This window comes from Paenibacillus sp. R-74696, from assembly GCF_055814915.1.
Map to the genome: position 1 here is coordinate 1 of NZ_JBPULM010000017.1, position 57,671 is coordinate 57,671.

General features: G+C 49.4%; 51 protein-coding genes, 2 pseudogenes and 2 riboswitches (1 of these 55 running past the window's edge). Of the genes and pseudogenes, 45 read left to right on the top strand and 8 right to left on the bottom strand.

The genetic code is table 11. The annotated features are described in order from the left end of the window. Positions 1-52: 52 nt before the first annotated feature. The 8 genes and pseudogenes from ACSR9A_RS02730 to ACSR9A_RS02765 all read left to right on the top strand — a co-directional run. Positions 53-8,704: pseudogene (locus tag ACSR9A_RS02730) on the top strand (non-ribosomal peptide synthetase); the annotation flags it as partial. 432 nt (positions 8,705-9,136) lie between these two features. Next, on the top strand, positions 9,137-10,036 hold the full coding sequence (locus tag ACSR9A_RS02735; RefSeq protein ID WP_473755474.1) for a DUF72 domain-containing protein: 900 nt from the start codon (positions 9,137-9,139) through the stop codon (positions 10,034-10,036). Between the two features lie 16 nt (positions 10,037-10,052). Then, positions 10,053-10,499, top strand: a complete 447-nt coding sequence (locus ACSR9A_RS02740) for a MarR family winged helix-turn-helix transcriptional regulator (protein WP_473755475.1) — start codon at positions 10,053-10,055, stop codon at positions 10,497-10,499. A 157-nt stretch (positions 10,500-10,656) separates the two neighbouring features. Then, the gene (locus ACSR9A_RS02745) at positions 10,657-11,379 is read left to right on the top strand and encodes a hypothetical protein (protein ID WP_473755476.1); all 723 of its coding nucleotides are present in this window, start codon (positions 10,657-10,659) and stop codon (positions 11,377-11,379) included. Positions 11,380-11,412: 33 nt separating this feature from the next. Beyond that, positions 11,413-12,198, top strand: coding sequence for a GNAT family N-acetyltransferase (locus ACSR9A_RS02750; RefSeq protein ID WP_473755477.1), 786 nt, complete (start codon positions 11,413-11,415; stop codon positions 12,196-12,198). A 74-nt stretch (positions 12,199-12,272) separates the two neighbouring features. Further along, positions 12,273-12,641: a DUF423 domain-containing protein gene (locus tag ACSR9A_RS02755; RefSeq protein ID WP_473755478.1), complete on the top strand. Its 369-nt coding sequence runs from the start codon at positions 12,273-12,275 to the stop codon at positions 12,639-12,641. A 92-nt stretch (positions 12,642-12,733) separates the two neighbouring features. Next, positions 12,734-12,916, top strand: coding sequence for a hypothetical protein (locus ACSR9A_RS02760; protein WP_341282635.1), 183 nt, complete (start codon positions 12,734-12,736; stop codon positions 12,914-12,916). A gap of 70 nt (positions 12,917-12,986) precedes the next feature. Further along, entirely contained in the window at positions 12,987-13,436 is a 450-nt protein-coding gene (locus ACSR9A_RS02765) for a DUF441 domain-containing protein (protein ID WP_473755479.1), read from the top strand. On the opposite strand, the gene ACSR9A_RS02770 is transcribed toward ACSR9A_RS02765, so the two are convergent. After that, entirely contained in the window at positions 13,426-13,953 is a 528-nt protein-coding gene (locus ACSR9A_RS02770; protein ID WP_473755480.1) for a GNAT family N-acetyltransferase, read from the bottom strand. The genes ACSR9A_RS02765 and ACSR9A_RS02770 overlap by 11 nt on opposite strands. Positions 13,954-14,269: 316 nt before the next feature. Next, positions 14,270-14,929 (bottom strand): cupin domain-containing protein, encoded by a 660-nt coding sequence (locus ACSR9A_RS02775; RefSeq protein ID WP_473755481.1) that lies wholly within the window; start codon positions 14,927-14,929, stop codon positions 14,270-14,272. Between the two features lie 201 nt (positions 14,930-15,130). Here ACSR9A_RS02775 and ACSR9A_RS02780 point away from each other — a divergent pair, with 201 nt between their 5' ends. The 22 genes from ACSR9A_RS02780 (at position 15,131) to ACSR9A_RS02885 (ending at position 36,723) form a co-directional block, all read left to right on the top strand. Continuing rightward, positions 15,131-18,469 carry a DUF5107 domain-containing protein gene (locus tag ACSR9A_RS02780; RefSeq protein ID WP_473755482.1) on the top strand — a complete coding sequence of 1,113 codons (3,339 nt, stop codon included), beginning with the start codon at positions 15,131-15,133 and terminating at the stop codon, positions 18,467-18,469. Between the two features lie 99 nt (positions 18,470-18,568). Next, positions 18,569-19,804: an MFS transporter gene (locus ACSR9A_RS02785; RefSeq protein WP_473755483.1), complete on the top strand. Its 1,236-nt coding sequence runs from the start codon at positions 18,569-18,571 to the stop codon at positions 19,802-19,804. Between the two features lie 270 nt (positions 19,805-20,074). Then, positions 20,075-20,839: a 5-oxoprolinase subunit PxpB gene (gene pxpB, locus ACSR9A_RS02790; RefSeq protein ID WP_473755484.1), complete on the top strand. Its 765-nt coding sequence runs from the start codon at positions 20,075-20,077 to the stop codon at positions 20,837-20,839. Then, a complete protein-coding gene (locus ACSR9A_RS02795; protein WP_473755485.1) occupies positions 20,839-21,855 on the top strand; it encodes a 5-oxoprolinase subunit C family protein in 1,017 nt (338 codons plus the stop codon). The genes pxpB and ACSR9A_RS02795 overlap by 1 nt, the downstream gene beginning before the upstream one ends. Before the next feature lie 4 nt (positions 21,856-21,859). After that, positions 21,860-22,645, top strand: a complete 786-nt coding sequence (locus tag ACSR9A_RS02800) for a LamB/YcsF family protein (RefSeq protein ID WP_473755486.1) — start codon at positions 21,860-21,862, stop codon at positions 22,643-22,645. A 260-nt stretch (positions 22,646-22,905) separates the two neighbouring features. After that, a complete protein-coding gene (paiA, locus tag ACSR9A_RS02805) occupies positions 22,906-23,424 on the top strand; it encodes a spermidine/spermine N(1)-acetyltransferase (protein ID WP_473755487.1) in 519 nt (172 codons plus the stop codon). A 118-nt stretch (positions 23,425-23,542) separates the two neighbouring features. Continuing rightward, complete coding sequence (locus tag ACSR9A_RS02810; protein ID WP_473755488.1) at positions 23,543-24,079, top strand: YfiT family bacillithiol transferase; 537 nt, start codon at positions 23,543-23,545, stop codon at positions 24,077-24,079. 50 nt (positions 24,080-24,129) lie between these two features. Next, complete coding sequence (locus ACSR9A_RS02815) at positions 24,130-24,735, top strand: DUF1572 family protein (protein ID WP_473755489.1); 606 nt, start codon at positions 24,130-24,132, stop codon at positions 24,733-24,735. Further along, the gene (locus ACSR9A_RS02820; RefSeq protein WP_473755490.1) at positions 24,732-25,025 is read left to right on the top strand and encodes a hypothetical protein; all 294 of its coding nucleotides are present in this window, start codon (positions 24,732-24,734) and stop codon (positions 25,023-25,025) included. Before ACSR9A_RS02815 ends, ACSR9A_RS02820 begins: the two co-directional genes overlap by 4 nt. Then, a complete protein-coding gene (locus ACSR9A_RS02825) occupies positions 25,025-25,165 on the top strand; it encodes a hypothetical protein (RefSeq protein ID WP_473755492.1) in 141 nt (46 codons plus the stop codon). Before ACSR9A_RS02820 ends, ACSR9A_RS02825 begins: the two co-directional genes overlap by 1 nt. Positions 25,166-25,323: 158 nt before the next feature. Then, complete coding sequence (locus ACSR9A_RS02830) at positions 25,324-25,470, top strand: hypothetical protein (RefSeq protein WP_341282649.1); 147 nt, start codon at positions 25,324-25,326, stop codon at positions 25,468-25,470. Positions 25,471-25,541: 71 nt separating this feature from the next. Next, the gene (locus ACSR9A_RS02835; RefSeq protein WP_473755493.1) at positions 25,542-25,712 is read left to right on the top strand and encodes a hypothetical protein; all 171 of its coding nucleotides are present in this window, start codon (positions 25,542-25,544) and stop codon (positions 25,710-25,712) included. A 284-nt stretch (positions 25,713-25,996) separates the two neighbouring features. Further along, on the top strand, positions 25,997-26,533 hold the full coding sequence (locus tag ACSR9A_RS02840) for a phosphatase PAP2 family protein (RefSeq protein ID WP_473755494.1): 537 nt from the start codon (positions 25,997-25,999) through the stop codon (positions 26,531-26,533). A gap of 223 nt (positions 26,534-26,756) precedes the next feature. Continuing rightward, the gene (locus ACSR9A_RS02845; RefSeq protein ID WP_341282652.1) at positions 26,757-27,470 is read left to right on the top strand and encodes a FadR/GntR family transcriptional regulator; all 714 of its coding nucleotides are present in this window, start codon (positions 26,757-26,759) and stop codon (positions 27,468-27,470) included. Between the two features lie 33 nt (positions 27,471-27,503). Further along, positions 27,504-28,694: a M20 metallopeptidase family protein gene (locus ACSR9A_RS02850; RefSeq protein ID WP_473755495.1), complete on the top strand. Its 1,191-nt coding sequence runs from the start codon at positions 27,504-27,506 to the stop codon at positions 28,692-28,694. A 79-nt stretch (positions 28,695-28,773) separates the two neighbouring features. Continuing rightward, the gene (locus ACSR9A_RS02855) at positions 28,774-30,291 is read left to right on the top strand and encodes an ABC transporter substrate-binding protein (protein WP_473755863.1); all 1,518 of its coding nucleotides are present in this window, start codon (positions 28,774-28,776) and stop codon (positions 30,289-30,291) included. A gap of 78 nt (positions 30,292-30,369) precedes the next feature. Further along, positions 30,370-31,287 (top strand): ABC transporter permease, encoded by a 918-nt coding sequence (locus tag ACSR9A_RS02860; RefSeq protein WP_341282654.1) that lies wholly within the window; start codon positions 30,370-30,372, stop codon positions 31,285-31,287. 17 nt (positions 31,288-31,304) lie between these two features. Continuing rightward, entirely contained in the window at positions 31,305-32,228 is a 924-nt protein-coding gene (locus tag ACSR9A_RS02865) for an ABC transporter permease (RefSeq protein WP_341282655.1), read from the top strand. Between the two features lie 21 nt (positions 32,229-32,249). Further along, on the top strand, positions 32,250-33,224 hold the full coding sequence (locus ACSR9A_RS02870; RefSeq protein WP_473755496.1) for an ABC transporter ATP-binding protein: 975 nt from the start codon (positions 32,250-32,252) through the stop codon (positions 33,222-33,224). Next, positions 33,224-34,213: an ABC transporter ATP-binding protein gene (locus ACSR9A_RS02875; RefSeq protein ID WP_473755864.1), complete on the top strand. Its 990-nt coding sequence runs from the start codon at positions 33,224-33,226 to the stop codon at positions 34,211-34,213. The genes ACSR9A_RS02870 and ACSR9A_RS02875 overlap by 1 nt, the downstream gene beginning before the upstream one ends. A gap of 31 nt (positions 34,214-34,244) precedes the next feature. Then, complete coding sequence (locus ACSR9A_RS02880) at positions 34,245-36,281, top strand: S9 family peptidase (protein WP_473755497.1); 2,037 nt, start codon at positions 34,245-34,247, stop codon at positions 36,279-36,281. Beyond that, positions 36,271-36,723, top strand: coding sequence for a hypothetical protein (locus tag ACSR9A_RS02885; protein ID WP_473755498.1), 453 nt, complete (start codon positions 36,271-36,273; stop codon positions 36,721-36,723). The genes ACSR9A_RS02880 and ACSR9A_RS02885 overlap by 11 nt, the downstream gene beginning before the upstream one ends. Positions 36,724-36,782: 59 nt before the next feature. On the opposite strand, the gene ACSR9A_RS02890 is transcribed toward ACSR9A_RS02885, so the two are convergent. Both ACSR9A_RS02890 and ACSR9A_RS02895 read right to left on the bottom strand, forming a co-directional pair. Further along, a complete protein-coding gene (locus ACSR9A_RS02890) occupies positions 36,783-37,640 on the bottom strand; it encodes an alpha/beta fold hydrolase (protein WP_473755499.1) in 858 nt (285 codons plus the stop codon). A gap of 106 nt (positions 37,641-37,746) precedes the next feature. Further along, positions 37,747-39,588 carry an extracellular solute-binding protein gene (locus ACSR9A_RS02895; protein ID WP_473755500.1) on the bottom strand — a complete coding sequence of 614 codons (1,842 nt, stop codon included), beginning with the start codon at positions 39,586-39,588 and terminating at the stop codon, positions 37,747-37,749. Between the two features lie 223 nt (positions 39,589-39,811). On the opposite strand from ACSR9A_RS02895, the gene ACSR9A_RS02900 reads away from it, so the two are divergent. The 10 genes from ACSR9A_RS02900 to ACSR9A_RS02945 all read left to right on the top strand — a co-directional run bounded on the left by ACSR9A_RS02900 (position 39,812) and on the right by ACSR9A_RS02945 (position 48,688). After that, the gene (locus tag ACSR9A_RS02900; protein ID WP_341282661.1) at positions 39,812-40,342 is read left to right on the top strand and encodes a hypothetical protein; all 531 of its coding nucleotides are present in this window, start codon (positions 39,812-39,814) and stop codon (positions 40,340-40,342) included. A gap of 68 nt (positions 40,343-40,410) precedes the next feature. Then, entirely contained in the window at positions 40,411-41,166 is a 756-nt protein-coding gene (hisA, locus tag ACSR9A_RS02905) for a phosphoribosylformimino-5-aminoimidazole carboxamide ribotide isomerase (RefSeq protein ID WP_473755501.1), read from the top strand. 30 nt (positions 41,167-41,196) lie between these two features. Beyond that, complete coding sequence (locus ACSR9A_RS02910) at positions 41,197-41,475, top strand: DUF2277 domain-containing protein (protein WP_341282663.1); 279 nt, start codon at positions 41,197-41,199, stop codon at positions 41,473-41,475. A gap of 80 nt (positions 41,476-41,555) precedes the next feature. Further along, positions 41,556-41,756: a hypothetical protein gene (locus ACSR9A_RS02915; protein WP_473755503.1), complete on the top strand. Its 201-nt coding sequence runs from the start codon at positions 41,556-41,558 to the stop codon at positions 41,754-41,756. A 110-nt stretch (positions 41,757-41,866) separates the two neighbouring features. Next, complete coding sequence (locus tag ACSR9A_RS02920) at positions 41,867-43,099, top strand: aminopeptidase (protein WP_473755505.1); 1,233 nt, start codon at positions 41,867-41,869, stop codon at positions 43,097-43,099. A 157-nt stretch (positions 43,100-43,256) separates the two neighbouring features. Beyond that, on the top strand, positions 43,257-44,315 hold the full coding sequence (locus ACSR9A_RS02925; protein ID WP_473755506.1) for an alkene reductase: 1,059 nt from the start codon (positions 43,257-43,259) through the stop codon (positions 44,313-44,315). A gap of 190 nt (positions 44,316-44,505) precedes the next feature. After that, complete coding sequence (locus ACSR9A_RS02930; RefSeq protein WP_341282667.1) at positions 44,506-44,988, top strand: MarR family winged helix-turn-helix transcriptional regulator; 483 nt, start codon at positions 44,506-44,508, stop codon at positions 44,986-44,988. A gap of 425 nt (positions 44,989-45,413) precedes the next feature. Continuing rightward, a riboswitch (purine riboswitch) is annotated at positions 45,414-45,516 on the top strand. A 107-nt stretch (positions 45,517-45,623) separates the two neighbouring features. Beyond that, positions 45,624-46,184, top strand: coding sequence for a phosphoribosyltransferase (locus tag ACSR9A_RS02935; protein ID WP_473755508.1), 561 nt, complete (start codon positions 45,624-45,626; stop codon positions 46,182-46,184). Between the two features lie 84 nt (positions 46,185-46,268). Next, a complete protein-coding gene (locus tag ACSR9A_RS02940) occupies positions 46,269-47,324 on the top strand; it encodes a Rieske 2Fe-2S domain-containing protein (RefSeq protein ID WP_473755865.1) in 1,056 nt (351 codons plus the stop codon). Between the two features lie 188 nt (positions 47,325-47,512). Continuing rightward, positions 47,513-48,688: an MFS transporter gene (locus ACSR9A_RS02945; protein WP_473755509.1), complete on the top strand. Its 1,176-nt coding sequence runs from the start codon at positions 47,513-47,515 to the stop codon at positions 48,686-48,688. A gap of 81 nt (positions 48,689-48,769) precedes the next feature. Here ACSR9A_RS02945 and ACSR9A_RS02950 read toward each other — a convergent pair whose 3' ends face one another. Further along, positions 48,770-50,956, bottom strand: coding sequence for a M56 family metallopeptidase (locus ACSR9A_RS02950; protein ID WP_473755510.1), 2,187 nt, complete (start codon positions 50,954-50,956; stop codon positions 48,770-48,772). Next, complete coding sequence (locus ACSR9A_RS02955) at positions 50,953-51,330, bottom strand: BlaI/MecI/CopY family transcriptional regulator (protein WP_341282671.1); 378 nt, start codon at positions 51,328-51,330, stop codon at positions 50,953-50,955. The genes ACSR9A_RS02950 and ACSR9A_RS02955 overlap by 4 nt, the downstream gene beginning before the upstream one ends. A 388-nt stretch (positions 51,331-51,718) precedes the next feature. Between ACSR9A_RS02955 and ACSR9A_RS02960 the strand changes: the two genes are divergently transcribed. The 3 genes and pseudogenes from ACSR9A_RS02960 to ACSR9A_RS02970 all read left to right on the top strand — a co-directional run. Beyond that, on the top strand, positions 51,719-52,417 hold the full coding sequence (locus ACSR9A_RS02960) for an SDR family oxidoreductase (protein ID WP_473755511.1): 699 nt from the start codon (positions 51,719-51,721) through the stop codon (positions 52,415-52,417). A gap of 56 nt (positions 52,418-52,473) precedes the next feature. Further along, positions 52,474-52,555: riboswitch (ZMP/ZTP riboswitch) on the top strand. Positions 52,556-52,600: 45 nt separating this feature from the next. Continuing rightward, entirely contained in the window at positions 52,601-53,722 is a 1,122-nt protein-coding gene (locus tag ACSR9A_RS02965; RefSeq protein ID WP_473755513.1) for a GNAT family N-acetyltransferase, read from the top strand. Continuing rightward, a pseudogene (locus tag ACSR9A_RS02970) lies at positions 53,722-53,835 on the top strand (DNA mismatch repair protein MutT); the annotation flags it as partial. The gene ACSR9A_RS02965 and the pseudogene ACSR9A_RS02970, both read left to right, overlap by 1 nt. 72 nt (positions 53,836-53,907) lie before the next feature. Here ACSR9A_RS02970 and ACSR9A_RS02975 read toward each other — a convergent pair. Continuing rightward, a complete protein-coding gene (locus ACSR9A_RS02975) occupies positions 53,908-55,110 on the bottom strand; it encodes an MFS transporter (RefSeq protein ID WP_473755514.1) in 1,203 nt (400 codons plus the stop codon). A gap of 156 nt (positions 55,111-55,266) precedes the next feature. On the opposite strand from ACSR9A_RS02975, the gene ACSR9A_RS02980 reads away from it, so the two are divergent. Then, positions 55,267-55,854: a TetR/AcrR family transcriptional regulator gene (locus ACSR9A_RS02980; protein WP_473755515.1), complete on the top strand. Its 588-nt coding sequence runs from the start codon at positions 55,267-55,269 to the stop codon at positions 55,852-55,854. Between the two features lie 45 nt (positions 55,855-55,899). On the opposite strand, the gene ACSR9A_RS02985 is transcribed toward ACSR9A_RS02980, so the two are convergent. Then, a complete protein-coding gene (locus ACSR9A_RS02985; protein ID WP_473755516.1) occupies positions 55,900-56,766 on the bottom strand; it encodes a helix-turn-helix domain-containing protein in 867 nt (288 codons plus the stop codon). 146 nt (positions 56,767-56,912) lie between these two features. Between ACSR9A_RS02985 and ACSR9A_RS02990 the strand changes: the two genes are divergently transcribed. Beyond that, positions 56,913-57,671: the beginning of a family 78 glycoside hydrolase catalytic domain gene (locus ACSR9A_RS02990; protein WP_473755517.1), read on the top strand. Its footprint extends 1,938 nt past the window's final position; the window shows 759 of its 2,697 coding nt (coding positions 1-759); the start codon lies at positions 56,913-56,915; its stop codon lies off the right edge, out of view.

Here is a 57,671-nt window from a genome sequence, read left to right on the forward strand (position 1 = left end):
CGAGCTGGACGGACAAGCCAACCGCATCGCGGGCTGGCTGCGCGCGCAGGGCGTGAGCAGCGAAGACCGCGTCGGTGTGCTGCTGTCCCGTTCGCCTTGGCTGATCGCCGGTCTGCTGGGGATTATGAAAGCTGGTGCAGCCTATGTGCCACTGGACCCGGCGCTGCCAGCCGGCCGCATCGAAGGGATGGTTCGAGATGCTGGAATCAGCATTCTCTTAAGCGAAGAAGCCCAACGAGAAACGGTGGCGGGCTGGGTAGAAACCCCGCTGCGTCAGGTGCTGTGTCTGGAGGAGCAGGGCTCTGATGGACAGCAGGAGGCTTCAAATGGACAGCAGGAGGAGCATGCCTCAGATAGACAACAGGATTCGCAGGTGAGGTTCGCCTCTGTGGAGGAACTGAAAGCTTATTCCACGGCATCAACGGAGGTGGAGACCCGCGCTGAAGGCAGCGCGTATGTCATCTACACCTCGGGGACGACCGGCATGCCGAAAGGCGTGGTGGTGGAGCATCGAAACGTGGTCAACTTTATGACGGGGATGGTGGAAGCCCTGCCCTTTGCACCATCTGCAACCATGCTCAGTGTGACGACGGTGTCCTTCGACATCTTCGTGACGGAGAGCTGGGTACCGTTGAGCTGCGGCATGCAGGTGCTGCTGGCGAGCGAAGCGGAGCAGCAGGACCCCGCGCAGCTGGCTGCGCTGCTCACGAAGCATCCGGCCCAGATGATGCAGACGACACCTTCCCGTCTGGTGATGCTGCTGGAGGATGCGCGCAGTGCAGCTGCGCTGCGTCCGATGCAGGCGCTGCTGATTGGCGGGGAGCCCTTCCCTGCCACGCTGGAAAGCCAATTGCGCAGACAAACGGAGGCGGAGCTGTACAATATGTACGGGCCGACGGAAACGACGGTCTGGTCGACGTTTGAACACCTGAGAGGAGCGAGCGAAGGCGGAAAAATGAGCATCGGCCGTCCGCTGGGGAATACGCAGGTGTATGTGCTGAACGAGGCGCTGCAGGTGCAGCCGATCGGAGCGGTGGGAGAGCTGTGCATCGGAGGAGCAGGCGTAGCCCGAGGCTACTGGGCGCGCGAGGAACTGACGAAGGAGCGGTTTGTCGCGCATCCGTTTGTGCCCGGGGAGCGAATGTACCGGACCGGCGATTTAGCCAGGTGGCTGCCGGATGGTCGATTGGAGCATATGGGCCGGATGGACCATCAGGTGAAGATACGGGGTTACCGGATCGAGCTGGGCGAGGTGGAAGCGCATCTGCTGCAAATCGAAGGGGTAAAAGAAGCGGTGGTGACGGTGATCGCTGGAGAAAGGGAGACGGACGCAGCGGAGTTATGCGCGTATGTGACCGTGACGGGCAGCAGCGAGCTGGGAGCGAAGGAGATGCGAAGCAAGCTGGCAGAGGGACTTCCCTCGTATATGCTCCCAACGTACATCATATCCCTGCCTGAGATGCCGCTAACACCTAACGGGAAGCTGGATCGCAAGGCGCTGCCGAAGCCGGAAGTCGAGGCGCAGAGCGAAGCGGCGTATGTCGCGCCACGGACACCAGTCGAAGCGGAAGTTGCGCGGCTGTGGGAGGAAGTACTGGGACTTGAACGCGTCGGCATTCGCGACAACTTCTTTGCGCTTGGCGGCCATTCGCTCCGGGCGATGACGCTGGTATCGCGTCTGCATCAGGCCTTGGAGACGGAGGTGCCGTTAAGAGAGGTGTTTCTCTATCCGACCGTTGAAGAGCTGGCAGCGGTGATTAGCGTACGGGAACAGAAGGCGTATGCGGCCATTCCTCGTGTGGAAGCCAGAGACTACTATCCGCTATCCTCGGCGCAAAAACGGATGTACCTTTTACAGCAGCTAGAAGAAGCGGGGAAAAGCTACAATATGCCGGGGATGCTGCTGCTGGAAGGACCGCTAAACCGAGCGCGTTTTGAAGCAGCGTTCGGGCTCCTGATTGCCCGTCACGAAACGCTGCGTACCGAATTTGAGCTGGTGCAGGGCGAACCGATGCAGCGGGTAAAGGAAGCCGTTGACTTTGAGGTTGCCTATGTAGTAGTGGCAAGCGAGGAGGAGGTCGAAGCTCGTGTGCGCGAATTCGTGCAGCCGTTTGACCTCAGCGAGGCGCCGCTGCTGCGGGTCGAATTAATCGAATGGGCGGAAGAGCGCTATGTGCTGCTGCTGGATATGCATCACATCATTTCCGATGGCGCGTCGATGGATATTTTGGTGGACGAATTCGCCCGTTTATATCGGGAGGAGACGCTGCCTGAGCTGCGGATTCAGTACAAGGATTATGCAGTTTGGCAGCAGTCTGAGGCCAATAAAGAACAAATGAAGGAGCATGAAGCTTACTGGCTGAAAGCCTTGGCTGGAGAATTGCCCGTGCTGGAGCTACCGACGGACGCCGCACGTCCTGCGGTGAGACAGTCCGATGGAGCCGTGTTTGACTTTGAGCTCGATTCGCATCAGAGGGATGCGTTACATGAGCTTGCTGCTCAGCATGGATCGACCTTGTATATGGTGCTGCTCGCGGCGTATACGATTTTGCTGCATAAATACTCCGGGCAAGAAGACATTATCGTCGGTACGCCTGTTGCGGGCAGAACGCATAGCGACTTGCAAGAGCAGATTGGTATGTTCGTTGGCACGTTGGCCATCCGTAGCTATCCAGCGGGTGAGAAGGCGTTATCGGCTTACTTAAATGAGGTCAAGGAAACGATGCTTAACGCCTATGAGCACCAGCAATATCCGTTTGAAGAACTGCTTGAGAATGTGCAAGTTAATCGTGATTTAAGTCGTAATGCAGTGTTTGACACGATGTTTGTCCTGCAAAATACGGAAAGCAGGCAGTTTGAACTGGATGGGCTCCAAATGAAGCCGTATGCCAGCGCACAAAGGACAGCGAAATTTGACTTGACCTTGCAGGCAGTAGAGGGTGAGGATGGGGTCGCTTTCAGCTTGGAGTACGCAACTTCATTGTATAAGCCGGAAACTATACAGCGGATTGCGGGGCACTTTATCCGGTTGATTGATGAGATGATCGCCCGCCCTCAGGCAAGCCTTGCGATGCTGCAAATGGTGACGAATGAGGAACGAACGCGGCTGATAGACGTGTTCAACGATACAAAAGTAGCGTATCCACGAGAGCTGGCTATTCATCAGCTGTTTGAGGACCAAGTGGAACGAAGGCCGAATGCAACAGCCATTTTATTTGGAGAGTCGCAATGGTCTTACGGCGAGCTAAACGATAAGGCCAATCGGTTGGCACGGACGCTGCAGCAGGCGGGACTTGAAGCGGAACAACTGGTAGCCATTGTGGCAGAGCGTTCTTTTGAGATGATTGTCGGGATATTGGCGATTCTTAAAGCTGGAGGGGCCTACGTGCCTATTGATCCGGAGTATCCGGAGGAGCGCATTCGCTACATGATGCAGGATGCAAATGTGCGAACCGTACTGATCCAGAGCCATTTACAAAGACCTGTGTATACTGATGCGATGATTGTGCTGCTTGATGCTGAGCAGGCTTATGACAAGGATGGTTCAAATCTGGCATCGGCCACAGAATCAACTCAGATGGCGTACGTCAACTATACTTCCGGCTCGACAGGGACTCCCAAAGGAGTGTGCGTCACGCATCGCGGGGTTGCTCGACTTGTGACACATGCGAGTTATGTGGATATTTGCGAAAATGACGTTTTCTTGCAGGGATCAACTATTTCATTCGATGCCGCGACGTTTGAGATTTGGGGCAGCTTGCTGAATGGAGCGGTATTGGCGCTTCTGCCTCCAGTCACTTTGTCACTTGAAGATTGGACGCAAGCGATCCGAATGCATCAGGTTACGATTGCATGGTTCACGTCAGGATGGTTCACGGTTATGGTAGAACACAAGCTTGAAGGATTGGCAGGAATCAGACAATTGCTCGTCGGAGGCGATGTAGTATCCAGAGCGCATGTGAAGAAAGCAATGGAACGTTTTCCGCACTTACGTTTGATTAATGGGTATGGTCCGACGGAAAACACGACATTTACAAGTTGCCATACAATCCGTTTGGAAGATATGGATCGTGCCTTGATTCCAATTGGCCGTCCTATCGGAAATACGCAAGTATATGTGCTCGATCCATTAGGCATGCTGCTGCCGCTGGGCGCAATTGGAGAGTTGTATGCGGCTGGAGACGGGGTGGCACGCGGTTATTTGAATCAACCGGAATTGACGGCGGAAAGATTTGTTGATAATCCTTTTGTACCAGGGCAAAAAATGTATCGGACTGGTGATCTTGCACGTTGGTTGCCAGACGGTACGCTCGAATACGTAGGGCGTATGGACAGTCAGGTGAAAATTCGCGGGTACCGGATCGAGCTTGGGGAGATAGAAGCACAGCTTGGCCGAATGGCTTCGGTGCGCGAAGCGGTTGTGGTCGCAAAGGCCGATAGCAGCGCAGTACAGCAGCTTTGTGCGTATGTTGTGGCCAATCGGGAGCTGGCTGCTGGAGAACTAAGAAGGCACTTAGCCGATCAATTGCCGGGGTACATGATTCCAACGTACTTTGTGCAACTCGAACGCATGCCGCTGACGCCAAACGGCAAAATCGACCGCAAGGCGCTGCCAGCGCCAGAAGGAATCATTCCTGCTGCGGTCGAATATGCAGCGCCGCGCACGCACATCGAAGCGAATCTTGCCCGTATTTGGCAAGAAGTTCTCGGTCTTGAACGGGTAGGTGTGCACGACAACTTCTTTGAGATTGGCGGTCACTCATTGCGGGCAACGGCAATGGTGAGCCGTCTGCATAAAGAAATGCATATTAACGTGCCGCTGAGACATATTTTCAGGTTCCCGACCATCGAGCTGCTTGCTCAAGCAATTGCAGACATGGAGCAGCAGGCGTTCCAGACTATCCAACCGATCGAAGAAAAAGAGTATTATGCCGTCTCCTCAGCTCAGAAGAGGCTGTATATATTGCATCAGCTTGAAGGGACGGGGCTGAGCTACAATTTGCCGAGAGCCATGCTGCTGGAAGGAACGCTGGACCGAAAGCTGTTCGAGGCCGCACTGCACAAGCTAATTGCAAGGCATGAGACGCTGCGAACGAGCTTCCATATGGAGGAAGGTGAATCGGTGCAGCGCGTGCACAATGAAGTGCACTTTGCTGTGGAATATATCCAGGCAAGTGAAGAGGAAACAGCAGAAGTCATGCGGCGATTCGTTCGCACCTTTGATCTGGAGCAGCCGCCGCTCTTGCGCGCCGGACTCATCGAGCTTGCATCTGATCGCCATCTGTTCGTACTCGATATGCACCATATTATCTCCGATGGAATTTCGATGGGCATTTTGGTAGAAGAGTTTGCACACATGTATGCCGGGGAAGAACTGCCCCCATTACGCAATCAATACAAGGACTATGCGGCATGGGAGCAGTCTCAGGAGCAGAAGAAGCGTCAGCTTCAGGAGGAAGGGTACTGGCTGGATGTGTTTAGCGGGGATATACCGGTTCTGGAAATGCCAACGGATTATGTGCGGCCTGCGGTGCAAAGCTTCCAGGGTGAAGAGTTGTCATTTATGCTTGGCGCTGAGCAGAGTGAAAGTTTGCGGCGCATAGCGGCCGAAAGCGGATCTACGCTGTATATGATATTGCTGGCGATATACAAAACCTTACTGCATAAATATTCGGGGCAGGAAGATATTGTAGTCGGTACGCCAATTGCGGGCAGAACACATGGCGACTTCCAGTCGCTGGTGGGCATGTTTGTAGGCACATTGGCGATCCGCAGCTATCCGGCGCGCGAGAAAACCTTTATATCGTACCTGGAAGAAATCAAGGAAGCGATGCTAGGCGCTTACGAGCATCAAGGCTATCCATTTGAGGAACTGGTGGAGAAGGTGCAGGTCAGCAGGGATATGAGCCGCAACCCGATTTTTGATACGATGTTTGTTTTGCAAAATATGGAACAAAGAGATTTGCAAATGCAGGGCTTGCAGATTCAGCCATATGCAAATGAACAAACTGCGGCGAAGTTTGATTTAACCTTCCAGTTAGAGGAAATGGAAAATGGTATCTCGTGCAGCATCGAATATGCTTCTGGTTTATTCAAGCGAGAGACGGTGCTCCGGATGGCGAAGCAATTCGAGCAGCTAGTTGAATCCGTTACGGCAAATCCGTATGCAAGGCTAGCGTCGTTAGATATCCTAACAGCGGAGGAGCACACACAGCTTGCAGCATTCAATGCGACAGCATCGGAATACCCAAGCGAAAAAACAGTCTACCATTTGTTTGAGCAGCAGGCGGAAAAAACACCAGAAGCGGTAGCCGTCGTTCATGATGAAGAGCAAGTGACGTATGGCGAGCTAAACGCCCGTTCCAATCGCTTGGCAAGGACGCTGCGAGCATCCGGCGTGCGACCGGATCATTTGATTGGCATACTGGCTGATCGATCCGTCGAAATGATTATAGGCATACTGGCCGTGCTAAAAGCTGGTGGGGCTTACGTGCCAATAGATCCGGAGTATCCTGAAGAGCGCATCCGTTACATGCTGGAGGACGCTGGCTCGGAGGTGCTGCTAGTGCAGCAGCATTTGCTGAATCACGTACATTTTGAAGGAAAGCTTATCAATCTGAATGATCCGGAGGTCTTTAGCGAAGAAGAGTCGAATATAGAGCCGATATCTAGCGCGCACGATCTTGCTTATGTGATCTATACGTCGGGAACGACGGGAAATCCGAAGGGCGCCATGATTACCCACCAAGGCCTGACGAATTACTTGTGGTGGGCACAAGAGGTATATGTCGCTGGGGAAAAGCTTGATTTTCCGCTGTACTCATCCATTTCCTTCGACCTGACGGTAACATCCATATTCACGCCGCTACTTACTGGCAATCTTATTCGCATCTACAGTGGAGAAGACAAAGCGCTAATAATCGAGCGGATCGTAACAGATAACCAAGTTAACATTATCAAGCTGACACCGGCCCATTTAAGTATAATCAAAGAAATGAATATAAGGGCCGGCTCAAACATCCGTAAGCTAATTGTCGGAGGTGACAATCTTGGAACGGATATAGCGAGAAGCATCCACGACAAGTTTGGCGGAGATATCACGATATTCAATGAATATGGACCAACAGAAACCGTTGTCGGCTGCATGATTTATCGTTACGATCCGAAAACGGATACGAGCGGTTCCGTTCCCATTGGGGTACCGGCTGCGAATGTAAGCATTTATTTGCTTGATGCTGAGCGTAAGCAAGTGCCGATTGGAGTACCGGGAGAAATATACATCGTTGGAGATGGAGTCGCGCGAGGGTACTTCCGTCGTCCCGACTTGACCGCAGCGAAGTTCGTTGACCATCCATTCGTTCCTGGGAAGCGGATGTACCGTACAGGGGACTTGGCCAAAATGCTGTCAAACGGAAACTTGGAATATTTAGGCCGCGCAGATGACCAAGTAAAAATACGCGGCTTCCGTATTGAGCTCGGCGAAGTAGAGGCGCAACTTATGAAAGTAGAGGCGGTGAAGGAAGCCGCGGCCATCGCTCGCGAAAACGACGCGAAAGAGAAGCAGCTATATGCCTATTACGTAGCGGATAGCGAGCTTACGGCCGGGGAATTGCGGAGAGCATTATTGCAGAGGCTTCCAGCCTATATGATTCCAAACCGCTTCGTGCAACTGGATAAATTGCCGCTTACAGCTAATGGAAAAGTCGATCGCAGACGTTTATCTCTTTTGCAGCAAAATGAGCCGCTTCAAGCCAATTACACTGCGCCAAGGAATCCGCTGGAACAAGCGCTTGCTGACATCTGGCAGGAGGTTCTGGGCATAGAACGGGTTGGCATTCACGATAATTTCTTCGATGTAGGCGGACATTCTTTGAAGCTGATTCATATGATCGGAGAAGCTCGCAGCAGGTTGGATGTGGAAATATCGTTTAGTACCGCCTTCACTTTCCCGACGGTCATGGAGCTTGCCGAGCAGTTGGAAAGTCGAAACCACTTTGATAATTCTACAGAGCAGCAAGGTACAGGGGTATCTGTATGGAACAGCAGCAAAGGAAACGGTTTAACTTTGCATTGCTTCCCGCCAATCGTAGGCTATGGGCAAGTATTCACGATGATGGCACAATCGTTGCAGGATACGGCAACTATATATGCCTATGATTTCATCGTTTGCGACGATACAACGGAATACTTTGCACAACAAGTTCAAAAATTGCAGCCTCAGGGTCCCATTTATTTGCTGGGCTACTCTGCCGGAGGCAACCTTGCATTTGAAGTAGCCAAGCGACTGGAGGAACAGGGTCGTAAAGTAGCGGATATCCTTATGTTTGACGCCTATCCGAGAGAAACGTCTTCATCTAATATGCAGCAAGAAGCGTATCTGGAGACGCTAAAAGAAGAGATTTCGATGTTCATTCGCCATGTTCCCGGGGAGACAGCAGAAAAAGTTAAACAAAACATCCTAGCTTACACAGCATGGATTGATGGGATGCAAACAAATGGAGAAGTTCAGGCTGAAATTCATCTAATCCAATCAGCAGATCCCATAGGAGAAGAGGAATGGAGAAGGAAATCCTGGAGCACTTTAACAATGGGGCAACTGCACATTTATTTAGGAAACGGCAAACATGAGCAGATGCTAGAAAGAGATTATGCTTCAACCAACGCCTTACTTATAAAATCTATACTTGAAAATTTCACTGTTTAAAGGTGACCCGTAAAAAAGGTCAACCCTATTCATGAAATGCTCCTCGTTAAGCAGTCGGTTTATTCATTAAACCTGTCTGCTTAACGGGAAGTTTTCTTTTTACCAAAAGAAACAGGAAGCCTGAGTAATCAGGCTTTCAGATTGACGGGAAACCCCATGTCTTGTCTCAAGACGATCGGGTTTCTCTTTGTTTTGGGGATCAGCCCCCGCAACCGTTAATAGCGAAACCCATATAGCTGTTTAGCATCCGCGAAGCTTCGCTCAATCACCCAGATAGATCATTTTGAAAAGAACAAGTGGATCAATGGCTGGACGGCCATTATCTTGTGAATACGCGCAAAAGTTGTCAAAGCAACTACAGTTGCTTTATCATAAAAAAGACATCTTCAACAGACCTATAACATGCCAAGGACATACGAAAGGAGCCGAATGATGGCTGTTCAAATCGGACTTACAGGCTGGGGCGACCATGATTCGCTGTATATTCCCGGTACAAAGGCGAAGGACAGACTGGGCCAATATGCAAAATATTTTCCCGTCGTCGAAGTAGACAGCTCCTTCTATGCGATTCAATCCCGGGAAAGGTTCGCCAAATGGGTGGCGGAAACGCCGAGCTCGCTCCATTTTATGATAAAAGCCTATCAAGGCATGACAGGGCATCAGCGCGGTGAAGCGGCAGCTGCCGCGGCATTAAATGACACGGGGCAAATGTTCGCTGCTTTCCGCGAATCTATTGAACCGGTTATGGAGGCTGGGCGGCTGACCGCCGTACTGTTCCAGTATCCGCCATGGTTTGATTGCACGCAGGATAATGTCCGGCTGCTTCGCGAAACGAAGCTCAGAATGGGCAGCATTCGCTGTGCGCTGGAGTTCCGCCATCAGAGCTGGTTTATGCCGGAGTTTCGTACGAGGACGCTGGCGTTCATGGAGCGCGAGGGCTGGATACACAGCGTATGTGATGAGCCGCAGGCAGGCATTGGCTCGGTGCCGACTGTGCTGCATGCGACCGATCAGGAACTGACGCTCGTTAGGCTGCATGGTCGAAATGTATCGGGCTGGAACCAGAGCGGAGCGCCGAATTGGCGCGAGGTTCGCTATTTATACCGCTACAACAGTACTGAGCTTCGAGAATGGGCAGACCATATCAAGAAGCTGCAGCAGCAGAGCAAGAATATATGCATTATTTTTAACAATAACTCCGGCGGAGACGCGGCTGATAATGCCAAAGAACTGATGGATCTGCTTGGACTGAACTGTCCGGATGGGGAAGGGCCTTATTTTGTTCGCAATGAGCCAGAGCCGCCAGCGGTGGAGCAGTTGGAGTTATTTTAGAGTGGGGGACAGGTTTATGCCTTATCAGGGACTTGAGCAGTCGATTGGCTTTACAATGGGAATGACGTATCGCAAGCTTACTAATTTTTTTCAGCAACGTTTGAGAGAATATGCGATTACGCCAGAGCAGTGGTCGGTACTGCTTCAAATCAGCAAGTCGGATGGCTTGATCCAGAAGGAAATTGCTTTGCGGACGAGTAAGGAAAATCCCACCGTTACCCGTATCATCGACCATTTGGAGAAGGAGCAGCTGATTCACAAGCGGCCTGGCGTTCAGGATCGACGCAGCTTTGTTGTTTATATTACGGACAAAGGCCAGCAGCTTATTAATGAAACCATCGCCATAAATGAGTCGGTAAACGATGAAGTCAAAAAGGTCATTTCCGCAGAGGAATATGAGCTTATGATTTCGCTGATGCTGCGAATTAATAATCATTTGCAGGCATCAATCGAGAAAAATTAACCGTTTCGGCAGCTGCTAGATTTTTTCGGCACACAAGGTTTCTTGGAATCTGTTCAAATATCCTCTTAACAATCCAACATTTCCCACCGATATAATTAAAAGATTAATAGAAAGATAAACTAGGGCGCGTGGGAAAATGGTTGGAGGAGGGAATGCTTTGGGCGGTACAGGCCACAGCAGCAAAGATGCCGAGGAGGCAGCTTTCCAATGGATCAGGCTGACAGGATTTGGACGGGAAGAGTCGTGCAGGCGGCGAGAGCGGAAGGATATCCGAAAAGTACGGGCGCTTAGGCACTTCTATAAAAATTGCTTTATACCTGCTCTTGAACAAACGGTATTTCAGGAAAATCGTTATTACCACATCCATCAAGAACAGCTGATCGAGCTGTTTTTATCTTCTTTTCGCCAGCTGTGCAATCGGCTGTATGCCAGGCAGCAGGAGGGACGGATCGGAGCCATTAGCATCATTGAATATAGCTTGCAGGCATCCCCCAGTACGGTAGAGTTATTTGGCTATCGGGTAGAGGCCTATGGCGAGCAGGGTTATGAAGATGCGGAGCCTTATTCGGAAAATTATAATACCGCCTGGCTGTATCAGTTCGTACCAGAGCTGATGACGAATTTAAATGAGCAGCGCAAAGCATATGGGGGAAAAATATTGGGCGGCGATATTGAGAACATGATGCGGGGCGAGCTGGTTTTGTTCCACCAGTTTGCGGCCCAACTTATCCGCAGCGCCATTCCAAGGGCCATCAGCGAGCCGCAATATGCGGCGCTGGCCAAAACAGATTCGTTCAACATTCGGCTGGGCCGAGAAGGAAAACAACGCAAGACGATATATATAAAGCATGACGCCTTTGATTTTGGTGGACAAGGATAAGGCAGAAGATAGAGCAAGAGGAAGGAGCTTGAGATGAACCGAGAACAGCTGATAGCCATATTTACGAAGGAGCAGCGAATCGATATAGCGTTTCCGGGATATCGTCGGGAGACGGACGGCAGTATTATTCGGCAAATCGCGCTCGAAAATGACGGCGAAGGCGGCTTCGTTCTTTATACGGATTTGAACGAAGACAACGTTGATGAAGCCATTGAGGCGCAGCTCGCCTATTTTCGCGGACTGGGACAGTCGTTTGAGTGGAAGGTGTACAGCGATGACAAGCCTCGCAATCTCAAAGAGCGCTTGCTGGCACATGGCTTCGACATCGGCGAAGAAGAAGCGATGATGGTTATTCAGCTTGCGGAAGGGCATGAGCTGCTCCAGTGTGAAATTTCACCAGCCATTCGCCCTGTGACGGATGCGGCAGGCATTGATGCATTAGTAGCGCTGGAAGAAGCAGTATGGGGTGTTTCCCATATGGAGCATGGGGAGCGATTGAAGCAGGATTTGCAGGATGAGCAAATTGGGCTGCGCATCTATGCCGCTTATGAGGGAGACAAAATGGTCAGCGCCGCCTGGATGTATTTGCACGAAGGAACGTCGTTTGCAAGCATTTGGGGAGGATCTACGCTTGCGGAATACCGCGGCAAAGGGTTTTATACAGCGCTGCTGGCTGTGCGTGCGCAGGCTGCCTGGCAGGCAGGCTTTCATTTGATGACGGTGGATGCAAGTCCAATGAGCCGCCCGATTTTGGAGAAACGAGGCTTTGAGCTGCTTGCCTATACATGGCCTTGCATGTCTCCAGCGGAGAATATTTGATCTAGGTTGTTACTTGTAATAATGATACAATGGACAAAGCTGTAGCGAATAATGGGAAGATGCAGGAGGACGAAATGACGACTTTATTGCTGCTCGGCAGCATCAATATGTTTTTAGCGGTTATGCTCGGCGCTTTTGGCGCGCATGCATTGAAGAAGAAGCTTTCCGCCGACATGCTGGCTATTTATCAGACTGGGGTGCAATACCAGATTGCCCATGCGCTGGGCTTACTGCTTGCCGGTGTGTTAGCAGGCGGCATACTTATGAGCGGGCTCGTCGTAACCGCAGGCTGGTTTTTATTTGCTGGCATTATTTTGTTCAGCGGCAGCCTTTATGCTCTTAGCCTCAGCGGTGTGAAGAAGCTGGGCGCGATTACTCCGCTGGGCGGACTGTGTTTTTTGATCGGTTGGGTTATTCTGGCCGTTGCAATTGTTCAAGGCTAGCTGCATAGCTGCATAGCCGTAGAAAACGAGAGAGCTTGCCGCGGGCAGGCTCTTTGGTCATTTTGCGAAAAGGATTGGGAGGAAGCTGGTTTATGTTTACGGGATGGCGCCTTTCGGTGCTGGGACTAGTTGTTGTGGGGACGACAGCGGTTGTCGCTCCTCTGTTCAAACTAATGGATTTCGGAAAAACGATTCCATTGTTTATTTTATTTGCATTGTTTATCGGCTGTATGGAGCTGATGGAATGGATCAAACGGCGTAATCGAAGACGCTAATCCTTGCAAGGATTAGCAAAGCCTGATAAATGACAAACTATTGCTAATTAAGAGAAAGGGGATTCAGCAAATGCCGCAAATCGACACGCCGTCTGTCCTGCTGCTTTTTTTCGCGCTGCTGGGCATATTGAGCAAAAATAACTCCATCACCATCGCTGCCGTATTTCTGCTGCTTCTCCGGGTAACGAATGTGCATCAGGCTTTCCCGTGGATCGAGAAACACGGCCTCACTTTGGGCATCATCATATTGACGATTGGCATTCTCGCGCCGCTGGCGAGCGGAACGATCAGTATGAAATCCGTCTATGAATCCTTTCTCCATTGGAAATCGATAGCGGCCATCGTCGTCGGCGTGATGGTTGCTTATTTGGGCGGGCGCGGCTTTCAGCTGATGTCCAGCCAGCCGACGATTGTGACTGGGCTGATTATCGGGACGATCATTGGCGTTGCTTTTTTTAAAGGCGTTCCGGTCGGCCCGCTTATTGCGGCAGGACTGCTGTCGCTGCTGATTAGCAAGTGAGGGTGAGCCATTCTTCTTGCAGTATGGCGTAGTAATATTCATCCCACCATTCATGGGTGCCATTAGGAATGCATTTTTTGAAAAAGCCTTCCCTGCGCATGCCGATTTTCTCCATTACGCGATAGGAGGGAATGTTCTCGGGCTGGCAGGTAGCAATAATTCGGTGCAGCTGCAGCTCCTCGAACCCATATTTCAGCATGGAGCATGCAGCTTCCGAGGCATAGCCTTGATTTCGATAATGAGGGCTGAATACCCAGCCGATCTCATAGGTGTGCTCGCCAAAATACTTATGAAACACAATATGTCCAATAAGCTGATTGCTATCTTTCAAGAGTACAGCGTAATGCTGCGCTTGATTGCCGAGATTATCATTGATAAACTGCTGCGCATCATCTTCACTATGTACGCCGCCGGGTATGTAAGTCATAACAGCAGGATCGGATGTGTACGCCAACACAGCCTTCCAATCTTCTGGTTCAAATGGACGAATCCATAAACGCTCAGTTGCAATTAACATGTAAAGAGCTCCATTTCACAATGAATAGTTTCAAGCGTAAACGGCCGAAAGCCGTCCTCTGGCGGAAAAGCTACCGTTTCGCGTAGAAATATAGAGAAAGGATGGAACAATCATATCCTTTCCTATATTTTGAAAAATGACTTCATACAGGGTCAGCTTATTCCTCTAATAATACAAAAATCCTCCATAATTACAAGGCTTTATTGCTGTGGAGCTTTGTGACAAAACGAAAGGCACGCCAGCTTGCACCTCTTCAGGTGGAGTTGGCGTGCCTTTTGCATGTGCCGTTAGGTGAGCAGAGGATAGGAAGCCGTCGTTACCTTTGCAGCTCCTGCTGCTCTTGCTCCTCATCCAAAGCCTGTGGCGGCGGGTTGCCAATTCGCCACTGTACGCCTTGCGCCGCTCCGTGGCCGTAGCCTCCATATCCGCTTGCGCCAGCTTGGGCATTGACGCACGCCGGTCCGATAATGGTCGTATTTTGAATCGGCGACAGCACATGGGCCAGCTGACCGGCATTGACGCAATAGGCGAGCTGGAACACTTCCTTCGGCGTAATGCGCAGTACGTCAGAGCCGAATACCGTTTGTGGACAGCGGTCATCAAAAATCGTAATAAAATGCGTATGCTCGCTGCACGCAATAATCCAGTGCCACCAGCCCATTGGAATGTATACGGCTTGATGGTCGCATAACCGGTAAGTAAGCAGCTGCTTCGTAAAAGGATTTAAAATCGAAACGACAATTTCACCATGCGTGACGAATACAAGCTCCGTCGTATTGGGATGCCAATGCGGCTCAACAATATGATTTTTGGTCATATGCGCATCGAAAAACGACGTGCTTTTTAGCACAGGCAATTGTTGTGCCGTTAATTGGTTTAAGTAGTTGCAGGAGTCCTTATGGAACAAGGGGGCGCAATTAACATCGTAAAACAAATTTAATGCGGGTGAAGCGAGGTCTACATATTCTGTACTCATGATCGGCCTGCCTTTCTGAAATCGCAGTTTTTCCAGCAGTGTATGCAGCTGCCTAGACGGAGGTGAAGAGCTGGCGCGGAAGTCGGTTCAATTGATGCCTCGTGAAATCAGAATATAGTCCATTAGAACAAGTGTATCGTGAATTGGCTCTCTCGCTCCCAGGCGCTAAAGTTAAAGCATCAAAGCTAGGGAGGAATCACGTTGGAGCAGCAGGTGAAGATTTGGGAAGAGACGGTTTCCATACCGACCTACGGCATAGGCAAACCAGAGCGAAATCCGATGTTTTTAGAAAAAAGAGTGTATCAAGGCAGCTCGGGCCGGGTTTATCCGCATCCCGTTATTGATAAAATCGAAAATGAAAAGCAGCCTCAGCCATACAAGCTCGTCATTCTCGAAAATGAATATGTGCGTATCGAAATGATGCCAGAGCTGGGCGGACGCATTTATCGGGCGCTGGATAAAACGAATGACTACGATTTCGTTTATTACAACAAGGTCATCAAGCCTGCGCTCGTGGGGCTCGCGGGGCCGTGGATTTCCGGTGGCATTGAATTCAACTGGCCGCAGCATCATCGTCCAAACACCTACGGGCCAGTAGAATATCGTCTAGCTGAAAATAAAGATGGCAGCGCTACGGTATGGGTCAGCGAAATTGACCGCATGTATGGCACGAAGGTAACGTCTGGCTTTACGCTGCACTCCGGCAAGGCTTATTTGGAAATTTCCGCACAGCTTTACAACCGTACGTCGCAGCCGCAAACTTTTTTATGGTGGGCCAATCCGGCGGTTGCGGTTAATGAGCAAACGCAGTCGGTATTTCCCCCTGATGTAACAGCGGTGTTCGACCACGGCAAGCGGGACGTAAGCCGCTTTCCAATTGCCACCGGCACCTATTATAAAATGGATTATTCCGCTGGCGTCGATATTTCCCGTTACCGCAACATTCCCGTGCCAACCTCTTATATGGCTTACAAATCCGATTATAATTTTGTAGGTGGGTATGACCATGGGGTGCAGGCAGGGCTGCTGCATGTAGCGAACCATCATATTTCCCCGGGCAAAAAGCAGTGGACCTGGGGGAACGGCGAATTTGGCATCGCTTGGGATCGCAATCTGACCGATGAGGACGGTCCTTATATTGAGCTGATGACGGGCGTCTATACGGACAATCAGCCGGATTTCACCTGGCTTCAGCCGTATGAGGAGAAGTCTTTCAAGCAATATTTTATGCCCTACAAAAAGATAGGAGTCGTCAAAAACGCGTCCATCGATGCTGCTGTTAATTTGGAGGTCGACGAGCAGACGCGGGAGGCTGCCCTTTACGTTTATGCAACAGCTGTGTTTGTGGATGCCCAGATCGAGCTGCGCGGACGGGGGCGCAGCTATATTCAAGAGAAGGTGAAGCTGTCGCCGACCGACATCTTCAAGTCTGTCGTTATATTGGATGATGCAGACCAGGCTTTTGATTTGCTGCTGTCGGTCCGTGATGCGGCAGGGAGGCTGCTCATTTCTTACCAGCCTGCCAAGCCCTCGCTTGAGCAAATACCTGACGCGGCGAAGCCGCTTGAAGCGCCAGCTGCGCTCAAGACGAATGAGCAGCTGTATTTGGCGGGGCTCCATTTGGAACAATATCGCCATGCGACCTTTGAGCCGGAGGCGTATTATTTGGAGGGGCTGAAGCGCGACGCTAGCGACAGCCGCATAAATGTCGCCTATGGCACGCTGCTGCTGCGGCAGGGGAAATTTCAACAGGCGGAAGGCTATTTCCGCACCGCCATTAAGTCGCTGACGTGGCGCAACCCGAATCCATATGACAGCGAGGCGCTTTACCAGCTTGGCGTTGCCTTGAAGCATCAAGGGAAGCGCGAAGAAGCGTTCGCTGCTTTCTACAAGGCAACGTGGTCAGCGGCTTGGCAGGATGCCAGCTACTTCTCGCTGGCACAGATCGCTTGCGCGGAAGGCGCGCTTGCGGATGCGCTGGAGCTGGTGGAGCGTTCCATCGTGCGGAACGCCCGCAATTATAAAGCGCGCCATTTGAAGGCGGCGCTGCTGCGCAAGCTGGGACGCAGCGAGGAGGCGATAGCCTTCGCGGCGGAGACGCTCGGGCTCGATGTGGCCGATTTCGGATCGGCCAACGAGCGCTGCTTGGCGCTGGCTGCTGGAGGGCAGCAGCAGCTGGCGGATCAGGCGCGTGCCGAGCTGCTGCGGCTTATGCGCGGCGATGCGCACAATTATTTGAACTTAGCTGCCGACTACATTGGTAGCGGGCTGCATGAGGAAGCGATTGCGGTGCTGGCGTGCATCATGACTTCACTAGAAAACCAAGCGGCAGCGATCTATCCGATGCTGCATTATACGCTTGCTTATGCCTATGAGCAGTCAGGCCATATGGAAGCCGCTGCTGCTTCGCGGCAAGCTGCGGAATCGGCTGCTCCTCATTATTGCTTCCCGAACAGCTTGTTTGAGCTGCTCGTTCTGGAGCATGCAATTGCGGCCAATCCGCATGATGCGAAGGCGCATTATTATTTGGGCAATTTACTGTATGACAAAAAAAGGCATAGCGATGCGATTGCCCATTGGGAGGCGTCGCGCGCAGCAGAGCCGAATTTTGCCACAGTACATCGCAACTTAGCGCTTGCCTACTTCAATAAACGCGGCGACGAGGCAGCTGCACTTGAAGCGCTGGAGCAGGCTTTTACACTTGATCAGGCCGACGCCCGCGTCTTCTATGAGCTGGATCAGCTGTATAAAAAGCTAGGGCTTCCCGCTGAGCAACGGCTCGCCAAGCTGGAACAGCAGCGGACGCTTGTCGAGCTTCGCGACGACCTGTACATCGAATATGTCACGCTGCTGAATGCGACTGGGCAGCATGCTCAAGCAGTAGTTGCACTCGCTTCCCGCCAGTTCCACCCTTGGGAGGGCGGAGAAGGCAAGGTGACGGGGCAGCATGTGTTCACGCATGTGGAGCTCGCCAAACAGGCGCTCCAGCAAGGGAATGCTCCCCATGCAATTCAATTGCTGAACATGGCGCTCATCTTTCCGGAGCATTATGGAGAAGGCAAGCTGCATGGCGCGCAGGAAAACAATATTTATTATTACTTAGGCTGTGCGTATGAAGCGCTGAATGATTCGCATAGAGCGGAAGAGTGCTTTAAGCAGGCTTCCCAAGGGCTGGAGGAGCCTGCAAGCGCGCTGTATTACAATGACCAGCCGCCGGATATGATTTTTTATCAAGGGTTGTCATGGTTGAAGCTGGGCAATGAGCAGGAGGCGAAGCGCCGCTTCCATAAGCTGCTCGATTATGCGGAAAAGCATATTTTCGACCGGGTCGAATTTGATTATTTTGCTGTATCGCTGCCGGATTTCCTCGTGTTCGAGGATGACTTAAGCAAACGCAACGAAATTCATTGCCGTTATATGATGGGGCTTGGCCTTCTGGGACTTGGCGAGCGTGGACAGGCAGCGGAGCAGTTTGGCGCCGCCCTGCAATTGGATAGCAATCACAGCGGAGCGCGCATTCATAGTCGGCTGCTAGTTTAAATGCAATGAAATAAGCAATTATTTGGAATCTGCTGGCTCTTAGCTCCCATTTGTCATACAATTGTTTCTGGCAATCTTATTTTCCAAAAGGAGTATATGATGAAACGATTGATTTGGCTAGGCTGTTTGTCTTACTTCATTATCGGGCTTGCCCATGTTGTGCTGGGCTCTGTATTGCCCGTTGTGCTTGAGCATTATGGCAAAGCTTACAGCGAGGGCGGCACGCTCATTTTCACTCAGTTCGGCGGATTTCTAGTCGGAGTTCTGCTCTCGCCGTGGCTGAACCGTCATTTGGGCAAAAGAGGCGGACTGCTCCTTGCTTTCGCTATGCTGTTTAGCGCTGAGCTTGCCTTCATGCTGCTGCCGCCTTGGAGCTGGCTGTATGCGATTGCCATTGTAGCTGGTTTTGGCTTTGGCATGATTGAAGCGGTAATCGGAACCATTATTATCGCAGCAGTCAAAAATCAAACGGCCGTCGCAATGAGCCGTCTTGAGGTGTTCTTCGGCGTTGGCGCTATGGTGATGCCGCTAATTGCAAGTGGCCTGATCTGGGCCAATTATTGGCAGCTGTCATTTGTGTTCGTTTCACTTTTTGCCATTTTGTCTTTGATTTTGTGGGCAAAAGGCTCCTTTGGCGAGCTTGATGCGGTGCTGCGAAAGTCAGTCACAGCGGCAGCAGAGGAACGGCAGCAGGCGAAACGGGCAGGCAAGCCGCTTTATCAGGGCAAGCAGTGGATTATTTTTTCCTTATTCCTTGTGTTTTTCTTTCTCTATGTGGGGACTGAGATGAGCCTTGCAAACTTTATGCCAGCCATTCTTATTGAGAAGCTGGGCATGAAGGAGGCAGGAGCAACGCTGAGTGTAACCTGCTTCTGGGTTGCAATGGCATTCGGTCGATTGTTCGCTGGCGTCATTGCCGAGAAAATCAAATACCGGGTGTACATTATGGCAAGCTGTGGTGCGACGGTGCTGCTGTTCATCTTGTTTCCATTCATGAACCAGGTATGGTCCGCCTTCGCGATCATTTTGCTGCTGGGACTTGCCATGTCCGGCGTGTTCTCTATTGCGCTCGTCTTTTCGAGCAAGCTGCTGCCAGGCGCTGAGGAATCTACCCCAAGCTTTATGATTGCAGCGGGCGGCGTCGGTGGTGCTGTGCTTCCGCTTACGATGGGCTGGGGGTTGGATCATTTGCAGGTGAACCAGTCGGTATGGCTGCTGGCGGCTTTTTCCGCCGGGTTGATTGTTTTAAGTGTCGTAGCTTTTCAACTGGACCGCAGGCAATTGAGCATGCGAGCTGGGGGAGGCTCTATAGGACGGCCTAAGCACGAAACATAAAAGGCTGACAAAACTGTAAATTGCCAAACGGCGGTTTACAGTTTTTTATTGCCTTCGTATGCTTTAGGCCTGATTTTTGGCTGAGGGGTGAAGGAAGGAGGAGCGTTATATTTTGCCGAATGTTATAGCAGGAGCTCATGCCAGATATTGGCGTGCGGGGGAAGGGAGCAGCAAAGCAAATATCTATAGGCTGGGATGTGATTATGCCGACTAGTGACCGATATAAGAAGTAAGGGTTAAATTTTATTTTTGAAAAAAAGAGGTGAGGGCGTGTCTATTGCTCCTGTCAATCCAGTCTTTGAAGTAAAGCTGTCGCCTCTTGGAGATACGGCGATTATTGTAGAGCTCGGCAGCGCGATTGACCGTAAGACGCATGAGCGCGTGCAAGCACTCAGCACTTATTTGCAGCGCGAGCCATTTCCTGGCTTCATTGAGCTTGTTCCGGCTTATGTAACGCTGACGATTTTTTATGATCCAATGAAGCTGCTGGCTCCGCTAGCCGAAAACAACTGGAATTCGCAAGCTGAAGCGGCTGCTTCTCCTTATGAATGGGTGTGCCAGCTGCTCACGGACATGGTCAGCAAGCTGGAAGGCGAGCAGGCTGCTGCTCCGCGAATCGTAACCCTGCCCGTCTGCTATGGCGGAGAGCTGGGGCCGGATCTTGCAGCGGTTGCGGAACATAGCGGACTTTCGGAAAAAGAGGTCATCGCCTTGCATGCGGCGCAGCCTTATCTCGTACATATGGTTGGCTTTGCACCCGGTTTTCCTTATTTGGGTGGCTTGCCTGGGCGAATCGCGACACCTCGGCGGAGCATGCCCCGCTTGCGTATTGAGCCAGGCAGCGTAGGTATCGGCGGCAATCAGACGGGTGTCTATCCTATCGTCTCCCCTGGCGGATGGCAAATTATCGGGCGTACGCCGCTCGCGCTGTTCCGTCCGTCACATGAGCAGCCGAGCTTATTGCAGGCGGGAGATCAGGTTTATTTTGAGCCAATTAGCTATGAGGCATTTATGTCATGGGAGGAGCAGGCATAATGGGCATTCGAATCAAACATGCAGGCCTCCTCACGACCGTGCAGGATCGGGGACGTCCCGGATATAGGCAGCAGGGCATTATTGCAGGCGGGGCGATGGATGATTTTGCGCTTCGCGCCGCTAATTTGCTCGTTGGAAATGAGGCGGGAGCAGCGGTGCTGGAAGCTACGCTCATCGGCCCAAAGCTGATTTTTGAGCAGGATGCATTAATCGCTATATGCGGGGGCAATCTGTCGCCTACCATGCAAGGAACAGCCGTACCGCTGTGGCGGCCGGTGTACATAAAAGCAGGGAATGAGCTGTCGTTCGGAGCTTGCCAGGCGGGCGCCCGCGCTTATATAGCAGCGGCTGGAGGTATCGATGTCCCGCTAGTTATGGGGAGCAGGAGCACGTACACGCGTGCGGCGATAGGAGGCTTTGCAGGTCGTGCGTTGAAAGCGGGCGATGTGCTGGCGATTGGAGAAGGAGCGTCGGAAACGTTGTTTTATTGGGAGCAGGAAGCTGAAGACAGGCAGGACGCCGCGCCTTTTTTTGCAACCAGCTGGTCGATTGGCTCAGAGGGACGCCCCTTTTATCGGAAAAATCCCGTCATTCGCTTCGTGCCGGGACGGCATTTTGATGCGTTTACCGAAGGGAGCAGGAAGCATTTTTTGCAGAGCGATTTTCGAATTTCGAATCAATCGGATCGGATGGGCTATCGGTTGGAAGGGCCGCGTCTTGGAACAGCAGCAGTGCTGGAGCCTATTTCTGAGGCGGTATCCATGGGGACCATTCAGGTTCCTGCTGGCGGCAGCCCGATTATTTTGATGGCGGACCACCAAACGATTGGCGGCTATCCGAAAATCGCCCAAGTGGCCACGGTAGATTTGCCGCTGCTTGCGCAAGCAAAACCGGGTGAGACGATTAGATTCCAGCAAATTACACGGCAAAAATCGGAAGAGCTTTACATCAAGCACGAGCTTCAAATGCAGCGTCTCTCCATGTTTATTGAAATACGCTATAGAGAGGAGAGGTAGACGAATGACACTGACCATCGATCTGAATTGTGATTTGGGCGAGCATTTTGGCGTGTATGAGCTGGGGCAGGACGCTGATTTGCTGCCGCTCCTTACATCGGCCAACATTGCTTGCGGCTTTCATGCCGGCGATCCGGGGACGATGAGGCGAACGGTGAAGCTGGCGCTGGAAAATGGCGTTGCCATCGGCGCCCATCCTGGACTGCCGGACTTAATCGGCTTTGGACGGCGTGAGATGGCGATTTCGCCAGAGGAAGCCTATGATCTGACTGTATATCAAATCAGCGCGCTTAATGGTTTTGTGAAGTCGGAGGGCGGCGTGATGCAGCATGTGAAGCCTCATGGCGCCCTATATAACATGGCGGCGAAACGCGCTGAACTGGCTGAAGCGATTGCTGATGCGGTGTATAAGGTGAATCCGGAGCTTATTTTATATGGCTTGTCGGGAAGCGAATTGATTCATGCGGGAAAAAAGCGAGGGCTGCGCACGGCGAGCGAGGTGTTTGCAGATCGTACCTACCAGCAAGACGGCTCACTGACACCGCGCAATCAAGCAGGCGCCCTAATAGAGGAGCCGAAGGAAGCGCTGAAGCAGCTCCTTCAAATGCTGACAGAAGGAGCTGTATGGTCGGCGCAGGGTGTGAAGATTCCGCTTGCTGCGGAAACGATATGTGTACACGGTGATGGCGAAAAGGCTCTCTTGTTCGTCAAGCAGATTCGCAAGCTGCTGGAGTCGGAAGGAATTATCCTTTGTGCGCCGGGCTCCAATCCATTTAATCCATCCACTTAGTGAGCTTCTCTATTTATTTTCGTTTCTTTAAATTTTCCGTAATTTTGCGGCCTGTCGGCGTTTGGGCGAGACCACCCTGCGTCGTTTCCCTATGCTTACAGAAAGAAAATAAAGCTGTAGATGAGGAAAAGGCTGCGAGGTTTTTGTTGTAAATGCAACAAAGATGGTGTACTATTTTTTTACCTCATTTGAAAAAATGAATATAACCAAAAAATAAAAAAACTATTTCCTACGGAAAAGGAAGTAAAGGAGGCAAAAAAATGACTATAAATATAAAGAAGTGCACATTTGAGGATGTTAGATTACTTCATGAAGTTAGTGTTGAAACATTTAATGAGACATTTAACCATCAAAATTCGCCTGAAAATATGAAAGCTTACTTGGAAAAAGCATTTAATTTCAAGCAATTAGAAAAAGAATTATCTAATAGCTCTTCGGATTTCTATTTTATTTATTCTAATGAGGAGCTTGCCGGGTATTTAAAGCTAAATACCGACGGTGCTCAAACTGAAAAAATGGGCAACGATTCGCTTGAAATCGAGAGGATTTATATAAGGAGAAAACTTCATAAGCAGGGGCTTGGTAAACATTTAATAAATAAAGCAATGCATTTAGCGTTAGAACGGAGCAAAGAGAAAATCTGGCTAGGGGTTTGGGAAAAAAATGAGAGCGCAATTGCCTTTTATGAAAAAATCGGCTTTGTGCAAACAGGGGCCCACTCATTCTATATGGGCGATGAAGAACAAATAGATTTTATAATGACCAAATCGCTCGTATAACATTTTCTGAAAGGATGTTCAACAGATGGAAAAGTTCTTTCCAAACAAGTGGAAATGCTATTATAATTTCAATAAGAAATAGGAAGATGTCATCATTATGCTTGCAGGGGGCTGGAAAATGGATGATTTGCGCTTTCCCATCGGTTTGTTTGAGCATGAGGGTGATATTTCGCAGCAGCAGCTGGATCGCTGGTTTGCCGACATTGAATCGACCCCGGCACGGCTTCGAGCAGCTGTAATCGACTTAAGCGATGAACAGCTAGATACGCCATATCGCCCGGATGGCTGGACGGTAAGACAGGTTGTGCATCATATGGCGGACAGCCACATGAACGCCTATACACGATATAAGCTGGCGCTAACAGAAGAAACGCCAACAATACGTCCTTATTACGAGGAAAGATGGGCCGAACTAAGTGACGGGCTTACAGGCCCTATTGAGTTGTCCTTAGCGCTTCTTGATGCGCTGCACAGCAGGTGGCTGCTGCTGCTTCGCTCGTTAAGCCGTGAGCAGCTAGAGCGTGCTTTTATTCATCCCGAATCTGGAAATACGATTCAGCTGGATTGGAATGCAGGCAATTATGCTTGGCATGGCAATCATCATATCGCCCATATTACCCGGTTGCGTGAGCGCATGGGCTGGAGCATGGAGTAGCATACAATAGCTGGAAAGACTATTTTTCACTCGAAAAAGGGGGCGTTGGAATGGATTTACAACGTGTTTATTTGGATAGCATCCAATCACAGTTCCACTACTACAAAAAACTTGCTGAGAAAGCGATGAATCAGGTTGAGCCGGAGCAGCTATTTGTGCAGCCTAAAGAGGATGTGAACAGCATTGGCACGATCGTCAAGCATATGTGCGGCAACATTTTGTCCAGATGGACAGACTTCCTGACAGCAGACGGTGAAAAGGATTGGCGGGATCGCGATGCCGAGTTTGAAAACGACTGGGCGAATAAGGAAGAGCTGCTCGCGAGCTGGGACGAAGCATGGGCTTGTTTTTTTCAGGCGATAGATTCGCTCCAGCCGGAGCAGCTTGGTCAAGTTATTTATATTCGCAACGAAGGGCATACCGTTCTAGAAGCAATCAACCGTCAGCTGGCGCATTATCCCTATCACATTGGACAAATCGTTTATGCGGCGAAAGGGTTAAAGGAAAATGAATGGAACAGTCTGTCCGTGCCAAGAAACGGCTCGAAGCAATACAATGCCGGGAAATTTGCCAAAGAGAAAGCGATTAAGCATTTTACCGATGAGGAGCTAAAGCGGTTGGATGGTGATGGACCTAGAGAAGGGGAAAATATTTGAGCATTGGTTACACGCTAGTTATCATCTGCTTGCTGCTCACAAGCGCATGCAGCAGCGCGGATACGAATGCTGCAAGTGTTGAACCAGAGGTCGCTCCTGTTTCGGCAAGCGTAGCGCCTGCTTTCTCCGGTCAGGATCATGCGGAGGAAACGAATCAGCTTGATTCGGAATTGACAGTACCAAGCGCTGCGGCGGATGATGTTGCTGAAGCCGCGGACTTTGAGTCACTTGTACCAGCCGGATGGAAGGTGCTTGAGATTTTTGATGGTGAGAGCCTGAGCATGCAGTAATGAGAGCCAATGAAGGCGGGATTTACGGCGACCCGTTTGAAAGCTTGACGATTGAGTTGATCGAGAGCGGCAATCGCGGCCAGAAGGAACTTGTGAAAATACAGAATTTTGATGTGCGGCCAACAGAGCCGCAATATTAGAATGAGATGTTAACGAAACCGTCAAAGCACCCTTTGACGGTTTTTTTGCGTTCAAGTGAGGGGGAAAGTTTCGAAAAGGGGTTACATATGCCTATACCGCATAGTGACTTACTGCATAGGCTGTTATCATCACTAAGAAACGAAGGAGCTTAATCCGGATGTCAAAAACCACTACAAAACCGGAATCGAATGAGCCTTCAGCCGATGATCTCGCCTTATGGTCTGCAGTTATATTAGTGGTTGGCGATCTTTTTGGGCTATTTGCTGTTTTAAAAGCCAGAGCGGAGAAAGAGGATTCCTCCTGACGAGGTTTTGAACAATCTCGCTTTATATATATGGCTGATGGATATAATCATCTACTGAGGAGGGGTTAATAATGGCTGATGAACAAAAAATAACCTCTGACGATCTATTTAAAATTTCAGCTTCTTTGTCGTTGATTGGTGATGGCCTGGCCTTGCTTGCGCTAAAAAAGGCGGAAGCAGAAAGCGTTAATCAGAAGGCGATGACCGTGGCATTAAATCGCTTGATTCGAAAACGTCCCTAAACTAGAAGTGAAGGGCGGTTAGGCGAATGCAAACAGGGGGAAAGCCTGTTCACACAGGCTTTTTAGTTGTTATACAACCCTATAGCTGTTTCGGCAAAAGGTAGTGGATGCGCTAGGTTTCCATTAATAAAGGATATCGTAGTATAATGTTATCTTACTTAAGATTTCGAGACAGTAAGGAAGTGGTTGGTTTCACTATTTCAAGGTTGAATTTGCTAGCAATAGTCTGCTTCGTTCTCTTTATTTTAATCGGATTAACGTTTCAAATCCCATTTGTGAAAACCATGGACCAATGGTTGATTCATCACATTCAAGCGTTTGAAGCTCCGATCTGGACAAGCATTATGAAAATTCTTTCTTTTATTGGCTCTGTCAACGCAGTGTCTATAGGCGCGGTTCCGATTATTTTATTTTTGCTTTTTGTATGGAAGAGCCGCAGGGAGACGGTCATTTTTTTGATTGCTGTATTTGGCTCCGCGCTGCTTAATGTGGGGCTAAAGCTAATATTTCAACGGGCAAGGCCGAGCTTGAATGCAATTATTACGGAAGTAGGGTACAGCTTTCCAAGCGGGCATTCAATGAATGCATTTACCTTTTATGGCATTCTTACATACTTATGCTGGCGTCATATTCCCAAAGAGCGAAAAAGAAAGTGGCTGCTTGCCTTCAGCTCCATTATGATTGTCGGCATCGGTGGCAGCCGAATTTATTTGGGGGTGCATTATCCGAGCGATGTTGTAGGGGCGTATTTGATTAGCTTGGTTTGGCTAATTGTACTCATTCAGTGTGCTCGGTACTTTACTCGCGTAAAAGCTGCTTAAAGCTGTCTACACAGCTCCAAAATCAACATGAAATAGCAGGGCAGACCGCCGTAGGGTTTGGATTATACGTCCAAACTCTACGGCGGTTTTTTGAAATATAAGAAATGATAAGGTTCAGCGTGATAAGAAAATTCAAATACCAAGTTGACAGATAGGGATTGATATGGTAGTTTTGGTCTAAGGTTTGAACCTTAATGTTTTTCTGTTGATTTGGAGGGGTCAAATGCAGTTCGAACAAGTATCCGCTAAAAAAGTTAGCGATTTTATTTTGGAGCAGCTAGAGGAAGCGATTATCCTGAAGGATTTTCTAGCGGAGGAGCAGCTGCCAACGGAACGGGAGCTTGCAGCGGTGTTCAAGGCTAGCAGGCTTGCGGTTAGGGAGGCGTTATCCGAGCTTGAGGGCAAGGGGCTAATTGAGAAACGAATTGGAGCCAAGGGCGGCACATTCGTTCTTCCTTTAACGATAAACTCGCATCAGAGAACGCGGGAGGAAGTGCGCGGCGGCTGGGACGATATGCTGAAAGTATTCGAATATCGCTCCATTATAGAGCCAGAAGCGGCCTACCTTGCTGCAAAGCGGATAAGCACGGCAGAGCTCGAACAGCTGCGAGGTTTTATTGAAACGAGCATGGAAGAGGATTGCACGCGTGAAATGTTCCGTTCTCTGGACGTCAAATTTCACTTGTCGATTGCGAAAGCTTCCGGAAACGATTATTTCGAGAAGGCAGTCAGGAAAATTCGCACCAAAATTAATCCTGCACTGGATTTGATGCCCTATAACGAGAACGTCAGGCGGACAAGTTATGACAAGCATATGCTGCTGCTTGATGCGCTTCATGCTGGTGATGGAAACGGCGCGAAAGAAGCGATGAAGCAGCATATCGACGAAACCGTACATGCGATTTATGCGCGTGTCGTTGTCGAAGGAGACAGTTAACTGGTCAACCGGCACTGTAGGAGGGTGAAGATTTTGAAATTAAATGAGCTTCTTGCTCTTGCAAATCAGCAGAAGGAACAACTAGTAGCATGGCGCAGAGACCTCCATCAATACCCTGAAACTGGATTTGAGGAAGTAAGAACTTCGGGAATCGTCGCTGAGCATTTGCGGCAGCTAGGCTTGGAGGTTCAGACGAATATTGGGAAAACAGGCGTTGTCGCACTGCTTCGCGGTGAAAAGCCCGGTCCCACCATTGCACTTCGGGCGGATATGGATGCCTTGCCGATTGAGGATCTGAAATCCGTTTCTTACAAATCGAAAATACCCGGCAAAGCCCATTTATGCGGCCATGATGCTCATACGAGCATGCTTATGGGTGCGGCTCAGCTGCTTGCGGGTCTAGGCAAGCCAGCCAGCGGAAATATCAAATTTGTGTTTCAGCCCGCCGAAGAAGGGCTAGCTGGCGCGAAAGCGATGATGGACGACGGTGTGCTGCAAAACCCCGCTGTGGACGTAATGGCCGGGCTGCATGTTTTCCCTTCGCTGCCGACAGGGTCCATTTCCGTAACGAAGGGAGACGCCTTCGCTTCAGCGGACAGCATCACGATTAAGATCATTGGCAAAGGCGGTCACGCCGCCCGTCCTCATGAAGGGGTAGATGCGATTACGGTAGCGGCACAGGTGATATCAGCCTTGCAGCATGTGGCGAGTCGACTAGTTGATCCGCTTGAGCCGGTTGTCGTGACGATTGGCAAAATCAACGGAGGCTACATGGGGGCGGCGATTGCTCCTGAAGTGGAGATGGTCGGCACAGTAAGGACACTGACGCCGGCAGTCCGCGAGCGGATGCCGCAGCTGCTTGAAGACATCATTCGCGGCGTGACCTCATCCTTTGGGGCAGACTACGAATTGAACTACAAGATGGGCTATCCGGTTGTGCAAAACGATGAAGCGATGGTTGATTTTCTTACCTCGACAAGCGAACAGCTATTTAACGGAAAAAAATGGATTTATGTAAAGCCGTCGATGGGCGGAGAGGACTTTGCCTTTTATTCCGAGGCAGTGCCAAGCGTGTTTTTCCGTTTAGGCGTTGGAAGCGGCGAGGAGTATACCTCCTACCCGCTGCATCACCCCCAGTTTGATTTGGATGAAGCTGCTCTTCCTTACGGAGCTGCCATGCTGTCAGCCCTTGCACTTAACTATTTGGCTGATCCACGGGAATAAACAAACTAAAACGAATTTCAGGAGGCTGTGCGATTTGAAACGATGGTATGTACAGGGCTTTGCAGCAATAATAGCGGTTATGCTGGTTGTTACAGGTTGCGGCAACGCCGCAGAGACGAAGAATGAGACGCAAACGACTGGCGGGACGGCTAGCGCTCCAGCGGGCGGGGACAAAACGACTTTAACGATCGCTAACGCGACGGATATTGAAAGCTTTGATACCCATAACAACAACAATACGATGAGCGAAGCGGTACTCGTCAATGTGTTTGATTATTTGCTGAAAAATGACGCGGAGCAAAACAAGGTGCCCGTGCTTGCCACTTCGTGGGAGCAGGTCAATGATACGACATGGAGATTGAAGCTGCGTGACGACGTCAAGTTCCACAATGGCGACCCATTCACAGCCGCGGATGTAAAGTTCTCGCTTGAGCGTGTCGCAAAGGACACTACTTTGAAGCAAAATACGTATTACAAGCATATTAAAGAAGTTAATATTATTGATGATTATACGGTTGACATTGTTACGGAAACGCCAGACCCGATTATGCTTAATCGTTTGTCCCGGATGGGAGCTGGCATTTTGCCTTCCAAATATATTGAGGAAAACGGTATCGAAGCTTTCTTGAAAGCTCCGGTAGGCACAGGCCCTTATAAATTCTCCAAATGGACGAAGGATGACCGCATTGAGCTGGTGAAAAATGCCGATTATTTCGGTGGAACGCCGAAATGGGAAAATGTTGTTTTCCGCTCCATTCCTGAAGCGTCGACACGGGTTTCCGAGCTGCTGACAGGCGGAGTTGATATTGCTGCTGGTGTTCCATCAACGGACATTGCGCGTATTGAAGGTGTCGATGGCCTAAGTGTTGAGCAAGCGAAAATTCAGCGTGTGCTTCATATCATTATGCGCATGACCGAAGGTTCAATTACCGCTGATCCAAAGGTTCGCGAGGCGATTGATCTTGCGATCGACAATCAGGTTATTATTGACAGCATTGCCGGCGGGGCAGGCATTCCAACGAGAACTTCGGTTACACCTGGAAACTTCGGTTCAGATCCGAGCCTGTATGAAACGTTTGAGTATGATCAGGAGCGCGCGAGAGCATTGTTGAAGGAAGCTGGTTATGAAAATGGCGCGAAAGTGTCGTTCTCATCCTCCGTTCAATATAAAGAAGTGGCTGAGGTAGTAGCTGCTATGCTTACGGATGTAGGCTTTGAAGTCAATTTGGAAATTTTGGAGGCAAGCAGCTTCAGCGAGAAGCTGAACTCGAAGAAATTCAACGAGCTGTTCCTGCTTGGCGTAGGAAATTCCTTATTTGATGCCTCGAACAATTACAATCGCTTCAAGAAAGAAAATGCGGCTGGCGAGACAGATTATAACAATCCAGAAGTAGAGGAGCTGCTGCAATCGGCGCTGCAAAACATGGATTTAGCTGATCGCGAGAAGCAATACCAGAAGGTTCAGCAGCAATTTACAGTTGACCGTCCGACGATTTACCTGTACCAGATGAAGGGCATTTACGGCATCGGAGCAGGCATCGGCTACACGCCAAGGCTTGATGAGATGTATTACGCGGAAGATATTACGCTGAAATAACAGCAGTCATAAAGGAGGGGATAGCACTTTATTCCCTTCCTTTTGCTTTAATCCATTACTTAGGAGAGGGGCCGTTCAGTGGGCAAATACATTCTTAGATCTTTGCTGCAAATGGTGCCGGTTCTATTTCTCATTTCCGCCATCGTTTTTGTGCTTGTACATGTGACGGGTGACCCGGTCAATTTGATGCTGCCTGAAACGGCGACAGAGGAGGATCGGGCCGTTCTGTCGAAGGCGCTTGGGCTGGACCGGCCGTTATATGTTCAATTCGGCCTATTTCTCTATAATGCTGTCCAGGGAGATTTCGGACATTCCTTCCATTACGGACAATCAGCTTTGCCGCTTGTGCTGGAAAGGCTGCCTGCCAGTTTCCAGCTTGCTGGAGCGGGAATGCTGATTGCTACGCTGCTTGCCATTCCGCTAGGCATTATTTCGGCGCTGAAGCGCAACACTTATTTGGATCTATTTATTTCAGGTTTGTCTGCGCTGGGCAAAGGAATGCCGAATTTTTGGACGGGCATTATGCTGATTTTATTATTTTCGGTTATATTGGGCATTTTCCCCGTTTCCGGAAAGGGCGGACCTGAGCATCTCGTCCTGCCTGCTATAACGCTAGGAGCCGGCATTGCGGCGCAAATGACGAGGCTCATTCGGGCAAGCATGCTGGAGATTTTGAATCAGGAATATATCCGTACGGCCAGAAGCAAGGGGCTGCTGGAAACCGTCGTTATTTTCAAGCATGCGCTGCGCAATGGACTGATTCCCGTCGTTACGATCATGGGCCTGCAATTTACAAGCCTGATTGGCGGGACGCTCGTAACCGAGACTGTGTTCTCATGGCCAGGACTTGGGCAACTGCTAGTGTCGGCCGTCAATACGCATGATATGTCGATTGTACAGGCAGCCGTATTCGTCATTGCCATCATCGTATTGGTTGTGAATTTATTAACGGATATTGTATACCGATATCTGGACCCACGCATTAAATACAGTTAAAGCCAGAGGTGAGGCAGATGTCGTTATTATCCAAATCGCAAGCGGATGGCTTGCCGGGCAAGCGGCCTGAGGAGTCGGAAAGCAGATGGCGGCAGGGAATCAAGTCGCTATTAAAAAGCAAGACCGGTACGCTCGGTATTCTGATCGTACTCGCCGTATGCATCATTGCCATTGGCGCGCCGTTGTTTGCCACCCATGAGCCAGCGAAAATCAGCCCGGCGCAGAGGCTGCTTCCGCCGATGTGGCTGGAGGGCGGCATGCATGAGCATTTTCTGGGGACGGACAATTTGGGTAGAGACATTTGGAGCCGCATTGTTTACGGCTCGCAAGTATCCTTAATCGTCGGAATTGGAGCCGTTATGCTGTCGGGCGCAATCGGAGCCCTTCTGGGCTTGCTGGCAGGCTTTTATGGAAAATGGGTAAATGCCATTATTATGAGGGTTGCCGATGCTTTTATCGCGATTCCAGCTATTTTGTTCATGCTTGTTGTACTCGCCGTACTTGGACCAGGACTTGGAACGCTAATCTTCGTAATTGGCGTCACCAACTGGGTTTCTTATGCACGAGTTGTCCGCGGAGAAGTGCTCAGTGTGAAGGAACGGGATTTTGTAAAAGCTGCGAGAGCATTAGGCGCACGTAATGGACGGATTATTTTCACCCATATTTTGCCGAATGTACTGTCGTCCTTCATTATTATTTCCACGATGAGCGTGGCAACGACGATTATTATGGAGGCGTCACTCAGCTTTCTCGGACTTGGCATTAAGCCGCCTGCGGTTTCCTGGGGCGGGATGCTGAGCGATGGACGCCAATATTTGGCTACAAGCTGGTGGGTTGCTACTTTTCCGGGACTTGCCATTACGATTACGGTTCTAGGCGTTATCTTTTTCGGAGATTGGCTTCGCGATATGCTGGACCCTCGCATGAAATCGAAGGAATAAGAAGGGAAATGAGGGAGCAATATGCCGACACCTTTGCTGGAAGTTAAAAATTTGCATACGAGCTTTAAAACAGATAAAGGCGTGATTCCTTCCGTAAACGGTGTAAGCTTCTCCGTCGAAGAGGGGGAAACGCTTGCGATTGTAGGGGAATCTGGCTGCGGAAAAAGCGTCACTTCGCTGTCCATAATGGGACTCATCGCTTCTCCCGGTTCTATAACGGGTGGGGAAATTGCATTACAGGGTCGCGATTTGGTGAAGCTCTCTCGCAAGGAGCTGCGGAAGCTGCGCGGCAACGAAATGTCGATGATTTTTCAAGAGCCGATGACATCGCTCAATCCTGTGTTTACGATCGGCAATCAGCTGTCGGAAGTATTTCGGGTTCATCAAGGCTCAAGCAAAGCGGAAGCCAGGCAGAAAAGTATGGACATGCTGGAGCGCGTAGGCATAGCCAATGCTTCCAAGCTGGTTCGCCAATTTCCTCATCAGCTGTCTGGAGGAATGCGACAGCGGGTTATGATTGCGATGGCGCTCGCCTGTGAGCCGAAGCTGCTTATTGCCGATGAACCAACAACGGCGCTCGATGTGACGATTCAGGCGCAAATTTTAGATTTGATTTCAACGCTCAGCAAGAAGCAGCAGACAGGCGTTATTCTAATTACGCATGATTTAGGCATTGTTGCGGAAATGGCGGATCGGGTTGTCGTTATGTATGCAGGGGAAGTCGTCGAGGAAGCATCGGTCATCGATCTGTTTGCAGCTCCGAAGCATCCCTATACAGTCGGTCTGCTCGGTTCTTTGCCAAGAATGGATGAGCACAGGGAGCAGCTCGCATCGATACCCGGCATGGTGCCTAATTTGCTGGACATGCCAAGCGGGTGCCCTTTTCACCCTCGCTGTTCCTATGCAGGCAGCGAATGCACCGTTATTAAACCGGAGCTTGAGCGAGTTGGCAATGGTCACTATGCGAGATGCCTGAAAAGCGAGGAGGTGTCATGATGAGCCAGAGCGACTTTAATGCTGCGCCCCTTCTGGAAGTGAAGGATTTACGAAAGTATTATCCCTTGAAACGGGGCTGGTTTGCGAGGGGGAATGAGTATGTCCGCGCAGTAGATGGCCTCGATTTCACGATTAATCAAGGGGAAACGCTAGGCATCGTAGGCGAGTCTGGCTGCGGCAAATCAACAACGGGCGAGATGGTAGCGCAGCTGCTTGAGCCATCGTCTGGCGAGATATGGTTTGAAGGCAGGCGTCTTACGGGAATGAATGAGCAGGACATCCGGCATGTAAGACGGGAGCTGCAAATTATTTTTCAAGATCCCTATGCCTCGCTGAATCCGAGAATGACGATTAAGGATATTGTCGGCGAGCCGCTCAAAATTCATGGCCTAGCGAAGGGGCGAGAGCTGCATAGCGAGGTAGTGGAGCTGCTGGAGACGGTAGGACTTGGTGCGCATCAGTTGGACCGCTATCCTCATGAGTTCAGCGGCGGACAAAGGCAGCGAATCGGTATCGCTAGGGCACTGGCGCTTAAGCCAAAGCTAATTGTTTGTGATGAGCCGGTATCGGCACTGGACGTATCCATTCAAGCGCAAATTTTAAACTTGCTGAAATCGCTGCAGCAGAAATTTTCGCTCACCTATATTTTTATCGCCCACGGCTTGCCTTCGGTCAAGCATGTTAGCGACCGCATTGCGGTCATGTATTTGGGGCGGATTGTCGAGCTTGCGGGTCGTGATGACTTGTTTGCGCGCCCGAAGCATCCGTACACGCAGGCATTGCTGTCAGCCGTTCCTGTGCCTGATCCGACGATCCGCAAGGAGCGCATTGTGCTGTCCGGTGAGTTGCCGAGTGCTGTTAATCCGCCGGCTGGCTGTGCCTTTCATCCCCGCTGCCCTTACGTACAGCCTATATGCAAAATAGAAGCACCTGCCTTAAAGCCTTCCGGCTCCCGGCACATGGCGGCCTGTCATTTTCCGCTGAACTAGACAAAAGCTAAGATCAAGAGGAGGCGCTTATATGCCAGAGCCTAAACGCTTAATCGAGCCAGAAGATTTATATAGGTACAGCTGGGTCAGCGATCCGGCGATTCATCCGGTTACATCTTCAGTAGCTTATGTGTACAAAGAAATCGATCAGGATAAAAATGATTATAAGACGCATATCCGCGTCGTAAGCATAGATGGCCGAGAGGATGCTTCATTAACGGATGGTCCAAAGGATTTTGCCCCGAGCTGGTCGCCAGACGGGCTGAAGCTCGGATTTTTGCGGGTGAACGAAAATGGCAAGCAGGTGTGGCTGGTAGATGTGAGTAACGGAACAGCTGTCCAGCTTACTTCGGCAAAGCAAGGGGTTGCCGCTTTCGTCTGGTCGCCGGATGGGAACACAATCGCCTATACGAGCCGAATCAGCGAGGAAGAATCGCAGGGAAAACGCTCGCAGGACGAAATTCGCAAGCTGGAAGGCCGCCGTGGCCGAAGCTATGAGCGGACGATTCCGAAAGCTGAAGGATCGGGCTGGTGGGACGGCAGATACAGTCAGCTTTTTCGGGTTGAGGTTGCAAGCGGAGCAGTGACGCAGCTTACGGCAGGTGCATTCAATGTGTCACAGCCTATGTGGACGGGAGATGGGAGCAAGCTTGCTTTTCTAAGCAAAAAACTCGATGATCCTAAGCTCGATGCCGATTTAATCTCTTATCAGGATTTGTTTACGGTCAGCGCGGCTGGCGGGGAGCTTTGCCGGATTACGAATTGTTCACTGAGCATCAGCGAGTTCAGCTTTTCGCCAGATGGCAGCACGATTGCTTTAATCGCCGAAGATCGCAAGTACGGCAGCGGAACACAAAGCAGCATCTACACAGTGCCGAATACTGGGGGAACTCCTGTTGCATGGCAGGGGACGGATGTTCAAGTCGGCAATTATATTTTGAACGACATGCGTACGGCTGCTGTTAGGCCTGGTCCGTCTTGTGCTGCTGATGGAACGGGTGTGTTTGCCATAGGTACTTATCATGGACAAGCCCAGCTTTACCGGTTCAGTGCTGGAGAAGAGCCAGCGGCGGTCTCGCTAGGAGAACGCGACATTTACCAGTTCGCCGAAACGGCAGACGCGCGCTATTTCATTGTGTTATCTATGGATGCACATGGATCGGGCGAGCTTTACCGCCTGGATCGGCTTAGCGGGGAAGAGCTGCGGTTGACGTCTTGGAATAAGGCGGCAATGGAGGAACTGGACATCAGCTATCCTGAGACATTCTGGTTCGATTCCACGGATGGCGACCGCATCCAAGGGTGGATGCTGCGCCCGCCAGCGCTCCCTCAGGGTGGAAAGGCACCGCTGGTGCTTGTCATTCACGGCGGCCCGCATGCGATGTACGCGCCAACCTACAGCCATGAGCTGCAAACACTTGCTTCCGCAGGATATGCTGTTCTCTATGTAAATCCGCGCGGCAGCTTCGGTTACGGACAGAGCTTTGCGCAGAGCTGCAGAGGTGATTTCGGGGGCGGCGACTACCGTAATTTAATGGACGCCGTTGACGTGGCGATCGAACGATTTGATTTTGTCGATGCTACGCGCTTGGGGGTTATGGGAGGAAGCTATGGCGGGTTAATGACCAACTGGATCATTTCCCAAAATAACCGTTTCCAAGCAGCCGTGTCACAGCGCTGTATTTCGAATTGGCTTTCCTTCTACGGGACGAGCGATATCGGCATTTCCTACACAGAAGGCATTGTGGGAGGGAACCCTTGGGAGCAGCAGGCATTGCTGCTGGGCAAATCCCCACTTACCTATGTGAGCAGCGTGAAGGCTCCGGTGCTCATTATGCACGGGGAACAGGATTTTCGCTGCCCGGTCGGGCAATCGGACGAGTGGTACACCGCTCTAAAGCGGCTAGGCAAGCAAACGAAGCTCATTCGCTATCCCGGCTCCAATCATGCATTCCTCAAAAGCGGCAAACCCTCTTATCGTGTGGAGGCGCTCCGTGAAGTGAATGCTTGGCTGGATAAGCATCTTGCCGCTGCTGGAGGAACAGGAGGAGAGCCCGATGAAGCATAAAATGCAGCTGCCGCTGCCGTTAGCTTTGCTAGTTGAGAACTGCCGAAGCAGCGGTGAATCGGATGCGCATATTATATCTTGCATTCGAAGCAGGGAGTTCTCATCCATTATGAATAGGACGGCTGAGCCTTCAATGGCATTCGTAGAGCGGGTTCAGCTTGCTGAGGAGCTGCATATTGATTTGGAGGTAGCTTTCCGCAGCGGCTATGAATTTGGTTTTTTGCATTTGAATGGTTTGAAGAAGCTGCTTCGGTTCCGCTTCAGCCTTCAAGCGGAGCGGGATTATAGCAGCGTGGATGATGGAGTGCGAGGCTTTGAGCTGGATGAGCACGCAGCAAAGGAGCTGCAAGCGCTTATTCATCGGCAGTGGCAGGTCGTTCAAGACAGGGAAGCAGATGAAAGTGGGAGAAGCTTGTTTTCCATTCATTTAAAGCAGGAATAGTAGTGATTGGGGTATGGAGGGAAGGGCAGCTGATTAGCTGCCTTTTTCTACGGAATGCGTTAATCCCGTCCCGCTTCATATAGCTTCTTCGCAAGCATGTGCGGCTCGGTTTTTGCGGTTGACAAATGGTCGCCATGCCCATATATAAGCCGGAATAAGCCTAGTCTGCTGGACATATGGGGATGCCAGCCATACATTTGATTATATTGAGGCATAACGTTATCTACTGTGAAGTACAGATAGCTTCTGGGAGTAGTCAGGCTGTAAAATTTTTTGAGATCCAGTTTTTCATAGGATGGGCCGGCGGGCTCTGGAGAAATTTGGCTGTACATATGTTTGGCCAGTCCTAGGCTTGCAAGATTGACAAAGGTTTCCCGAAAAAAAGGAAAAGGCAGCATAATCGTATCATCCTTGGAGCTTTCTCGCAGTTGTTGAAACAGGGCCTGGGCGGCGGGCGGGAACTCGTTCGCGACCATTTCTCCGTCATTGAGCACGAAGGCGTTGAAAAATACGAGACGTTTCAGGCGGTCCGGAACAAGCTCTGCCACTTTTTGAACTAATGAACCGCCAAAGCTATGGCCCACTAGGATAATTTGCCGCAAGTGATGGGCAATAATGTAATCTGCAATGGAGCGCGATAGCATCGCGTGGGTCACCGCTTTATTCGGGTCCTTGCCATGCCCAGGATACTCTGGCGTATATACCGTATGGCCCATTTTGCGCAATTCGGCGGCTGTTTCGTCCCAAAAGCTGGCATCCGCCCAAGCGCCGTGAATGAGCACAAAGGTAAGCGGCTGCGTAGGCTCTCCCGGCTGTGCTTTCACGTGCATCGAGGCATGATGAGGCTGGGCTTGCCAGCCATTCATCGGATACGTGCGATAGTGATGGTGATTATGGCTTGCAAAAGTAGCATGCATCTTCATATTCCTCTCAAACTAAGATGCTCCACTATATGCCCAGACTTGTAAATAGGTCAATGAACAGCAGGGTGAGCTACCTGTAGTAGCTCTGCTAGCCAGCTTCTCACTTAGCCGGAGCTGCAAGATGAGTATGAATATCTGCGATCATTCGTTTATATTCCTCACTAGCGGCTAGAGAGGCTACATAACGCTCCCATTCCTCAATCGTTGCAGCGCCCATAATGACTTTGATTTTAAATTGCGCCAGCTCATTGTTTAGATCGGCATATTTGCCTTGATTCCAAAAGCTGTTAAGCTGCGGCAAAGTCGTGTCAGCATAAGAGATTTTGCTCCATTCGGAAGCTGCTGCTTCGTAAGCGATCTGTACACTGGCAGGCAATGCTGCCACACTTTGGTTGCCTTTAAGCATATCTTTTTGCCCGAACAAATGATTGATGGCGGAATAATCAGCGGCACCAAGCTCGGCGATTGTTCCCCATTCGTTTTTCTCCGTCATTTCATAGCCGCGATTCAGCCAGTTCAGCAGCAGCTCAGGGTCGGTTCTCGACATGGTGCTAATGATGTACATCCCATTACCCTCCAGCTTCCAAGGGGCAATCCTTGGGCTTGCTGAAGTAGCCTGGATGCCTGAGAGCGGTACCCACACCGCTTGCCCGGTGGAAAGCTGAGCTGCCTCAGTGACGCTCATGGCAGCCAGTCCTGTGAGATTTTCGCTCAGGCGGACTTTCGTCTGTTCGCCGCTTCTAGCGGCAAATTCTTTGTCTAAAAGACCATCGCGATAAGCGCGGGCGAGCCATTTCAGCGCTAATGCTTGCTGCGGCTGGACGGCATGATCAACTAGCTGGCCATCTTTCATGGAGAAGCGGTCCGGGCTGCCTGTAAAAGCGTGCTCCACCCAAGATAATGTTCCGAGTCCGGCGTCATACGAATAGCCCGATAATCCGATTGTGTCCGGTTTGCCATTGCCATCCGGATCGCTAAACGTAAATTGCTTTAATACCTCATATAGTTCATCCATCGTTTTGGGCTGCGCCAGATTCAGCTTATCCAGCCAATCCTGCCTAATGGCTGGGAAGGGGGCGTCATGATGATCACCAGGGCGGGCAATGCCATAAAGCTTGCCATCAATGACTCGCCTTCCTCCGGCATTATTGCCAGCAAGCGCCTTTAAACGTGGAAAAGCTTCCAACTGTCTCGTCAAATCAATTGCCAGACTCTCCAGCAGCTCATCATTGTATTGGTACGGATCTTCCAGCAGCATAATGGAAGCGGGCTGGCCTGCGGCGAACATAACGGCCGTTTTTTGCTTATACAATTCAGGATCAGCCAATTGCAGGCGTACATCGACGTTCATATGCTCCTGCATATATTTGAGCAGCGGCATAGGTGGAGTTACCGTACCGTCATTTGGTCTTGTCATTACGCTAAACTGGGGGAGAGCTTGCGGATCGCTCACAAATGCAGTTCGGTTGAAGGCGTCCCAGGTGACGCTCAGACCGGCTGCTTCCGCAACGGTCCTCAGCGGCAGCCAGATCATTTTTCGCTCCAGATAAGGTGCGGATTTCAAAGGGCTAAGCGGTTTTTCACCCAGCTCAGCCTCCTTGCGATTCGCCCAAAATACGAGCTTAGGCTTGCGTGGGTGTTCAGCGATTAGCTGTTTTTCAGCTGCGTGCCAGGTTATATGGTAACCGAGCCCCTCCAGAAGCGCTTTTCCGGGAAGCATGATCGTTCCTTCTATCATTTGCGGAGGCAGGGGAAGGCTGACAGTCGTATTTTGAAAAGAGACGGAAACACGCGATTGCGCCGAATTATTTTCAGAAGCGGTATCGTCCGTCCATGGGCTGGACATGCTGGCAGAAACATCGGACACAGCGGTGAATGCGGTTACAGTGGCGACTAGCGTCAGGCCAGCGAGCTTTGTTGCGTGCAAGAAACGTCGTTTCATTAGTCATCCTCACTTTCGGTATAAATAATGGCAATAATTACTAGACGTAATTTAGGCCAAAAGGTTACCACTATATTCGAAAGCTTGGTCATTAAAGCGGATTAATGTGAATGAATTCCGATTAAATCGGATTAATTCGGATTAGTCTGTTGGAATCATGCCGAATAAATTTTATAATGGGAAGGGACAAGGCAAGTGCCTTTAAATATGTAGGAGGAAATGAATGATGGAAAGAGCGAAGGAGCTGTTCCTTCAGCATTTCGGCAGCTTTATGAGCATGCGCCGGGAAGGCGTGTATGAAGCGTACAAGCAGTTCGAGATTGATAGGGAAGTAGAAAATGAATGGATAAACGAATGTATAGACAGCTGCACGAAGCAATTATCGATTCGAGATTGGGAGGCGGCGTCCTCGCTGCTGGCCATTGTAAAGGTGCACAGTGACGAGCGAGTCCTACAAAATGTGGTTGCCTTTGTTATGAAGCAGCTAATGAGTGCGGACAGTATCGTCAAGCTAATGTATGCGGAGCATTTGATTGAAATGGTTAAGGCGATTCGTCCAACGATTTCCGATGCCATTCGATTTGAGTCATATGAAGCAGCGCTATATTTGCTGGAGGATATTATTAAAAAGCCGCTGGTCATTGATCCAGGACATGAGCTGTCGCTTTTTAAGCTGAGAGACAAGAGATCGCTCAACAATCGCGCGCAAATCAGCATAGACACTATTAAAAATGACGGATACTGGAAGGAATAACCACTTTAGAATATGTGTGGATAAAAAAATACGAATGCATAATTCGACTCAACGATGGAGGAATCACATTGAAATTCAGACCTTGTATAGATATGCATGATGGAAAAGTGAAGCAAATCGTTGGAGAGACGCTCAGTACGGACAAGCAGGCGGTCGTGGAAAATTTCGTTTCCAGCCATCACTCCGTTTATTATGCCGAGATGTTCAAGAAGGACGAGCTCGTTGGCGGACATGTCATTATGCTGGGCGGCGGCAACGAAGAGGAAGCGGTTCGCGCACTTCAGGCGTATCCGGGCGGCTTGCAAATTGGCGGGGGCATAAATGCAGGCAATGCGCAGCACTACCTTGCGCAAGGCGCTTCGCATGTTATTGTAACCTCGTACATTTTCAGTAATGGACAGCTCAACCGAGAAAACCTAGAAAGAATCGTCGCTGAGGTTGGCAAGGACAGATTAGTAATCGATTTGAGCTGCAAAGAGCGTGATGGCAAGTGGTATGTGGTGACGAACCAATGGACGCAGTTCAGTGATTTTGAAGTGAATGAGGCGAACATTCGGATGCTTGAGCAATTTTGTGATGAGTTTCTCATACATGCCGTTGATGTTGAAGGCAAGCAGAGCGGCATCCAGCAAAGCTTAGTGAAGGCGCTGGCAGAATGGGTTACAATTCCTTGTACTTATGCGGGCGGCGCTCGTTCGCTGGCTGACTTAGAGCTGTTCAAGAGCCTCTCTGGCGGGAAGCTGGATATTACGATCGGCAGCGCATTGGATATTTACGGAGGCGCATTGCCTTACGAGCAGGTTGTTGCTTACTGCCAGAGCTAATATGCGATCAACGACAAGGGGAGAATGAAAATGTGCCGAAATATTAAGCCTTTGTTTAACTTTGACCCTCCAGCAACGGAATACGAAATTATGGCGGCTTCGCTGCAATTTGTACGCAAAATATCCGGCTATAACGCACCATCGAAAGCAAATGAGGAAGCTTTTCGAATTGCTGTTGCAGAAGTCGCGGCAGCAGCGGGAAAGCTGATGGATTCGCTTGTGACGAATGCCGAGCCGCGCAATCGCGAAATTGAAATAGAGCGTGCCCGTGCTAAATCAGCCAAACGTTTTGGCATAGGCAACGAATAGAAGCATATATCAGCAGGAGATGGGGGGAATTGCAATTGTGCCTCTATCTCCTTTTTTGAAATATAGGAGTGGATTCGCGTATGAAATGGAAGGTTGTCGCTGATGGGAACCGTTATTTAGTTTGCCGTAAAACATGGCACTCGCCCGTATGGATGGGAATTGTCAAAAAAGACATTCGCAGTCTCACGATTAATAATCGCTCCTTTTCAGTTGAGGTGTTTGCCGACTGTTCGACGTCCCAGCTTGCGGAAAAATTGCTAAAGCTTGTGGAACGGCGTTAGATTAGCCGCATTTGAGATCAGCTGTAAAGAGGATTATAATGAAAGTAAGTTCGCGATTGTTTTACAAATGTGCGGTACACATTATCCTGATGAAAAGGGGAATTTTACATATGAATCCAACACAGCAGCAATTAGAAAATTATGCGGCATTGGCCGTTAGAACAGGTGTCAATGTCCAAAAAGGGCAGACGGTCGTTCTCATGACTCCGATAGCAGCGGCACCGCTGGCACGTTTGATTGCCGCCAAGGCTTATGAAGCGGGAGCCAAGCATGTACAAGTGGAGTATAACGATGAGGAGCTTACTCGCATTAAGTACAAAATGGCGCCGGAAGAGGCTTTTGGCGAATATCCAATGTGGCGCGCTAAGGCCTGGGAAGGGTATGTCGAGCAAGGAGCAGCGTTTATCACCATTTATTCGCCGAACCCAGAGCTTCTGAAAGGTGTGGATTCCAATCGGGTTGCGACAGCAACGAAAGCCGCTTCGACTGCGCTCAGCGGTTATCGCGCTGCGCTGATGAATCATTCGAACGCATGGACGCTCATTTCTTACGCGACACCTGAGTGGGCAGCTAAGGTGTTTCCGGATGTATCGCCAGAGGAAGCGGTGCAGAAGCTTTGGGAGAGAATTATTGAGGCGACACGCATCGGTCTGGAAAACCCGATTCAAGCTTGGAGCGAGCATAACGCCAAGCTGCTGCAAGTGGTGGAGCTGCTTAATGGCAAGCGTTATCGTCAGCTTCGCTATCAGGCGCCGGGTACGGACTTAACGATAGATTTGCCAGAAGGCCACATCTGGCTGGGCGGAGCTAAGGCAAATGCCAAAGGCGTGCTGTTCAATCCGAATATGCCGACTGAGGAAGTATTTACGATGCCGCATAAGGATGGCGTAAATGGCACGGTTCGCAGTACTAAGCCGCTTAATTACAATGGTCAGGTTATCGACGGTTTTTCCTTAACGTTTAAGGCTGGAAAGGTGACGGAGTATTCGGCTGAACAGGGCTACGAAGCGTTATCGCATTTGGTGGGAACGGATGAAGGAGCAGCGAAGCTCGGCGAAGTTGCACTCGTTCCACACAACTCGCCGATTTCCAACTCGAATGTCATTTTCTTTAATACCCTCTATGATGAAAATGCTTCCTGCCATTTGGCGCTGGGGCAGGCTTATCCGGTCAATCTGGCCGGCGGTACATCCATGTCGCCTGAGGAGCTGCTTGCACATGGGGCGAATCGAAGTCTTGTGCATGAGGATTTTATGATCGGATCGGCTGAGATGAACATTGACGGCATCACGCAGGACGGATCAGCGGAGCCTATTTTCCGTGATGGCAACTGGGCAATCTAATATTCAATATTCTAAAGCAAAAAGGAGCGGCCCCGATGCGGGTCGCTCCTTTTGTATTGAACGATAGACTATTTAGAATTTTATTTAGTTGCCGACCACATATTATTATGATATATTTATGTGGTCGGCAACTATATAAAGTAAAGGGGCTTTAAAAATGACAAAGTTATGGAATACTATAAAAGTCGGTAACTTAAACTTGCAGCATCGCCTGGCCTTAGCTCCAATGACTAGATCCCGTGCACTTCATGACGGGACACCGGGAGAACTTAGTGCGGTATATTATGCGCAACGCGCTTCACTGGGCCTGCTCATCAGCGAAGGTACGCAGCCTTCAGAGGATGGCCAAGGTTATTTGTATATACCGGGTATCTATTCGGCTGCACATATAGCAGGCTGGAAGAAGATAGCCGATGAAGTTCACCAAGCTGGCGGATATTTAGTCATTCAATTAATGCATGTGGGGCGCATGTCGCATTCGGAAAACACGCCACATCATCGCCAGCCGGTTGCACCGTCTGCCATTGCACCCAAGGCACAAATGTTTACTGCAACCGGAATGCAGGATATTCCCGTTCCGCGCGAGTTAAGCCTTGAAGATGTCAAGGCGACCGTTGAAGATTTCCGCAAGGCAGCCGCAGCCGCCATTCAGGCTGGAGCGGATGGTGTGGAGATTCATGGGGCAAACGGTTATTTGATTCATCAATTTATTTCAGAGAATGCAAATGTACGAACAGACCAGTATGGCGGATCGATTGAAAATCGCGCACGTTTTGCCATTGAAGTAGCGACAGCCGTAGCAGAAGAAATTGGAGCTGAGCGTACAGGCTTCCGTATCTCTCCTGGAGTTCCACTGGGAGACCTTGTTGAGGGCGATAAAGGGCCGGAAGTATACAAATACTTGATTTCAGAACTTGCCAAACTTAACCTGGCTTATCTTCATGTCTTGCATAGCGGCAATGAAGAGACGCTTCGTGAAATTCGTTCAGCTTGGCCGACTGTGCTTATGGTTAATCGTCCGAGCCGCCCTCTGGAGGAACTAAGCCGAGACGTTGATGCAGGCCTTGCAGATATCGTATCGGTAGGCACTTGGGCGCTTGCCAATCCTGACTTTGTGGAACGTTTGAAAATAGGCGGTCCTATGAACGAAGCTGATCCGTCCACCTTTTATGGTGGTGACCAACGCGGCTACACGGATTACCCTGCAATGAATTGAATTCAGATCTAAATGGATGTGTATGGCTTACGCCATTTTATAAGTGACGGACTATGGTGTGGCTTGAACTTTTTAATTCGTCAAATAAAGCCAAAAACAGACCATGTTAAGCAACTGCATCTTTACAATCGAGGGGTTATCCACTACCCTTGAATAATCAGTAAAGTAACTGCAGGAGGTTAAGTTAAACATGGATGGGATTGAGAATGGTTTATCCGAAGGATTGCCCAAAGAAGAAATGCAAGCGATTCAACGGTTCCCAATAAATTTTGCTATCTTTTCCCTAGCCAGGTCCCATCGGGGTTTGGCTGCACACTTACTACGCGACATAGGCTTGTACGCTGGCCAGGAAATTATGCTTATGCAGTTAGGGGAGCAGGATGAGCAATCGCAACAAAGTCTGGGCTTCACCATGCGACTGGACCATTCGACAGTGGCCAAATCGGTTCGACGCCTGGAGGATGCGGGATTGGTCACTCGTTCACGCTCGCCAAAGGACGGGCGTGTTACGCTTGTAAAACTAACTGAAGTGGGCCGCGAGCTTGTAGCGAAGTCCACCGCCGTTTGGACAGAAATGGAAAGGATAACGTCGAAAGGGCTTTCGGAGCAAGAAAAAGAGCTGTTAATCTCTTTATCGCAAAAGATTTCAGCTAACATGGAAAGTAAAATATAATGCCGTCATGACGCATGTCCGAAATCCCCAATCGTGCTGCATTTCTCGCAATGAAGTCAGCTATCGTGTACGGCAAATTTTAGCCAAGAAATAGAGATTTAGGAGATTGGCGCATTAAAAAGAGCATGCTCGATACGGAGCATGCTTTTTTTTGTTGCTTAGTTACGTTCAATATGCTTGTAGATTGCTTCATCTTTTGACTTGACTTGTCTATCCATATAGTTCGTTTAGATGCTCGATATGAGACATTCCCCATGTATTCATTGCCTGCAATTCCGAGGCGAGCATTTTTTAGTGATGTCAGGCAATGCTAGGATAGTTCTAGTATTTTTATGGTAGATAACATAACGTTAAATTCATTATTGACAGTGAAAAAGGGTAGTGCTATTATAATAAAAACCTTTAATGTTAGATAAGTTAACATTAAATCATAAAAGCATTACTCTTGTATAAGCCCATTAATAAGGAATGGGCGTTTCTACAGGCAACCGTGAATTGCCTCAGGCTACAAGAGACTGAAAGCGACTAAATTTTCCTGTTTAGCAATGCCCTAGGGCTGATTGCAGCAGGGAAATGAAGCTGAAGTCTCTTAAGTCTGGGGTTTTTAATTAGAGAAATTTAAGGGAGAGAAGCGCATGAGCCTCACAAACACCAGACTGTCCGATTCCATTGCTAATGCCAGAACGGTCAAAATTCAGAAAACGAAGGATACCTTTTATGACTTCAAACTTTATCCGTTCGGAGAGCGGGGAACGTATATTGCACCGGAGCTTATAAATGAAATTACCGATAATTTGGCGGAGAGCATTCAGGAGCATTTTCAGGATTACGATTATATCGTATCGCCAGAGCCCGGAGGTCACACATGGGGGATGCTTGCGGCGTATAAGCTGCTGAAGCCGATTAACATTTTAAGGCTGAGCACGGATTTATATAAAGATATTCATTTGGAGGCTAAGCGCGAAACGGCGTACAACGAAAATCGCATTTGCTTTGACGGCTTTCAGGCAGGCGACCATGTTCTGCTCGTTGATGATGTAATCAGCTCCGGTGCAACGATTCGCTCGATTGCTGCCCAAATCGAAGCGATGAGCGTCAAGCTCGTCGGCGTGCAGGCGATTATAGCCAAAGGTGAGCATTACCGCAAGCTGGAGGAAGACTTGAACGTTCCGGTATGCATTCTTAGCCAAGTTTAATTGTAACGCGGTATAAACAGAGAGCCCATACACGCTTTAGTCAAAGCGGTTAATTACGATAAAGAGGTGGACAATATGACAATTATGGAGCAAAACACGAGGGCGGCAGCTAAAAAAAGAGAAGAAAGCGATTTGCCGCGGAATTGTACCTTTTCCCCTGAGGATTGGCATGTATTGGCGCAATATTGGTATCCGATCGCGATTGCAAGCGAGATTGCAGATAAGCCGGTTGCGGTAACTCTGCTTGATATGAAGCTCGTCTGTTACCGCAGCAGCGACCGGGTTGTCGTCGCCCGTGACCTTTGCTTTCACCGCGGAGCCCCGCTAAGCAAGGGCTGGATTGAAAATGGCGAAATCGTGTGTCCTTACCATGGTTTCCGCTACAATTGCGAAGGCAAATGCACGGCGGTGCCCGCGCATCCCGATTCGCGTATCTCTCCTAAACTAAAGCTCATCACATATCCGGCCGTAGAGCGTTACGGCTTGATTTGGACATCGCTGATGTCCTTGGAGGAAAATATTCCGGCATTCCCCCGTTGGGATGATCCCGATTACGTAAATATTTTGCCGCCGAGCTTTGATATTGCTGGTTCTGCTGGACGCCAAATGGAAGGTTTCCTGGATGTGTCGCATTTTGCTTATGTGCATACGGAAACGTTCGGCGACCGCAACAACACCGAGGTGCCGCAATATAAGGTAAAGCGGGAAGGGCAGGAGCTGCTTGCGGAATATTGGAGCACCGTCAGCAACTATGGCAAGGGACAGGATAATCCGGCTCCTGATGACTTTATGTGGCTGCGTGAATTCCGTGTATTTCCGCCGTTCTCTGCATCGCTCACCGTATATTTTCCAGATGAGGGGAAATTAAATATTTTAAACTGCGCATCTCCGGTATCGGCCCGATATACAAGGCTTTTCTGCCCAATATCGCGTAATTTTGATAAAACTGCTCCGATTCAAGATACGATTGATTTTAACCTAAAGGTGTTCCAAGAGGATGCCGAAATGGTCGAAGCACAGACACCGGAGGATTTGCCGCTCGATCTCCAGGCTGAAGCACATATTCCGGCAGACCGGACCTCGATTGCTTACCGCCAGCTGTTGACCGAGCTGGGTCTTGGCAAAAACTACACGTCTTAATACCTTTATATAATAAGATTTGTTATCGAGTAGGAAACAAGAGCTGGCCTTCGGGGCTGGCTCTTTTCCTTTTTTGTGGCGAGTTCATTTGCGATTGTGCTTTTTTGAGCAAGAAAGCAGATTTTCCGCTGCTGCTAATGATAAAGTAATAGAGAATGAGATTTGATGCCGACTTTGGAGATGACAACTTGAGAAAATTGAGTCTTTATTATTTCTTTTATTATTTGGCTGCGTCATCCTTTGGTCCTTACATTAGCATTTATTTAAGCGAGAAGGGAATTAGCCTCATAAGCATTGGCTTGATTTTGTCGATGCTTTCGCTTACAGGCATCCTCGCTCAGCCGATTATGGGGATTTTAAATGATCGATTATCTGACCCCAGACGTATTGTGCTGCTATGCCTGCTGTTCATGCCTTTATTTGCTTTTGGCTATTATTATTTTGATACGGTCTTTGCGCTGTGCCTGGTGTCTTTCTTCTATGCCATGTTCCAATCGTCCTCTGCTCCTTTGAGCGATGTGCTGACGGTTGAAATCGCTAACAGCCAAGGCTTCTCCTTCGGCAGCATAAGACTATGGGGTGCGCTGAGCTTTGCGCTCGGCTCGTTCATTACCGGATTCGTGTATGGAAAAATCGGATATGGCGCCAGCTTTATTAGCTACGCTCTGTTGATGGTATTGGCGCTCGTTACGTTCTATACCGTCCCATATAAGGCAGTGACGAGAGCTAAAGTGTCCTTGAAGCAGCATGCTTCGCAAATCTTGAAGCACCAAAGCTTTTTGACTTTTGTGCTGTTCAGTTTTCTCATCGCTACGTCGATTGCGATTAATTTTAACTTCCTCCCGATTTACTTCAAGGAGGCAGGCTTTGATAAAGGCTGGATTGGGGCAGCCTACAGCATTGCCGCCATTATTGAGGTTCCAATGTTCTGGTTCGCGGTTAAGCTGCATAGGCGCTTTGGCTTAATTCCAATGATGATGCTGGCGGCTCTATGCTACAGCTTGAAATGCCTCGTTATGGCTTTCTCTACTCAGGTGGGGCTGGTGCTTGCCGTGCAGCTGTTTGATGGCATCGCCTTTGCGTTCATGGCAAGCGCTTCGGTTGAGGTGATTAACCGCTATGCGCCGAGCTATGCCAAAGCGACGTATCAGACCTTATTTGTGGCGCTTACTTCCGGCATTGGAGGCATTATCGGCAGTGCCTTGGGCGGTATGGTCATTGCGCATTGGGGCGTCAACCGGTTGTATTTGTTGATGTTCAGCTTGTGCTTTATTGCACTGGTCGGTTTTACGGCAAGGCGCAGGCAGCTTGAGCCCCGCTCTGACGGGTCGGTAAACCAAGAAGGAGAAATGATTCCTTCATAAAAAATAGAGCAGATGCCCGGAAGCCAATCGGGGCTTGCTACTTCGGGCTACTTCCGAAAGCATCCGCTCTCGCCATTAGGGCTAATTCTTTGGAGCCGAAATCATAGCTTTCAGGTTGTCTTCCTGGTACTTGTCCATACCAGAGAAAACGGCAGTATAATAAATATTGTCCTGCTTCCACAAGTAATAAGGCATCGTAGATGATAAGTAGATTTGGTTTTTGTCTTCATAAGCCGAAATTTCGACGCCATTAATCTCCAGTTTCCGAGTGAGCGTGAGCTTGGAGCTGTCGAAAAGTGGCTCCTTGCTCTGATAAAGCGAGAAAGTATCCTCTATATTATAGATTGAGGAATCGTGCGATGCGCGATAGGTTGTCCATAGAGCGTCAGTCGCTTGTCTGAACGCATACTCCGTATTCTGATCGCCTGCCCTAAGTAATATCGAACCGCTCAGCTTAAGCCCCGACAATTCCAAAGGGATTTTCACCGTAAAGTCGAGAATGTTTTCCGCCGCAAGCAAATCCTTTTCATCATAAAGAGGAAACGAATTTCCAGCTCCATCGTAGCGGACATGCTTAGCCTCTTGCGGTATAACAAAGGATTTCACCATTTTTGTGAGCTCTTCTTGCGAAATATACTCGCTATAATAATCGATTGCGTACCATATATTGTCATCCTGCCAGTAGAAGCTTGTACCCGTTTCTGGCCTTTGCTTATCGCGTCTATTATCCGTGAATAAAGTGCCTTTGACATCGCCGATCGTCATCGTTTCCTGTCGGTACTGAGGAGTCTCGTTTGCACTTTGGGGATATTGAGCCGCCCCCCGTAATTGATTGTGCTCCAACAAATTGCCATTTCCCATAGAAGCTTTGACTTCTATAATTTGTTTGTTTTTTTTGCCAAAGTTAGATACAAAAGTAAAGGATGCTACATCAATAAGATCGTCATCGTTGGCGCTGGTGAAATTTTTAGAATATAATACATTCTCGAACTGATAACCTTCAGGAAGATAATCCGGTATTTTAAAGTTATATTTCGGAAAATCGAGTGCCCGATCGAGACTATGAAACCATCTGAATGAATCGTTGTACATAGGATATAGATCGAAACTAGGGTTTGCTGCTTGAGTAACCATATCGAGCTCGGCACCCTTCTCTGGATCCGACGCATTGGTAAGCAAGATGGCGCTCAAGACAATAACCGAGAGAATAGCAGCGGCGGAGAGCTTGTACGAACCTTTTTTAAACTTGGCGATCATTATCATTCTCCGTTTTGCTTCATTTTTGTTGTCCCCAAAATACGATAGGTTGACCCGAGAAGAGGGGGAATGGGAAAATAAACGCGACAGCATGAGTAAGGTTCTGCCATAGGACAAAGCTTCACGCTCGCCCAGTGCTTCAAGAACACGCGCGTCGCAGGCCACCTCCTGATCGGCTTTCATCTTTCTTACGGAAAGCCACACCAACGGGTTGTACCAATGCATTCCTACGGAAAGAGTCCACAGGGAGTTGAACCATAAGTCCTTACGTTTGTAGTGGATGAGTTCATGCATCAGGATATGCGTTAGCTGGTTTGAATCGGCGATCGTGCTAATATCCTCGGGCAAATAAATCCGCGGCTTCCATAAACCATAAAGACAAGGGCTACGAAGATGGCTTGTTTCATAGACGTATATTCTTTTTTTTATGTTCAGCTTCTGTTGGCACACCTCAAGAGCCATGAGTACTTCAGCTTCCTCGATTTTCACTGAGTTTCCGACTATTTTCCTGAAAATCAGCACGCTAAACAGGTAATATCCACCCAAGCATAGAAGCCCTACAAGCCATACAAGCGAGCCTATCGATAGCCAAGTCATTCCATGCGTGCTTTCTGAAATATGGTCTTGAGAAGAACGTGTTGGGACTGAAGATTCTGTTTCGTCTGCTTGGTTCGTGATGAACTTGGGAGGCTGTTTATTTATATCCATATCATTGGAATTAATTTCCGTGTCAGTGCCGATCTTAGTAAAGGGAGTGAGCTGCGTACTCTTCTGAACTGAATTCCATTCCAGCGGGAACGTTTGCGGCAGCACATTAAACAAGCTTAACTGACTCTGGGGAGCAATGGGAACCAGCAGCTTAATTAACACAATAAACCACAATATATGGATAACTCTAGGTTTAAGGTGCTTTTGGAACAGCTTCCTAATCAAGAGTAATATGAATAGGATTACCGTCGATACCGCTGACGCAGTGAACAGAAGAGAAAAGACTGTTTCCAGATACTTCATAGCTTCTTCTTGTTCTCCAATATTTGTTGAAGCTCCTCAATATCTTTATCCGATAGTGTCTCTTCTTCGAGAAATTTTGCGCACATCATCCCTACTGCTCCTTTATAAACTCTATTCAGAAATGAACGATTCTCGGCCTTTAAGTATTCATCATGCGAAACCAGCGGATAGTAGAGGTAGTTCCGGCCGGACTTTTCGAATCGAATCGCTTTTTTCTTGTGAAGCCTATTCAGGAAGGTTTTAATCGTCTGATCCGACCAATGCATTTGTTGGGTTAATTTGAAAATAATCTCACTGGCGGACAAAGGCTCCTTTTGCCAGAGGAGCTTCATCACTTCGCTTTCGGCCTCGGTAATGTGTGGGGACTCGTGCATCGTATTCACCCTTCTTTATTTTATTTGTTTACACCTGTAAACGATATGTAAAGTTTACAGGTGTAAACGCAACGTGTCAAGATTAAATCGTGATTTCCGAAGTAAGGCCTGTAAAGACAGAAAAATAAGGCAAATACGCTAGCGGAGCTTGCATTTAGCGCTTATTTGAAGGACAATGGCTTCATTGTTCTGGAAACGATTGCATTAATGCAAGAGACTGAGCTCTGTACGGTTGACTGTTAAGGCGGGCGATAGCGGAAACGTGGCATAATGAGCCGGAATGGATGTCACAGCTGTGCAGTGGATTAGAGCAGTGGATTAGAGCAGTCGCTTAAGGAAGCAGAAGCTTCCTTCGGAAAAGAAATTGATTAGAGGGAGCTGGTTTAGCATGAACATTTTAATTACAGGCGCAGGGCGAGGACTTGGCTATGAACTGACGAGCGAGGCGCTGGAGCGCGGACATTCGGTTGTCGCGGGCGTTCGATCGCAAAATGAGCCTAATGAGAAGCTGTCGGCACTTGCAGAAAAATATGGTGAGCGGCTATCACTTGTGGAGCTGGATGTCACAAATGAGGAAGGCATTGCAGCGCTCGCTTCACAATTGAAGGAGCAGAACGTGAGCCTTGGGGCGATCATCAATAATGCAGCGATTCTCAATTCTCGAAATACACACATCGAACAGCTGGATTTTAAGGAAGTGGCACTGACGATGGATATTAATGTATATGGGCCTATGCGTGTCGTGAAGCATTTGCTGCCTTTATTAACGGAGAAGGACGCTGCCATTTTTAATATTTCTTCTGAAGCGGGCAGCATTACGCATGCTTATCCAGGCGATTATCCTTATGCGATATCCAAAACAGCGCTCAATATGTTCACGCAGCAGCTTCATGTATATTTGCAGAAGCGGGGCATTCAGGTGCTCAGTATTCATCCCGGCTGGATGCGGACGGATATGGGCGGTGGAGAGGCGCCGCTGGATGCGAGCCATAGCGCGCGCGGCATTATTGGGCTATTGGAGCAGCGCCGCACGCCGGACGGCCGCTTTATGTTCGTTGATCATGAAGGAAATTCAATGCCGATCTAGAAAGTCGGAATTGGTTGTTGACAAATAACGGATATCAGCTATACTAGCATTAATTATTTGGTATGCGTAACTGGCGAAAACGTAGAGCACTACGGGGGAGCGCATATGTCATAGCAGCCGTTCGCCTGGGCAAAGTATTTGGTCATCTGACCAAATACTTTTCTATTTTAAGGAGAGGGCAAAATGAAGCAGACGAGAAATGTAGCAGTGTTAGTTTATGAGAGAGTGGATACACTTGATTTTGCTGGTCCATTTGATATATTCGCCATCTCAAGTGGAAAGGACCGAGATTTTAACGTATACACGGTTGGCGAGACGAAGAAAGCTTTGCTTACGCTTAGCGGAATTTCGATCACACCGGCGCATAGCTTCGATGATTGTCCTGTTCCTGATCTATTAATTGTTCCTGGTGGCATGGGATCGCGTACGGAGATGCATAATGAGAAGCTTACGAATTGGATTCGCCAAATGGCAGAGCATGCTGAGCTTATTTTATCTGTATGCACAGGAGCGCTGCTGCTGGCCAAAGCTAATTTGCTGGATGGATTGCGGATTACAACGAACCGCCGGGCGCTTGATTTGCTTCGTGAGCCTGCGCCTTCCAGTGCCGTGATTGTTGAGAACGTGCGTTACGTGGATAATGGAAAATTCGTTATGTCCGCAGGAGTGACGGCTGGCATGGATGCTGCACTTTATGTCGTGGCAAGGCTGCACGGTCAAGAGCGGGCTGAGCAAACAGCAGCTATTATTGAATATGATTGGCATGAAGAGAAAGGACAAAACAGCCTCCACTTGGCAGTGTCTGCCTCAAAAGCCGAGCTTGAAATGAAACAGGCTACATCTGATGATCTGGAAGCGATGCTTCGTTTATACAAGGAAGCAGCCCGCTGGATATATGAGGCGAAGGGCTTGCGCCAGTGGAGCGAGGATTCTTTTACAATGGCATATTTGGAGAGATTTATTAGGGAAAAAGAAGTATTCGTCGCTTACCTGCAGGGCGAGCTTGCGGGCTGTTTTTCGGTCGAATGGGGTGACGAGCCGATTTGGGGAGAGCAATTTCATACGGATGCCGGTTATGTGCATCGGCTGGCTGTAGCTCGCAGCATCAAGGGGCAAGGTATTGGCGGTCAACTGCTCGCTTGGTCGGAAGCCTATATTCGCGGGCGTGGAAAATCCTGGATGCGGCTCGATTGCATGGCAGCAAATCCGTCACTTAACGCCTTTTATGTCAGCCAAGGCTTGACTTTATGTGGCAGATACGATGCAGAGGGCTGGAGCGCAAATTTATATGAGAAAAAGCTGTAACCGTCTATGAGGGAGAACTACTAATGCAGCCTCAATAGGGTGAACGGTTGCGGGTACACAAAAAGGAAGCGCTCGACTTGCCTATGCAAGATGGGTTCAAGCGGCGCTTCCCAAAAAGCAGACAGATAATGAGCAATTAAGTTATTATCCACTATAAGAAGCTTCTTTATACCAAGCAGGAAGGTTTATGCATTCCCTGATGACTGCTTTGCCTCGGTTAAGTAATAGAGAAAGGCAACCACTGGCAGAGAAATACCGATCAGGGAAGCTAAAGCCCATCCGCCATAAGCATAGGCCCATCCTCCCAAAAAGGACCCCACGGCTCCGCCGATGAAGAAAATGGCCATGAACAGCCCATTAAGGCGTCCCCGCATCTCACTGCCTAGCGAATAGATAACGCGCTGGCCCAATACAAGATTTCCAGACACTCCCATATCCAAAACGATAGCGGCAACTAGCAGTAACGCCAGAGCGGCGAAAGAATCCCCACGCACGAGATAGGCAGTTAAAAAGGAAAGGGCAGAAACCGCAATCGCGATGCCGCTCAGCCATTTAGTCAAGCCGCGATCAGCCAGTCTGCCGGCAATAGGTGCCGCTACAGCGCCTGCTACACCAGCGAGAGCGAATAAAGCGATGCCTTGCTGGGTTAAATGAAAATATTCAGATAAACGCAGCGGAATGACGGTCCAAAACAAACTAAAGGAGCCAAATAAACAAGCTTGATAAAAGGCGCGGCGACGCAAACTAGGCGTTGCTTTCAATAGCGAGCCTAAAGAGCGAATCAATGCTCCATATTGGAGGGATGGTGCTGGTTTCCGCTGTGGAAGCGCACGGGATAGAACAATTGCGAGCATTGTAATCACGATAGCAGACAAAATAAAAACGGCTCTCCAGCCCAAGTATTCCGTCACGAGACTGGCTAAAGGACGAGCAAACATAATGCCTAGCAGCAGGCCGCTCATCACATTGCCCACAACACGTCCGCGCTGATCCTCCGCTGCCAGGAAAGTGGCATAGGGTACGAGAATTTGCGCAGCAACCGAGCCTATTCCTATAAATAAAGCTGAGATCAGAAAAGCTGCTGTATGAGAGGCGAATATAGTTCCGATTAGCGCGATAATGACGACAACTAATGAGGTGATGACTAAACGGCGATTTTCAATCAGATCACTGAGCGGGACGATAAATAATAGACCGATAACGTAACCGACTTGAGTTAGCGTTACAATTAACCCTGCTGCCCCTAGCGGTATTCCGATGGAGGCGCTAATCGGCCCGATTAACGTCTGGGCATAATAAAGATTTGCCACGATGAGGCCGCAAGCAGCGGCAAGAAGAAACATAAGCCAGTTCGGAATGGATTTGCCCTTGGATTGTGAGTTGTTCATAATTCATGCCTTCTTTCCGTTCAAATGGATGATGTCAATCCTTTTTTTCTTTATGGCCATATTATATACTATACGTACAGTATTTAAAATGTTTTTTTTCAACGTGCCCAAAATTTTATATAATGTAAAGAAAGTCCACTAAAGGAGCTATGACCATTGCATACAAAAAGAGGGAGACCTCGTAACGTTGAAGCGGAGCGTGCTATTTTAACAGCCTCCTACAACCTGCTGCTTGAAATCGGCTTTGGCGGCGTTACCGTTGAGAAAATTGCCGAGCAGGCACAGGTGAGCAAAGCGACGATCTACAAATGGTGGCCTAATAAAGGAGCCGTTGTGATGGCGGGTTTTATGTATGCCATATCTGCTAGGCTGCCAATACCGGATACGGGTACTGTATTTGAAGATGTTTTGCTGCATGCGACTAATTTATCCCGATTTTTAACGAGCCGTGAAGGAGCGGTCATTACGGAAATTATCGGAGAGGGGCAATTTGATGCGAAGCTCGCAGTCGCGCTGCGGGAGGAGTATGTCCGTCCGCGCCGCTCCGAAGCAAGGCAGCTGCTCATGCGAGGGGTAGAGCGCGGGGAACTAAAGCGGGAGCTAGATATAGAATTGGGTATTGATTTGCTTTATGGACCGATTTTTTATCGCTTGCTAGTTACAGGGGACGGGCTGGAGGACAGTATCATTAAGTCCTTAATAACGGGCGCTTTCGAAGGAATCAAACAAGAGAGGGTGGAGTAGACTGCCAGCACAATGGGATGAGAAGCTTGCTGTAATCGCTCAGTCTCATCTAAATTGCTTGCGATATTGGCCCGGCGTCTGGCCGACTCTTTTCTTGAAAAGCGCATTAAACGAATCAATGTGGCTATAGCCGACCATTTCGGCAATCGTACTAATTTTAAGCTGTGTTAAGCGCAAATGCTCACAGCTTTTTTGTATGCGCAGTTGGTTCAAATAGTTTCCAAACGTTTGTCCGGTGTGCTGGAGAAACAGCCGCTGCAAATGCCGGACGCTCCAGCCGGACCTTGTGGCAAGCTTCGCGAGTGTCAATTCTTCATGCACATGCTGCTCCATAAATTGAACGAGCATATTGAAGTGGGAGACATCCTTTATGATCAACGGGCGATCGTCGCTTCGCAGTCGGTGAAGGGTAATGATCAATTGCAGGAGAAGCGTGTTTAGATAAGTGCTCGCTCCCGCTGCCGAGAAGGAAAATTCCTGATGCATGGCAACGAGCAGTTTTTCAATTGAGCCATCGCGATCCTGAATCGAATGATAGGTGACTTGATTATTTTGCAGCTCATCTAAATATTGCTTCAGCAGCGGATCGTTGAACAAGGCGGACATCGCAAGCAGCAGCTGCGGCGCAAATAAGCAATTATATACGATGAGCGGATGCTCGGATCGATCCGATGAAGAAGGCCTGAATACATGGGGAACGCCGATCGGTATGGTGAAAAATAGTCCTTTGCTCACGGCAACAATATCGTCTCCAATGTGATGAAAGCCTTTTCCTTCGGCAACAAAGCTGAATTCTATAAAATCATGGGCATGGAGGGGGACATTGAAATCCTCTGAGCAGCGATTAACAAAAATCAGAAGCTGATTGCCAAAAAAATGCTCGCCTTTAAACCACTGTATAGGTTTCTTCATTGCATGCTCCCCTTAAATGAGATGGCAGAATGACCGGGATATATTGGCCTTCTTACAAGGATTTTTTATGGAAATGGACGCTATAATTATACGATAACAGGGTAAGTAATGAACAGCAGCTTTTCCTGATTAGAGGAGGTCGCCTCATGGTCCAGATCGTAAAAGTTAGATGTGAATATTTGAAAAATCCAATTGGCATAGATGTGCTGCATCCTAGAATTAGCTGGCAAATCCAAGCAGAGGAAAGAGGCATTCAGCAGCAGGCCTACCAGCTGCAAGTTTCATTGGAGCCAGAATTCGGGCAAGTTTTATGGGATTCTGGCCGGAACGCTTCCGGTCAATCCGTTCATGTCGTGCTGGATCAAATCGAGCTGAAAGCGCGCACGCGTTATTTTTACCGGGTAAAGGTGTGGGCCTGTGGGCAGCATTTGGAAGGCAGCGATTGGTCGGAAACGGCATATTTTGAAACCGGTCTCATGGACTACAGCCAGTGGACAGCGGAGTGGATTAGCGCGCCATCCGTTTTGGCTGCGAGGGATGAGGATGCGGAGCGCTGTCCGCTGCTCAGAACCTTTGTCACCGTTGAAAAAACGGTCAAAAGCGCCCGGATTTACGCTACAGCGCTAGGCATGTATGAGCTGCAATGGAATGGCAATCGCATTGGCGACCACTATTTTACACCGGGGTGGACCAGCTACGGCAAACGGCTGCAATATCAGGTGTACGATGTAACGGATCAATTGGGCGTTGGCACGCATGCGATTGGTGCGCTGCTCGGCAATGGCTGGTACAAAGGGGAGCTTGGCTGGAAGCAGGAAAAAGAAACCTATGGTTCGCGCGCGGCGCTGCTCTTCCAGCTTCATATCGGCTATGAGGACGGCACGGAGGACGTTGTCGTGTCAGGC

What these genes read in the sequence shown, in the direction of transcription:
- ACSR9A_RS02735 (WP_473755474.1), top strand. Translation starts at nt 9,137, where the DNA reads ATGGCTGTTCAAATCGGACTTACAGGCTGGGGCGACCATGATTCGCTG.
- ACSR9A_RS02740 (WP_473755475.1), top strand. Translation starts at nt 10,053, where the DNA reads ATGCCTTATCAGGGACTTGAGCAGTCGATTGGCTTTACAATGGGAATG.
- ACSR9A_RS02750 (WP_473755477.1), top strand. Translation starts at nt 11,413, where the DNA reads ATGAACCGAGAACAGCTGATAGCCATATTTACGAAGGAGCAGCGAATC.
- ACSR9A_RS02755 (WP_473755478.1), top strand. Translation starts at nt 12,273, where the DNA reads ATGACGACTTTATTGCTGCTCGGCAGCATCAATATGTTTTTAGCGGTT.
- ACSR9A_RS02760 (WP_341282635.1), top strand. Translation starts at nt 12,734, where the DNA reads ATGTTTACGGGATGGCGCCTTTCGGTGCTGGGACTAGTTGTTGTGGGG.
- ACSR9A_RS02765 (WP_473755479.1), top strand. Translation starts at nt 12,987, where the DNA reads ATGCCGCAAATCGACACGCCGTCTGTCCTGCTGCTTTTTTTCGCGCTG.
- ACSR9A_RS02770 (WP_473755480.1), bottom strand. Translation starts at nt 13,953, where the DNA reads ATGTTAATTGCAACTGAGCGTTTATGGATTCGTCCATTTGAACCAGAA.
- ACSR9A_RS02775 (WP_473755481.1), bottom strand. Translation starts at nt 14,929, where the DNA reads ATGAGTACAGAATATGTAGACCTCGCTTCACCCGCATTAAATTTGTTT.
- ACSR9A_RS02785 (WP_473755483.1), top strand. Translation starts at nt 18,569, where the DNA reads ATGAAACGATTGATTTGGCTAGGCTGTTTGTCTTACTTCATTATCGGG.
- ACSR9A_RS02795 (WP_473755485.1), top strand. Translation starts at nt 20,839, where the DNA reads ATGGGCATTCGAATCAAACATGCAGGCCTCCTCACGACCGTGCAGGAT.
- ACSR9A_RS02800 (WP_473755486.1), top strand. Translation starts at nt 21,860, where the DNA reads ATGACACTGACCATCGATCTGAATTGTGATTTGGGCGAGCATTTTGGC.
- paiA (WP_473755487.1), top strand. Translation starts at nt 22,906, where the DNA reads ATGACTATAAATATAAAGAAGTGCACATTTGAGGATGTTAGATTACTT.
- ACSR9A_RS02810 (WP_473755488.1), top strand. Translation starts at nt 23,543, where the DNA reads ATGGATGATTTGCGCTTTCCCATCGGTTTGTTTGAGCATGAGGGTGAT.
- ACSR9A_RS02815 (WP_473755489.1), top strand. Translation starts at nt 24,130, where the DNA reads ATGGATTTACAACGTGTTTATTTGGATAGCATCCAATCACAGTTCCAC.
- ACSR9A_RS02825 (WP_473755492.1), top strand. Translation starts at nt 25,025, where the DNA reads ATGAGAGCCAATGAAGGCGGGATTTACGGCGACCCGTTTGAAAGCTTG.
- ACSR9A_RS02830 (WP_341282649.1), top strand. Translation starts at nt 25,324, where the DNA reads ATGTCAAAAACCACTACAAAACCGGAATCGAATGAGCCTTCAGCCGAT.
- ACSR9A_RS02835 (WP_473755493.1), top strand. Translation starts at nt 25,542, where the DNA reads ATGGCTGATGAACAAAAAATAACCTCTGACGATCTATTTAAAATTTCA.
- ACSR9A_RS02840 (WP_473755494.1), top strand. Translation starts at nt 25,997, where the DNA reads ATGGACCAATGGTTGATTCATCACATTCAAGCGTTTGAAGCTCCGATC.
- ACSR9A_RS02845 (WP_341282652.1), top strand. Translation starts at nt 26,757, where the DNA reads ATGCAGTTCGAACAAGTATCCGCTAAAAAAGTTAGCGATTTTATTTTG.
- ACSR9A_RS02855 (WP_473755863.1), top strand. Translation starts at nt 28,774, where the DNA reads ATGCTGGTTGTTACAGGTTGCGGCAACGCCGCAGAGACGAAGAATGAG.
- ACSR9A_RS02865 (WP_341282655.1), top strand. Translation starts at nt 31,305, where the DNA reads ATGTCGTTATTATCCAAATCGCAAGCGGATGGCTTGCCGGGCAAGCGG.
- ACSR9A_RS02870 (WP_473755496.1), top strand. Translation starts at nt 32,250, where the DNA reads ATGCCGACACCTTTGCTGGAAGTTAAAAATTTGCATACGAGCTTTAAA.
- ACSR9A_RS02875 (WP_473755864.1), top strand. Translation starts at nt 33,224, where the DNA reads ATGAGCCAGAGCGACTTTAATGCTGCGCCCCTTCTGGAAGTGAAGGAT.
- ACSR9A_RS02880 (WP_473755497.1), top strand. Translation starts at nt 34,245, where the DNA reads ATGCCAGAGCCTAAACGCTTAATCGAGCCAGAAGATTTATATAGGTAC.
- ACSR9A_RS02885 (WP_473755498.1), top strand. Translation starts at nt 36,271, where the DNA reads ATGAAGCATAAAATGCAGCTGCCGCTGCCGTTAGCTTTGCTAGTTGAG.
- ACSR9A_RS02890 (WP_473755499.1), bottom strand. Translation starts at nt 37,640, where the DNA reads ATGCATGCTACTTTTGCAAGCCATAATCACCATCACTATCGCACGTAT.
- ACSR9A_RS02895 (WP_473755500.1), bottom strand. Translation starts at nt 39,588, where the DNA reads ATGAAACGACGTTTCTTGCACGCAACAAAGCTCGCTGGCCTGACGCTA.
- ACSR9A_RS02900 (WP_341282661.1), top strand. Translation starts at nt 39,812, where the DNA reads ATGATGGAAAGAGCGAAGGAGCTGTTCCTTCAGCATTTCGGCAGCTTT.
- ACSR9A_RS02910 (WP_341282663.1), top strand. Translation starts at nt 41,197, where the DNA reads ATGTGCCGAAATATTAAGCCTTTGTTTAACTTTGACCCTCCAGCAACG.
- ACSR9A_RS02915 (WP_473755503.1), top strand. Translation starts at nt 41,556, where the DNA reads ATGAAATGGAAGGTTGTCGCTGATGGGAACCGTTATTTAGTTTGCCGT.
- ACSR9A_RS02920 (WP_473755505.1), top strand. Translation starts at nt 41,867, where the DNA reads ATGAATCCAACACAGCAGCAATTAGAAAATTATGCGGCATTGGCCGTT.
- ACSR9A_RS02925 (WP_473755506.1), top strand. Translation starts at nt 43,257, where the DNA reads ATGACAAAGTTATGGAATACTATAAAAGTCGGTAACTTAAACTTGCAG.
- ACSR9A_RS02930 (WP_341282667.1), top strand. Translation starts at nt 44,506, where the DNA reads ATGGATGGGATTGAGAATGGTTTATCCGAAGGATTGCCCAAAGAAGAA.
- ACSR9A_RS02935 (WP_473755508.1), top strand. Translation starts at nt 45,624, where the DNA reads ATGAGCCTCACAAACACCAGACTGTCCGATTCCATTGCTAATGCCAGA.
- ACSR9A_RS02940 (WP_473755865.1), top strand. Translation starts at nt 46,269, where the DNA reads ATGGAGCAAAACACGAGGGCGGCAGCTAAAAAAAGAGAAGAAAGCGAT.
- ACSR9A_RS02950 (WP_473755510.1), bottom strand. Translation starts at nt 50,956, where the DNA reads ATGAAGTATCTGGAAACAGTCTTTTCTCTTCTGTTCACTGCGTCAGCG.
- ACSR9A_RS02955 (WP_341282671.1), bottom strand. Translation starts at nt 51,330, where the DNA reads ATGCACGAGTCCCCACACATTACCGAGGCCGAAAGCGAAGTGATGAAG.
- ACSR9A_RS02960 (WP_473755511.1), top strand. Translation starts at nt 51,719, where the DNA reads ATGAACATTTTAATTACAGGCGCAGGGCGAGGACTTGGCTATGAACTG.
- ACSR9A_RS02965 (WP_473755513.1), top strand. Translation starts at nt 52,601, where the DNA reads ATGAAGCAGACGAGAAATGTAGCAGTGTTAGTTTATGAGAGAGTGGAT.
- ACSR9A_RS02975 (WP_473755514.1), bottom strand. Translation starts at nt 55,110, where the DNA reads ATGAACAACTCACAATCCAAGGGCAAATCCATTCCGAACTGGCTTATG.
- ACSR9A_RS02985 (WP_473755516.1), bottom strand. Translation starts at nt 56,766, where the DNA reads ATGAAGAAACCTATACAGTGGTTTAAAGGCGAGCATTTTTTTGGCAAT.